The 56,005-nt window shown below is 64.5% G+C and carries 54 protein-coding genes and 1 tRNA gene (2 of these 55 only partly in view); 29 read left to right on the top strand and 26 right to left on the bottom strand.

Annotation, left to right across the window (positions count from 1 at the left end; genetic code table 11):
* Together I6F09_RS07900 and iaaH are read left to right on the top strand one after the other, a co-directional pair.
* Window positions 1–2,640, top strand: the 3' portion of a protein-coding gene (locus I6F09_RS07900; RefSeq protein ID WP_225187823.1) for an indolepyruvate ferredoxin oxidoreductase family protein. The gene continues 810 nt to the left of window position 1, outside the view; 2,640 of the gene's 3,450 nt are visible here — the last part of the coding sequence; its start codon lies off the left edge, out of view; it ends in the stop codon at window positions 2,638–2,640.
* 75 nt (window positions 2,641–2,715) lie between these two features.
* Window positions 2,716–4,137 (top strand): indoleacetamide hydrolase, encoded by a 1,422-nt coding sequence (gene iaaH / locus I6F09_RS07895; RefSeq protein WP_225187822.1) that lies wholly within the window; start codon window positions 2,716–2,718, stop codon window positions 4,135–4,137.
* 79 nt (window positions 4,138–4,216) lie between these two features.
* On the opposite strand, the gene I6F09_RS07890 is transcribed toward iaaH, so the two are convergent.
* Window positions 4,217–5,236: a DUF3616 domain-containing protein gene (locus I6F09_RS07890; RefSeq protein ID WP_225187821.1), complete on the bottom strand. Its 1,020-nt coding sequence runs from the start codon at window positions 5,234–5,236 to the stop codon at window positions 4,217–4,219.
* Window positions 5,237–5,336: 100 nt separating this feature from the next.
* Here I6F09_RS07890 and I6F09_RS07885 point away from each other — a divergent pair, with 100 nt between their 5' ends.
* Window positions 5,337–5,573 carry a hypothetical protein gene (locus I6F09_RS07885; RefSeq protein ID WP_225187820.1) on the top strand — a complete coding sequence of 79 codons (237 nt, stop codon included), beginning with the start codon at window positions 5,337–5,339 and terminating at the stop codon, window positions 5,571–5,573.
* On the opposite strand, the gene I6F09_RS07880 is transcribed toward I6F09_RS07885, so the two are convergent.
* On the bottom strand, window positions 5,557–6,468 hold the full coding sequence (locus tag I6F09_RS07880; RefSeq protein ID WP_035997299.1) for a LysR family transcriptional regulator: 912 nt from the start codon (window positions 6,466–6,468) through the stop codon (window positions 5,557–5,559). The genes I6F09_RS07885 and I6F09_RS07880 overlap by 17 nt on opposite strands.
* A gap of 194 nt (window positions 6,469–6,662) precedes the next feature.
* Between I6F09_RS07880 and I6F09_RS07875 the strand changes: the two genes are divergently transcribed.
* Genes I6F09_RS07875 through I6F09_RS07865 form a run of 3 tightly spaced genes read left to right on the top strand, consistent with a single transcriptional unit; the run spans window position 6,663 to window position 9,947 of the window.
* A complete protein-coding gene (locus tag I6F09_RS07875; RefSeq protein ID WP_225187819.1) occupies window positions 6,663–7,844 on the top strand; it encodes an HlyD family secretion protein in 1,182 nt (393 codons plus the stop codon).
* A gap of 4 nt (window positions 7,845–7,848) precedes the next feature.
* Window positions 7,849–9,459: an MDR family MFS transporter gene (locus tag I6F09_RS07870; RefSeq protein WP_225187818.1), complete on the top strand. Its 1,611-nt coding sequence runs from the start codon at window positions 7,849–7,851 to the stop codon at window positions 9,457–9,459.
* A gap of 26 nt (window positions 9,460–9,485) precedes the next feature.
* Window positions 9,486–9,947, top strand: coding sequence for a carboxymuconolactone decarboxylase family protein (locus I6F09_RS07865; RefSeq protein WP_225187817.1), 462 nt, complete (start codon window positions 9,486–9,488; stop codon window positions 9,945–9,947).
* Between the two features lie 133 nt (window positions 9,948–10,080).
* Here the strand turns inward: I6F09_RS07865 and I6F09_RS07860 are convergent, their stop codons facing one another.
* From I6F09_RS07860 to I6F09_RS07835, 6 genes are all read right to left on the bottom strand, one after another.
* The gene (locus tag I6F09_RS07860) at window positions 10,081–10,941 is read right to left on the bottom strand and encodes a D-amino-acid transaminase (RefSeq protein WP_225187816.1); all 861 of its coding nucleotides are present in this window, start codon (window positions 10,939–10,941) and stop codon (window positions 10,081–10,083) included.
* Window positions 10,942–11,118: 177 nt separating this feature from the next.
* Window positions 11,119–11,850, bottom strand: a complete 732-nt coding sequence (locus I6F09_RS07855) for an amino acid ABC transporter ATP-binding protein (protein ID WP_036036333.1) — start codon at window positions 11,848–11,850, stop codon at window positions 11,119–11,121.
* A 12-nt stretch (window positions 11,851–11,862) separates the two neighbouring features.
* Window positions 11,863–12,555, bottom strand: a complete 693-nt coding sequence (locus I6F09_RS07850; protein WP_128266201.1) for an ABC transporter permease subunit — start codon at window positions 12,553–12,555, stop codon at window positions 11,863–11,865.
* Between the two features lie 3 nt (window positions 12,556–12,558).
* The gene (locus I6F09_RS07845; protein WP_035997279.1) at window positions 12,559–13,290 is read right to left on the bottom strand and encodes an amino acid ABC transporter permease; all 732 of its coding nucleotides are present in this window, start codon (window positions 13,288–13,290) and stop codon (window positions 12,559–12,561) included.
* A 118-nt stretch (window positions 13,291–13,408) separates the two neighbouring features.
* Window positions 13,409–14,320, bottom strand: a complete 912-nt coding sequence (locus I6F09_RS07840) for an amino acid ABC transporter substrate-binding protein (RefSeq protein ID WP_225187815.1) — start codon at window positions 14,318–14,320, stop codon at window positions 13,409–13,411.
* Between the two features lie 87 nt (window positions 14,321–14,407).
* Window positions 14,408–15,805, bottom strand: a complete 1,398-nt coding sequence (locus tag I6F09_RS07835) for a M20 family metallopeptidase (RefSeq protein ID WP_225187814.1) — start codon at window positions 15,803–15,805, stop codon at window positions 14,408–14,410.
* A gap of 305 nt (window positions 15,806–16,110) precedes the next feature.
* Between I6F09_RS07835 and I6F09_RS07830 the strand changes: the two genes are divergently transcribed.
* The gene (locus I6F09_RS07830; RefSeq protein ID WP_225187813.1) at window positions 16,111–17,490 is read left to right on the top strand and encodes an LLM class flavin-dependent oxidoreductase; all 1,380 of its coding nucleotides are present in this window, start codon (window positions 16,111–16,113) and stop codon (window positions 17,488–17,490) included.
* A 161-nt stretch (window positions 17,491–17,651) separates the two neighbouring features.
* On the opposite strand, the gene I6F09_RS07825 is transcribed toward I6F09_RS07830, so the two are convergent.
* From I6F09_RS07825 to I6F09_RS07810, 4 genes are all read right to left on the bottom strand, one after another.
* Window positions 17,652–19,313, bottom strand: coding sequence for a thiamine pyrophosphate-binding protein (locus I6F09_RS07825; protein WP_225187812.1), 1,662 nt, complete (start codon window positions 19,311–19,313; stop codon window positions 17,652–17,654).
* Between the two features lie 108 nt (window positions 19,314–19,421).
* On the bottom strand, window positions 19,422–19,925 hold the full coding sequence (locus I6F09_RS07820; RefSeq protein WP_225156651.1) for a GFA family protein: 504 nt from the start codon (window positions 19,923–19,925) through the stop codon (window positions 19,422–19,424).
* 151 nt (window positions 19,926–20,076) lie between these two features.
* Entirely contained in the window at window positions 20,077–21,204 is a 1,128-nt protein-coding gene (locus tag I6F09_RS07815; RefSeq protein ID WP_225187811.1) for an alkene reductase, read from the bottom strand.
* 235 nt (window positions 21,205–21,439) lie between these two features.
* Window positions 21,440–22,936, bottom strand: coding sequence for an aldehyde dehydrogenase family protein (locus I6F09_RS07810; protein ID WP_225156649.1), 1,497 nt, complete (start codon window positions 22,934–22,936; stop codon window positions 21,440–21,442).
* A gap of 181 nt (window positions 22,937–23,117) precedes the next feature.
* On the opposite strand from I6F09_RS07810, the gene I6F09_RS07805 reads away from it, so the two are divergent.
* The 6 genes from I6F09_RS07805 to I6F09_RS07780 all read left to right on the top strand — a co-directional run bounded on the left by I6F09_RS07805 (window position 23,118) and on the right by I6F09_RS07780 (window position 29,469).
* Entirely contained in the window at window positions 23,118–23,963 is an 846-nt protein-coding gene (locus I6F09_RS07805) for an SDR family NAD(P)-dependent oxidoreductase (protein WP_225126595.1), read from the top strand.
* Between the two features lie 342 nt (window positions 23,964–24,305).
* On the top strand, window positions 24,306–25,115 hold the full coding sequence (locus I6F09_RS07800; RefSeq protein WP_035997250.1) for a crotonase/enoyl-CoA hydratase family protein: 810 nt from the start codon (window positions 24,306–24,308) through the stop codon (window positions 25,113–25,115).
* Between the two features lie 10 nt (window positions 25,116–25,125).
* Window positions 25,126–27,009 carry a feruloyl-CoA synthase gene (locus I6F09_RS07795; protein ID WP_057028302.1) on the top strand — a complete coding sequence of 628 codons (1,884 nt, stop codon included), beginning with the start codon at window positions 25,126–25,128 and terminating at the stop codon, window positions 27,007–27,009.
* 25 nt (window positions 27,010–27,034) lie between these two features.
* On the top strand, window positions 27,035–27,796 hold the full coding sequence (locus I6F09_RS07790) for an SDR family NAD(P)-dependent oxidoreductase (protein WP_225187810.1): 762 nt from the start codon (window positions 27,035–27,037) through the stop codon (window positions 27,794–27,796).
* A 23-nt stretch (window positions 27,797–27,819) separates the two neighbouring features.
* Window positions 27,820–28,239: a thioesterase family protein gene (locus I6F09_RS07785; RefSeq protein WP_035997242.1), complete on the top strand. Its 420-nt coding sequence runs from the start codon at window positions 27,820–27,822 to the stop codon at window positions 28,237–28,239.
* A gap of 78 nt (window positions 28,240–28,317) precedes the next feature.
* Entirely contained in the window at window positions 28,318–29,469 is a 1,152-nt protein-coding gene (locus I6F09_RS07780; protein WP_225187809.1) for an ABC transporter substrate-binding protein, read from the top strand.
* Between the two features lie 261 nt (window positions 29,470–29,730).
* Here the strand turns inward: I6F09_RS07780 and I6F09_RS07775 are convergent, their stop codons facing one another.
* Both I6F09_RS07775 and I6F09_RS07770 read right to left on the bottom strand, forming a co-directional pair.
* Window positions 29,731–30,459: a glutathione S-transferase family protein gene (locus I6F09_RS07775; RefSeq protein WP_225187808.1), complete on the bottom strand. Its 729-nt coding sequence runs from the start codon at window positions 30,457–30,459 to the stop codon at window positions 29,731–29,733.
* 38 nt (window positions 30,460–30,497) lie between these two features.
* Complete coding sequence (locus tag I6F09_RS07770; protein WP_225187807.1) at window positions 30,498–30,773, bottom strand: hypothetical protein; 276 nt, start codon at window positions 30,771–30,773, stop codon at window positions 30,498–30,500.
* A 113-nt stretch (window positions 30,774–30,886) separates the two neighbouring features.
* Between I6F09_RS07770 and I6F09_RS07765 the strand changes: the two genes are divergently transcribed.
* Together I6F09_RS07765 and I6F09_RS07760 are read left to right on the top strand one after the other, a co-directional pair.
* Complete coding sequence (locus tag I6F09_RS07765; RefSeq protein WP_025033709.1) at window positions 30,887–31,585, top strand: YafY family protein; 699 nt, start codon at window positions 30,887–30,889, stop codon at window positions 31,583–31,585.
* A 5-nt stretch (window positions 31,586–31,590) separates the two neighbouring features.
* Window positions 31,591–31,905 (top strand): YkgJ family cysteine cluster protein, encoded by a 315-nt coding sequence (locus tag I6F09_RS07760; protein ID WP_225187806.1) that lies wholly within the window; start codon window positions 31,591–31,593, stop codon window positions 31,903–31,905.
* Here I6F09_RS07760 and I6F09_RS07755 read toward each other — a convergent pair.
* Window positions 31,902–32,300 carry a hypothetical protein gene (locus tag I6F09_RS07755; RefSeq protein WP_035997226.1) on the bottom strand — a complete coding sequence of 133 codons (399 nt, stop codon included), beginning with the start codon at window positions 32,298–32,300 and terminating at the stop codon, window positions 31,902–31,904. The two genes, I6F09_RS07760 and I6F09_RS07755, sit on opposite strands and share 4 nt — an antisense overlap.
* Before the next feature lie 280 nt (window positions 32,301–32,580).
* Window positions 32,581–32,928: a DUF3307 domain-containing protein gene (locus I6F09_RS07750; RefSeq protein WP_050991738.1), complete on the bottom strand. Its 348-nt coding sequence runs from the start codon at window positions 32,926–32,928 to the stop codon at window positions 32,581–32,583.
* A gap of 403 nt (window positions 32,929–33,331) precedes the next feature.
* On the opposite strand from I6F09_RS07750, the gene I6F09_RS07745 reads away from it, so the two are divergent.
* From I6F09_RS07745 to I6F09_RS07735, 3 genes are all read left to right on the top strand, one after another.
* Complete coding sequence (locus I6F09_RS07745) at window positions 33,332–34,777, top strand: TAXI family TRAP transporter solute-binding subunit (RefSeq protein WP_225187805.1); 1,446 nt, start codon at window positions 33,332–33,334, stop codon at window positions 34,775–34,777.
* A 242-nt stretch (window positions 34,778–35,019) separates the two neighbouring features.
* A complete protein-coding gene (locus I6F09_RS07740) occupies window positions 35,020–35,238 on the top strand; it encodes a hypothetical protein (RefSeq protein WP_035997220.1) in 219 nt (72 codons plus the stop codon).
* A 123-nt stretch (window positions 35,239–35,361) separates the two neighbouring features.
* Entirely contained in the window at window positions 35,362–36,147 is a 786-nt protein-coding gene (locus I6F09_RS07735) for an enoyl-CoA hydratase/isomerase family protein (protein ID WP_225187804.1), read from the top strand.
* 7 nt (window positions 36,148–36,154) lie between these two features.
* Here the strand turns inward: I6F09_RS07735 and I6F09_RS07730 are convergent, their stop codons facing one another.
* Entirely contained in the window at window positions 36,155–36,799 is a 645-nt protein-coding gene (locus I6F09_RS07730; protein ID WP_225126607.1) for a glutathione S-transferase family protein, read from the bottom strand.
* Between the two features lie 86 nt (window positions 36,800–36,885).
* On the opposite strand from I6F09_RS07730, the gene I6F09_RS07725 reads away from it, so the two are divergent.
* Window positions 36,886–37,866: a YafY family protein gene (locus I6F09_RS07725; protein WP_225126609.1), complete on the top strand. Its 981-nt coding sequence runs from the start codon at window positions 36,886–36,888 to the stop codon at window positions 37,864–37,866.
* A gap of 137 nt (window positions 37,867–38,003) precedes the next feature.
* Window positions 38,004–38,252: a hypothetical protein gene (locus I6F09_RS07720; RefSeq protein WP_028138614.1), complete on the top strand. Its 249-nt coding sequence runs from the start codon at window positions 38,004–38,006 to the stop codon at window positions 38,250–38,252.
* Between the two features lie 56 nt (window positions 38,253–38,308).
* Here the strand turns inward: I6F09_RS07720 and I6F09_RS07715 are convergent, their stop codons facing one another.
* The 3 genes from I6F09_RS07715 to I6F09_RS07705 form a co-directional block, all read right to left on the bottom strand.
* Window positions 38,309–39,256 (bottom strand): fatty acid desaturase, encoded by a 948-nt coding sequence (locus I6F09_RS07715; RefSeq protein ID WP_225126611.1) that lies wholly within the window; start codon window positions 39,254–39,256, stop codon window positions 38,309–38,311.
* Between the two features lie 15 nt (window positions 39,257–39,271).
* Entirely contained in the window at window positions 39,272–40,288 is a 1,017-nt protein-coding gene (locus I6F09_RS07710) for an alpha/beta fold hydrolase (protein WP_225187803.1), read from the bottom strand.
* A gap of 146 nt (window positions 40,289–40,434) precedes the next feature.
* Entirely contained in the window at window positions 40,435–41,238 is an 804-nt protein-coding gene (locus tag I6F09_RS07705) for an MBL fold metallo-hydrolase (protein WP_225111538.1), read from the bottom strand.
* 179 nt (window positions 41,239–41,417) lie between these two features.
* Between I6F09_RS07705 and I6F09_RS07700 the strand changes: the two genes are divergently transcribed.
* Both I6F09_RS07700 and I6F09_RS07695 read left to right on the top strand, forming a co-directional pair.
* Window positions 41,418–42,617 (top strand): MFS transporter, encoded by a 1,200-nt coding sequence (locus I6F09_RS07700; protein WP_157283133.1) that lies wholly within the window; start codon window positions 41,418–41,420, stop codon window positions 42,615–42,617.
* A 203-nt stretch (window positions 42,618–42,820) separates the two neighbouring features.
* Entirely contained in the window at window positions 42,821–43,771 is a 951-nt protein-coding gene (locus I6F09_RS07695; RefSeq protein ID WP_225126616.1) for an AraC family transcriptional regulator, read from the top strand.
* Between the two features lie 35 nt (window positions 43,772–43,806).
* Here I6F09_RS07695 and I6F09_RS07690 read toward each other — a convergent pair whose 3' ends face one another.
* From I6F09_RS07690 to I6F09_RS07680, 3 genes are all read right to left on the bottom strand, one after another.
* Window positions 43,807–45,420 carry an acyl-CoA synthetase gene (locus I6F09_RS07690; protein ID WP_225187802.1) on the bottom strand — a complete coding sequence of 538 codons (1,614 nt, stop codon included), beginning with the start codon at window positions 45,418–45,420 and terminating at the stop codon, window positions 43,807–43,809.
* Between the two features lie 578 nt (window positions 45,421–45,998).
* Complete coding sequence (locus I6F09_RS07685; protein ID WP_225187801.1) at window positions 45,999–47,225, bottom strand: ABC transporter substrate-binding protein; 1,227 nt, start codon at window positions 47,223–47,225, stop codon at window positions 45,999–46,001.
* A 54-nt stretch (window positions 47,226–47,279) separates the two neighbouring features.
* On the bottom strand, window positions 47,280–47,984 hold the full coding sequence (locus I6F09_RS07680) for a DJ-1/PfpI family protein (protein ID WP_225111534.1): 705 nt from the start codon (window positions 47,982–47,984) through the stop codon (window positions 47,280–47,282).
* Window positions 47,985–48,091: 107 nt separating this feature from the next.
* Between I6F09_RS07680 and I6F09_RS07675 the strand changes: the two genes are divergently transcribed.
* Window positions 48,092–49,069 carry a GlxA family transcriptional regulator gene (locus I6F09_RS07675; protein WP_225187800.1) on the top strand — a complete coding sequence of 326 codons (978 nt, stop codon included), beginning with the start codon at window positions 48,092–48,094 and terminating at the stop codon, window positions 49,067–49,069.
* Between the two features lie 66 nt (window positions 49,070–49,135).
* Here the strand turns inward: I6F09_RS07675 and I6F09_RS07670 are convergent, their stop codons facing one another.
* Both I6F09_RS07670 and I6F09_RS07665 read right to left on the bottom strand, forming a co-directional pair.
* On the bottom strand, window positions 49,136–49,912 hold the full coding sequence (locus I6F09_RS07670; RefSeq protein ID WP_225139418.1) for a cyclase family protein: 777 nt from the start codon (window positions 49,910–49,912) through the stop codon (window positions 49,136–49,138).
* A gap of 72 nt (window positions 49,913–49,984) precedes the next feature.
* A complete protein-coding gene (locus I6F09_RS07665; protein WP_225187799.1) occupies window positions 49,985–50,974 on the bottom strand; it encodes a fumarylacetoacetate hydrolase family protein in 990 nt (329 codons plus the stop codon).
* Window positions 50,975–51,087: 113 nt separating this feature from the next.
* Between I6F09_RS07665 and I6F09_RS07660 the strand changes: the two genes are divergently transcribed.
* From I6F09_RS07660 to I6F09_RS07640, 5 genes are read left to right on the top strand one after another with little or no spacing between them, the layout of a single operon-like run.
* Window positions 51,088–52,008: an ABC transporter substrate-binding protein gene (locus I6F09_RS07660; RefSeq protein ID WP_346730113.1), complete on the top strand. Its 921-nt coding sequence runs from the start codon at window positions 51,088–51,090 to the stop codon at window positions 52,006–52,008.
* A 12-nt stretch (window positions 52,009–52,020) separates the two neighbouring features.
* Window positions 52,021–52,725, top strand: coding sequence for an FCD domain-containing protein (locus I6F09_RS07655; RefSeq protein ID WP_225187797.1), 705 nt, complete (start codon window positions 52,021–52,023; stop codon window positions 52,723–52,725).
* A complete protein-coding gene (locus tag I6F09_RS07650; RefSeq protein ID WP_225187796.1) occupies window positions 52,722–53,528 on the top strand; it encodes an ABC transporter ATP-binding protein in 807 nt (268 codons plus the stop codon). Before I6F09_RS07655 ends, I6F09_RS07650 begins: the two co-directional genes overlap by 4 nt.
* Window positions 53,525–54,289: an ABC transporter permease subunit gene (locus I6F09_RS07645; RefSeq protein WP_225140835.1), complete on the top strand. Its 765-nt coding sequence runs from the start codon at window positions 53,525–53,527 to the stop codon at window positions 54,287–54,289. Before I6F09_RS07650 ends, I6F09_RS07645 begins: the two co-directional genes overlap by 4 nt.
* Window positions 54,286–55,053: an ABC transporter permease gene (locus I6F09_RS07640; RefSeq protein WP_225139423.1), complete on the top strand. Its 768-nt coding sequence runs from the start codon at window positions 54,286–54,288 to the stop codon at window positions 55,051–55,053. The genes I6F09_RS07645 and I6F09_RS07640 overlap by 4 nt, the downstream gene beginning before the upstream one ends.
* A gap of 79 nt (window positions 55,054–55,132) precedes the next feature.
* Here the strand turns inward: I6F09_RS07640 and I6F09_RS07635 are convergent.
* Window positions 55,133–55,209, bottom strand: a tRNA-Met gene (locus tag I6F09_RS07635).
* Window positions 55,210–55,596: 387 nt separating this feature from the next.
* Here I6F09_RS07635 and I6F09_RS07630 point away from each other — a divergent pair.
* Window positions 55,597–56,005: the 5' portion of a choline dehydrogenase gene (locus I6F09_RS07630; RefSeq protein WP_225187795.1), read on the top strand. It continues 1,190 nt past the right edge of the window; only the first 409 of its 1,599 coding nucleotides appear in the window; the start codon lies at window positions 55,597–55,599; its stop codon lies beyond the right edge, outside the window.

Below are 56,005 nucleotides of genomic sequence, written 5' to 3'. Positions count from 1 at the left end.
CACATCTACGATATCCCCAGCGCCACCTACGGCATCGTCACCACCGGCAAGGCGCATCTCGACCTGATGGAAGCGCTGCGGCTGATGGGCCTCGATGAAGCGGCCTGTCGCCGCATCGGCATCGACGTCTACAAGGTCGGCATGGTCTGGCCGCTGGCGCTGCACGACGCGATGGAGTTCGTGAGAGGCAAGCGCGAGATCCTGGTGGTCGAGGAGAAGCGCGGCATCATCGAGAGCCAGTTCAAGGAGTATTTTTACGATTATCCCGGCAGCAAGCCCGAGCGCATGGTCGGCAAGCACGACGAAACCGGCGCACGGCTGATCTCCTGGATCGGCGAATTGTCGCCTCGCGCGCTCGCGAACGTGCTCGCGCGCCGGCTCGATCCGATGTTTCCGGGTCTCAATCTCGCCGCGCGCGCGGCCGCCCTGATGCCGGAAGCCGCGCGCACGATCAATGTCAGCGGCGCGACGCGCACGCCCTATTTCTGCTCGGGATGTCCGCACAACACCTCGACCAAAGTGCCGGAAGGATCGAAGGCGCTCGCCGGCATCGGCTGTCACTTCATGGCGAGCTGGATGGACCGCGAGACTTCCTCACTGATCCAGATGGGCGGCGAGGGCGTGAACTGGGCTGCTTCATCGCGATTCACCGGCCGCAAGCACGTGTTCCAGAATCTCGGCGAAGGCACCTACTACCATTCCGGCTCGATGGCGATCCGGCAGGCGATCGCGGCCAGGGCCAACATCACCTACAAGGTCCTGTTCAACGACGCGGTCGCCATGACCGGCGGCCAGCCGGTCGATGGGCCCGTCAGCGTCCATGCCATCGCCCACAGCGTCCGCGCCGAAGGTGTCGAGCGCATCGCCCTGGTGTCGGACGATCCCGCGCAATTCAGGCCGGCCGACCTGCCATCCGGCGTGACCATCCATCCGCGTGAGGAGATGGATGCCGTGCAGCGCGAGCTGCGCGAGGTTCCCGGCGTCTCGGTGCTGATCTACCAGCAGACCTGCGCCACCGAGAAGCGGCGCCGGCGCAAGCGCGGGCAGATGGCCGATCCCAAGCGCTTCGCTTACATCAACGACCTCGTCTGCGAAGGCTGCGGCGACTGCTCGGTCGAATCCAATTGCCTCAGCGTCGAGCCGAAGGAGACGCCGTTCGGGCGCAAGCGGCAGATCAATCTGTCGGCCTGCAACAAGGATTTTTCCTGCCTCAACGGCTTCTGTCCGAGCTTTGTCACGGTCGAAGGCGCGACGCGGCGGAAGAAGAGCGCGAGCCGGATCGATGCCGCCGGCCGCGCCGCCACGCTACCCCTGCCCGCGCCCGCAACGCTCGAGCGGCCCTACGATCTCTTGGTGACCGGCGTCGGCGGCACCGGCGTGATCACCGTCGGCGCGCTGATCGGCATGGCCGCGCATCTGGAACGCCGCGGCGTTTCGGTGCTCGACTTCACCGGCTTTGCGCAGAAATTCGGGCCTGTGCTGAGCTACATTCGCCTGGCCGCGAGCCCCGAGGCGCTGCACCAGGTTCGCATCGACCAGGGCGCGGCCGATGCGCTGATCGGCTGCGACCTCGTCGTCAGCTCCTCGCCCAAAGCCTCAGGCACATATCGCCGCGGCACCCGTGCCGCCGTCAACACCGCGGAAATGCCGACCGGCGACGTGGTCCGCTTCCGCGACGCCGATCTCGCTGCGCCAAGCCGCCTGCGCGCAATCGGTCAGGTCATCGGCGAGCACAATCTCGACACGTTCAATGCCAATGCGCTGGCCGAACGCCTGCTCGGCGATGCCGTCTACGCCAATATCATCATGCTGGGCTTTGCCTGGCAGCGCGGTCTCGTCCCTGTTTCGCTGCAGGCGCTGCTCCGCGCGATCGAGCTCAACGGCGTCGCGGTCGAGCGCAACAAGCAGGCCTTTGCCTGGGGCCGGATCGCCGCTGCCGATCCGGATTTTCTGCCGACCTCGGACAAGGCACCTGAAGCCGAGACGCTCGACCAGATCATTGCCCGGCGCGCCGAGTTCCTCACGGCCTATCAGAACGACGCCTACGCGGCGCGCTATCGGGCGATGGTCGGAAAGGTCCGCAATGCCGAGGCCAAGCTGAACAGTGAGGCGCTGACCGAGGCGGTCGCTCGCGGCCTGTTCAAGCTGATGGCCTACAAGGACGAGTACGAGGTGGCGCGGCTGCACATGCGAAGCGGCTTTCTCGACGAGCTGAAGCGTGAATTCGAGGACGGCTTCAGCATCCAATACTACCTCGCCCCGCCGTTCCTGAAGTCGCGGCGCGATGCACGGGGACGTCCGCGCAAACGCGCCTTCGGCCAGTGGATTCAGGTGCCTCTGGCCATGCTCGCGCGCTTGAAAGCACTGCGTGGAACGCCGTTCGATCCGTTCGGCTACACTGCGGAACGGCGCGCCGAGCGTGAACTGATCGCCTGGTATGAAGGCCTGATCGAGCGGATGCTGGGCGAGCTCGATGCGGCGCATCTGCCAAATCTCGTGGCGATCGCCAAAGGCCCGATGGATATCCGCGGCTATGGCCCGGTGAAGGACATCGCGATTGTGAAGGTGAAGGCCGACGTCGAGCGGCTGCTCGCCGAACTGGACACGCCGTCGCCGGCAAGGATGCACGCCACCGGTTGACGCGGCGCCGCGGACGCTTCAGCCTCTGCTCCTTAAGGGACGCTCTGATGGCCTCCTGCGATCGGGTGATGCATCATGGATTTCGACCAGTTGACACTGACCGAGGCCGCGGCCGGCCTCGCCGCCGGGACATTCACGAGCACCGCACTCACCCGGGAAGCCCTGGCCCGCGCCAAGGCCAACGCCGAACTCAATGTCTTTGTCACCCTGGACGAAGCCGGCGCCTTGAAGGCCGCGGCCGCGTTCGACGCGGCAGGCGACAAGACAAAGCCGCTCGGCGGCGTACCCATCGTGATCAAGGACAATATCGAGGTCGCGGGACTGCCCTGTAGTGCCGGCACACCGGCGCTGAAGGATTACATTCCGAAGGCCGACGCGCCTGTCGTGACAAAGCTGCGCGATGCCGGGGCGGTCATCATCGGCAAGACCAGCATGCACGAGCTCGCCTTCGGCATCTCCGGCTACAACACCGCGTTCAAGACCGGCGCCGAGTACGGCGTGCGCAACGCCTATGATCGCACTTTGATCGCCGGCGGCTCCTCGTCAGGCACGGGCGCGGCGATTGGCGCACGGATCGTCGCCGGCGGGCTCGGCACGGACACCGGCGGATCGGTGCGGGTGCCTGCCGCCCTGAACGGATGCGCCTCGCTGCGCCCGACGGTCGGCCGCTACCCGCAAGACGGCATCGCACCGATCTCGCACACCCGCGATACCGCAGGCCCGATGGCTGCGACCATGGCGGATGTCGCGCTGCTCGACCGCGTCATCGCCGGTGGCGATGCGCTTGCGCCGGCGGATCTGACGCAGGTCCGCGTCGGCCTCGCGAGATCGATGCTGGCCAATCTCGATGCCGACACCGAGGCCGCGTTCCAGGAAGCCGTCGCGAAAATGAAGGTGCAAGGCGTCACGGTCGTCGGGATCGAGATGCCGCAACTGGCAGAGCTCGACGCCCAGGTCAGCTTTCCCGTCGCGCTGTACGAGGCCTATGACGATCTGGTCGCCTATCTCAGGCACACCGGCACCGGCCTCTCCATCGCGGCATTGGCGGAGCAGATCGCCAGCGCCGATGTGAAGGGCACCTATGACGGCTTGGTGATCCCGCGCAAGCTGCCTGGTCCCGACGGCACCCTGGTCGACGCCAAGCCGATCTACGACGCCGCGATCGAGATTGCGCGCCCCGCGCTGCAGGCGCTGTACGCCAGGAGCTTTGCCGACAACCGGCTCGATGCGATCGCCTTCCCGACCACGCCGCGCGTCGCCATTCCCTCCAATCCGGAGTCCAGCAGCCTCGAGAATTTCGGCCTGTTCATTCAGAACACGGACCCAGGCAGCAATGCCGGGATTCCCGGCATCCAGATCCCGATCGCGCTCGGCGCCAGCAGCAGATTGCCGATCGGGCTTGAGCTCGATGGCCCCGCCGGCAGCGATCCCCGCCTGCTCGCGATCGGCATGGCGCTCGAGGCTGCGTTCGGGCGCTTGCCGCCACCGGCTCGCTGACGGACTCCCTCCGGAAATGCTGGAAGGTGGCGCCTCTTTCGTTCGACCGGCTGGACAAGGCGGGGAGGTCCGATCCCGTTCATCGTGGTATTTCGATGGGGGTGGGCGTACCTTCCTTATCGCTGTCGAATACGATCAGGACCCGCAGTCCGGCGGAAGTCGCGCCCAACGGCAGCAGTCCCTCCGGCTTTCGCTTTGGATCGAACGGGAGTTCCTTCAATAGCCGTACGGTCTCGGACGCTCCGTCCCAAGAATATATTGCGTAGGCTCCCGGCCCGTCCGCAACAGGACCGGCCAGGATGAGGGTGCGATCGCCGAACGCGGCGAGATCGCGTACACCCCTGTTGTCACCGAGCGGAAGTCGGAACAGCCGGTGAGTCGTGCTTTTTCGATCACCGAACAGCGCGTCTATCTCTACCGAGAGGACGACGGCGCGATTGTCGTTCAAGACGGGGCCCCGGAATCCTGCGAGCAACGTCCGATCGTCCTTGATCGCCACGCCCTCGATGGTCAAGCCGTTCTTCTCCAGCCTGATATCCATGAACTCGAGAAGCGCAGGTTCGGCCGCGATGACCTCTCGCAATTGCCCCGTACGCTCAAGGCCCGACGCATTGCCATCTGCCCCCGTCGTGCGGAACCGAACGATCTGGCTGCTTGCGGCAATCCTGGCCCGAATCTTATCGACATCTTTCTTGGGGTCGAGCTTGTGGTCCTTGTCCCGCGGATGACCATGCGAGCCGATGACGTAATACTGCCGTTTGGAGAAGGCGACGCCCTCGCCATCAAGTTCGAGCGCCTTGCCATTGAACGTGTTGTCGATCAACTTCACGGGGCTTCCGGCGACGAGCTTGCCGTCGGTCAATTCGATGAATTGAGCGCCCTGGAGATTGTCGTCGATAACGAGGCACGAACGGGGAAACCCATCAGCGGTCGTGCAGGCGATGCCGCTGACATCCTTCGACTTGCCTCCGTCCTTGCCGATCAGCTTGTTCTTGACCGGCCACGCATCGTCGGCCGCAGCAGGAGAAGGCTGCACGCCACCCGCCATCACGAGGCCGAGCAGCAAAGTCGCAATCCATCCTGTTCTGGCAATGGTCATCGAAGCCTCCCTAGAGCGGCAGTCGGGCCAGACCAAGCCATCCAGCTCCATCACAGGATGATGCCGCCAATCCCTTGCGAAGCTCTCACGCAAGCGAACGTTGACCGGCTTGCCGCCGGTCGATCCGTCAAACATGGAAGAGCAACAGATGGAAGAGGAGAAGCTAGAAACCTGGCCTGGACGAAACGTCGTATCAAAAAAGGATCGAACCGAATGCCTCGGTCCCAAATACATCATTCATATCTCAGGTTGTATTGTTGCAGACAACTCGGCGTTGTCAACACGCTTTCTGCCGCACGTGGAGCCGGCGGTGAAAGGTCTCATGAATACGGGTTGATCAGCTTCTGCTGCTCGGCGCTGTGGTGCACGAGCAGGTCGATGAAGGTCCTCACTTTCGCCGACAGATGATGACGATGCGGATAGACCGCGTTCATGGAGAGCTCGACCGTCCGATATTCCGGCAACAGGCGCACGAGGCGGCCAGCTTCGAGATCATCCTGAATGAGGAACCCCGCCATCAGGCAGATTGCGGCGCCCTCCAGCGCGACCTCGCGCAGCGCTTCTCCGCTATTGGTGACGAAGCTGCCGGAGACGCGCACCGAGGCCGGCGTGCCCTTGCGATCGAGGAAGCGCCATTCGTCGCCGAACGGATAGTTCAAGTGCCGACCACAATTGTGCCCGGTGAGCTCGTCGAGCTTCTGCACCCGGCCGTGCTTCTCGATGTAATCGTGGGAGCAGCACAGCACGTGGCGCCAGGTGGCAAGGCTGCGCACGATCAGGCTTGAATCCGGTGGCTGTGTCATGCGCAGGGCAACGTCATAGCCTTCTTCGATGAGGTCGACCTCGGCCTCGCCCATGCGCAGATCGATCTTGAGCTCCGGATAGGTCGACAGCAGTTTGGCCGCAATCGGCGCGACGAACGGCACCATGTGCGTGGCGACGTGAATGCGCAGCGTGCCGCGCGGCACCGACTGCAATTCGCTCGCGATGTCGTCGGCCTGTTCGATATCGGCGAGAATCTGGACGCAGCGGTCGTAATAGGCCTTCCCGATCTCGGTCAGATTGACCTTGCGCGTGGTGCGGTGAAGCAGCCGCACCCCGAGCCGGTCTTCCAATGCCTGCACGTGATTGCTCACCATGGTGGTCGACATGTTGAGCTTGCGGGCTGCTGCGGAGAAGCCGCCGGTCTCGACCACCCGGCTGAACACTTCGAGGCTGGTCAGTCGATCCATGGCTTTCCTTGCACTGGGATGTGCGCCTCAGCAGCAATCGCGCTGGCGTAGCCGCGCGCCTGCCCCGGTAAACATCACGAGCCAGGGTGACCGCTCAGATTATCCACCCTGAATGGATAATCCTTCCAGAATCTAGCCGATTATCATCCGGGCCAGCAAGACCGATAGTCTCAGCGAGCCGACAGGAGACTGCAATGTCCGAAATGCCCCGCACTGAGACCTTCCAGCAAGCCACTGAAATCACGCGCGATTACGCCAAGGCGCCGTCCGCTATCCCGGCGCGGAACAGGGTCCGGCGCGCGGCCTTGGTGCTCGCGCTGCTCGCAGGCACTGCGACCATGGCCTACTACGGACACGATTACTGGGCTAACGGCCGCTACCTTGAATCCACCGACGACGCCTATGTGAAGGCGGACTCCACGATCGTCGCGCCGAAGGTCTCCGGCTACATCGCCAAGGTGCTGGTCGGCGACAATGAGAAGGTTCAGGCGGGCCAGCTGCTGGCCAAGATCGACGACCGCGATTTCAAGGCGGCACTCGACCAGGCGAAAGCCGACGTCGCTGCCGGCGAAGCCTCGGTCCGCAACATCGACGCCCAGCTCGAACTGCAGCAGCCGATCATTGAACAGAGCACCGCCGACGTCGCCGCTGCAGAAGCCAATCTGAAATTCGCGCAGGAGGAGCGCGCCCGCTACGACGACCTCATGAAGTCGGGCTCCGGCACGATCCAGCGCGCGCAGCAGACCGACGCGGCGCTGCGCGCCAGCAGTGCGCAATTGCAGCATGCCAAGTCCGGCCTCGTCGCCGCGCAGCGCAAGGTCGACGTGCTCACCACCCAGCGCGCTCAGGCCACCGCCCAGCTCGAACGCGCCCGCGCGGTCGCGCAGCAGGCGGCGCTGAACCTGTCCTATACCGAGATCATCGCGCCGGTGGACGGCACGGTCGGCGCCCGCAGCTTGCGTGTCGGCCAATACGTGCAGGCCGGCACGCAATTGATGGCGGTGGTGCCGCTCGACGCCGTCTACGTCGTCGCCAATTTCAAGGAGACCCAGCTCACGCATGTGCGGCCGGGCCAGCCGGTCGAGCTGCACGTCGACAGCTTCCGCAACATCAGCCTGCGCGGCCATGTCGACAGCCTGTCGCCGGCGAGCGGGCTCGAATTCGCACTGCTGCCGCCCGACAACGCCACCGGCAACTTCACCAAGATCGTGCAGCGCGTTCCGGTGAAGATCGTGCTCGACGACCACAGCCTCACCGGCTTGCTGCGGCCCGGCATGTCTGCGGTGCCGACCGTCGACACCAAACAGGCAGTGCTGGCCGAGCGGGAGACGGCCAAGCGTCTCGCCGGCAGTACGTCCCGCGCGAATGGCGGTTGAAACCATGAGCACGCTCCAACCAACGGTCGACGCCGCTGCCGGCCTCCCCGCCCCCGCTGCACCCCTCGCGCCCGCGGTGTCGACAAAAACCTGGATCGCGGTGATCGGCGCCACGCTCGGCGCCTTCATGGCGGTTCTGAACATCCAGATCGTCAACGCCTCGCTCGCGGACATCCAGGGCGCGATCGGCGCCGGCATCGACGACGGCGGCTGGATCTCGACCTCCTATTTGATCGCCGAGATCGTGGTCATCCCGCTGTCGGGCTGGCTCGCGCAGGTGTTCTCGATCCGCATCTATCTCCTCACCAACGCGATCCTGTTCCTGGTTCTGTCCGCGGCCTGCGCACTGGCGCAGGATCTGTCGCAGATGATCGTGCTGCGTGCCATCCAGGGCTTCACCGGCGGCGTGCTGATCCCGATGGCCTTCACGCTGATCATCATGCTGCTGCCGCGCGCCAAGCAGCCGGTCGGCCTTGCGCTGTTCGCGCTGTCGGCGACTTTCGCGCCGGCGATCGGCCCGACCATCGGCGGCTATCTCACCGAGAATTTCGGCTGGCAATACATCTTCTACGTCAACCTGGTTCCCGGCGCGATCATGGTCGGCATGCTCTGGTACGCGCTCGAGCCCAAGCCGATGAAGCTGGCGCTGCTTCGCGAGGGCGACTGGGCCGGCATCATCACCATGGCGATCGGCCTGTCCGCGCTCCAGACTGTGCTGGAGGAAGGCAACAAGGACGACTGGTTCGGCTCGCCGTTCATCGTCAAGCTCTCGATCATCGCCGCTGTTGCGCTGACGGCATTCCTGATCATCGAGCTCACGGTGAAGAAGCCACTGCTCAATCTGCGTCTGCTCGTGCGCCGCAATTTCGGCTTCGGCATGCTCGCGAACTTCCTGCTCGGCATTGCACTCTACGGCTCCGTGTTCATCCTGCCGCAATATCTGGCGCGTATTCAGGGCTACAATGCCGAGCAGATCGGCATGGTGCTGGCCTGGACCGGGCTGCCGCAACTCGTGCTGATCCCGCTGGTGCCGCGCCTGATGCAGAAGTTCGATGCGCGGATCATCATCGGCGTCGGCTTCGTTCTGTTCGCAGCATCCAACTTCATGAACATCAACATGACCAACGACTATGCCGCCGACCAGCTGCTGTGGCCCAATATCGTGCGCGCCATCGGCCAGGCGCTGGTGATGGCGCCGTTGTCGGCGGTCGCGACCGCAGGCATCGAAGCGGAGAATGCGGGCTCGGCCTCGGGCCTGTTCAACATGATGCGCAATCTCGGCGGCGCCGTCGGCATCGCGCTGCTGCAAACCGTGCTGTCCAAGCGCGAGCAATATCACTCCAACGTGCTGATGCAGTCGGTCTCTGTGTTCGAAGAGGCCACGCGCACGCGGCTCGAGCAGCTCACGCAATATTTCGTCAATCACGGCGTTATCGACCGTGCGGACGCCGCGCATCGCGCCTATGTCGCGATCGGCCATACCGTGCAGAAGCAGGCCTATATCTTCGCCTTCAGCGATACGTTCTACCTGCTCGGAATGGCGCTGATCGTCGCTCTCATCGCCGTATTCTTTCTGAAGAGGCCCGGCCAAGTCTCGGCCGGCGGAGCCCACTGACCCAACCAAAGAAAAGGAGAACGACCATGAAGCCCCGCATGAACTACTACCAGGCCGCGCCCGATACGATCAAAGCGCTGGTGGCGCTTGAGCAGCAGATCCAGTCGACCGGCCTGGAGAAATCGCTGATCGAGCTGGTCAAGATCCGGGCCTCGCAGATCAACGGCTGCGCCTTCTGCATCAACATGCACACCGAGGACGCCCGCAAGCGCGGCGAGACCGAGCAGCGCATCTACCTGCTCAACGCCTGGCGCGAATCCCCGCTCTATTCCGGCCGTGAGCGCGCCGCGCTGGCCTGGACCGAAGCGGTGACGCTGATCGCCGAGACGCATGCGCCAGACGAGACTTACGAACAGGTCCGCGCGCAGTTCTCCGAAGAGGAGACGGTGAACCTGACCATGCTGATCGGTGCCATCAACGCCTGGAACAGGATCGCGATCGCGTTCCGCGCCGTGCATTCGGTGAAGGTGAAGGCGTCAGTGGCTTAAACCGACGGCAACGGACGGTCTCGTAGGGTGGGCAAAGCGTAAGCGTGCCCACCATTCTTCAGCAAAAACGTGAGAAGGCGTGGGCACGGCGCAAGCGCGCCTTTGCTCACCCTACGACAGCTACCTATGCCGCTTACACCGCCGTCGCCTTGGCGAAGTCCACGTAGATCTCGCGCAGGCGCGTCGCCATCGGGCCGGGCTTGCCGTCGCCGATCGTCTTGCCGTCGATGGCGACCACCGGCTGCACGAAGGAGGATGCGCTGGTGATGAAGGCTTCCTTGGCGGCGAGCGCTTCGGCGACCGTGAAGGAGCGTTCCTCGACGCGCAGCTGGCGCTCCTCGGCAAGCGCAATCACGGCCTTGCGGGTGCAGCCGGGCAGGATCGCGTTGGAGTTCTGGCGGGTGACGATGACGTCATCCTTGGTCAGGATGAATGCCGTGGACGAGCCGCCTTCGGTCACATAGCCGTCCTGCAGCATCCAGGCTTCGCCGGCGCCGGCTTCCGCAGCGGCCTGCTTTGCCAGCACCTGCGCCAGCAGCGCCACGCTTTTGATGTCGCGCCGCTCCCAGCGGATGTCGGGCACCGTGATGACATTGATGCCGGTCTTGGCCACCGCGGCGTTGATGATGTCCTTCTCGGACGTGAACATCACCAGGCTCGACCTGACGTCGGACTTGGGAAACGGGAAGTCGCGCCCCTTGTCGGCGCCGCGCGTCACCTGGAGATAGACGAGGCCGTTCACGAGATTGTTGCGCGCGATCAGCTCCTTCTGCAGCTCGGTGATGCGCTCGATGGTCTCCGGCAGCTTCAACTTGATCTCGCCGACGGACCGCTCCAGCCGCGCCAGATGCGAAGCATTGTCGACCAGCTTGCCATCGAGGACGGCCGAGACCTCGTAGATGCCGTCGGCGAACAGGAAGCCGCGATCGAGCACCGAGATCTTGGCTTCCGAGAGCGGGACGAATGAGCCGTTGACGTAGGCGATCGAGTCCAAGGCAGATCTCCTGGGGAGGGGGAATTTGGCGCGCTTATACGCCAGTTAGAGGGACGGATCATCCCTCTATTTGTCATTCCGGGGCGGCGCGAAGCGACGAGCCCGGAATCCATAACCCCGGCTGGTGACTATGGATTCCGGGCCCGCGCCAAGGCGCGTCCCGGAATGACAGAGGAGTTAATGCGACAGAATCTTCGACAAGAACTTCTGCGCGCGGTCGCTGCGGGGCTTGCCGAAGAAATCGTCCTTCGCTGCGTCCTCGACGATCTCGCCGCGGTCCATGAAGATGACGCGGTTGGCGACCTTGCGGGCAAAACCCATCTCGTGGGTGACGACCATCATGGTCATGCCCTCGCGGGCGAGATCGACCATGACGTCGAGAACCTCGCTGACCATTTCCGGATCGAGCGCCGAGGTCGGCTCGTCGAACAGCATCACGATCGGATCCATTGCGAGCGCGCGCGCGATGGCGACGCGCTGCTGCTGGCCGCCGGAGAGCTGCGCCGGGAATTTCTGCGCCTGCTCCTTCAAGCCGACGCGCTCGAGCAGCTGCACGGCCTTGGCCTGCGCCTTGTCATGCCCCCTGCCCAGCACCTTCTCCTGCGCCAGGCAGAGATTGTCGATGATCTTAAGGTGCGGAAACAGCTCGAAATGCTGGAACACCATGCCGACGCGCGAGCGCAGCTTCGGCAGATCGGTCTTGGGATCGTTGACCTTGGTGCCGTCGACCAGGATGTCGCCGCTCTGGAACGGCTCCAGCGCATTGACGCATTTGATCAGCGTCGACTTGCCCGAGCCGGAGGGGCCGCAGACCACGACGACCTCGCCCTTGGTGACATTGGTGGTGCAGTCGGTCAGCACCTGGAAGGTGGGGCTGTACCATTTGTTGACGTGGCTGATTTCGATCATGAGCGGGGAGCCCTAGCGAATGATGGCGATGCGCGCCTGGAGGCGGCGGACGCCGTAGGACGCGATACAGGAGATGGTGAAGTAGACCACGGCGGCGAACAGATACATTTCGACCAGGCGGCCGTCACGCTGCGCCACCTTGCTCGCCGCGCCCAGGAAGTCGGTGATCGACAGGACGTAGACCAGCGAGGTGTCCTGGAACAGCACGATGGTCTGCGTGATCAGCACCGGCAGCATATTGCGGAAGGCCTGCGGCAGCACGACGTAGCGCATGGTCTGCGCGTAGGTCAGCCCCAGCGCGCTGGCCGCGGCCGGCTGGCCGCGCGAGATCGACTGGATGCCGGCGCGCATGATCTCGGAGAAATATGCCGCCTCGAACATGATGAAAGTGACGAGCGAGGACGTGAACGCGCCGACGCTGATCGGACGCGAGGCGCCTGTCACCCACTGCCCGATATAGGGCACCAGGAAGTAGAACCAGAAGATCACCAGCACCAGCGGCAGCGAGCGCATGAAGTCGACATAGATGCCGGCGATGCGGCCCAGAATCTTGAATCCGGACAGGCGCATCAGGGCGAGCGCCGTGCCGAAGACTAGGCCGCCGAGAGCTGCGAGGAAGGTCAGCGTCAGCGTGAACGTCATGCCCTCGTAGAACAGATACGGCAGCGCGCGGCGGATGACATCGAAATCGAGATTGCCGAACATCGCTTATTTCCCCGTGATGTAGCCGGGGATCGCGACCCAGCGCTCGAGGAAGCGCATCGCGGTCACGACGACGGCGTTGACGAGGAGATAGAGGATGGTCGCGGCGGTGAAGGCCTCGAACACCTGGAACGAGAATTCCTGCATCGAGCGCGCCTGTCCGGTCAGCTCGAGCAGGCCGATGGTGATGGCGACCGCGGTGTTCTTGATGGTGTTGAGGAATTCAGACGTCAGCGGCGGCAGGATGATGCGGAAGGCCATCGGCAGCAGCACGTAGCGATAGCCCTGCACGGTGGTCAGGCCGAGCGCAGTCGCCGCCATCTTCTGCCCGCGCGGCAGCGAGGAGATGCCGGCCTGCAGCTGCACGGCTACGCGCGCCGACATGAAGAAGCCGACCCCGATCGCCGCCGTCCAGAACGGCGCGTTCGGCAATTGCTTCAGCCACAGCCCGGCCGCCCTCGGCAGAATTTCCGGCAGCACGAAAAACCACAGGAAGAGCTGCACCAGAAGCGGCATGTTGCGGAAGAATTCGACGTAGGCGAAGCCGAACCAATTGGCGCCCTTCGACGGCAGCGTGCGCATGACGCCGACGATCGAGCCTGTGATCAGCGCGATCACCCAGGCCAGCGCCGCGGTCTTGAGGGTCAGCGCCAGCCCCGACAGCAGCATGTCGAGGTAGGTGCCGGTCCCCATCGGATTCGGCTGGAAGAAGATTCCCCAGTTCCAGTTGTAGTTCACGTGTCCCCCGCGCGAACGCGCCCGTCATTGGACGTCTTGAGCGCCTATGCAAATGTCCGGCCACCCTGGTGTCAAGAGTGGCCGGACATGATCCCGATCGAAAAATCGAGGTTTTATCTTACTTGTAGTCGTCCGGGTTCGGCGAGTCCGTCGGCTTGGCGAACTCGTTCTTCAGCTCGGCCGAGATCGGCGTGTTGAGGTTCAGGCCCTTCGGCGGGATCTTCTGGGTGAACCACTTGTTGTAGATCTTCTCGGCCTCGCCGGAGGTGTAGAGCGCGGCGGTCGCCGCATCAACCACCTTCTTGAAGGCGGGATCGTCCTTGCGCAGCATGATGCCGTAGGGCTCGGGCTTGGAGAACGCGTCCTTGGAGATAACGTAGTCGTCCGGGTTCTTCGAACCGGCGACGAGGCTCGCCAGCAAGATGTCGTCCATGACGAAGGCGACCGCGCGGTCGGTCTCGACCATCAGGAAGGCTTCGGCATGATCCTTGGCCGGAATGATGTTAGCGCCGAGGCCCTTGGCGACATTGGCTTCGGTGAGCTGCTTAATGTTGGTGGTGCCGGCGGTCGAGACCACGGTCTTGCCCTTGAGGTCATCGATCGACTTCAGGCCGCTCGACTTCTTGAAGACATAGCGGCTGGCGGTCAGGTAGTGGGTGTTGGTGAAGGCGACCTGCTTCTGGCGCTCGGCATTGTTGGTGGTCGAGCCGCATTCGAGGTCGATGGTGCCGTTGGCCATCAGCGGGATACGGGTCGCCGAGGTCACCGGGTTGAGCTTGACCTCGAGCTTGTCGAGCTTGAGCTCCTTCTTCACGGCCTCGACGATCTTGTAGCAGATGTCCATCGCGAAGCCGACCGGCTTCTGGTTGTCGTCAAGATAGGAGAACGGGATCGAGGAATCGCGGAAACCGAGCGTGATGGCGCCGGTGTCCTTGATGTTCTTCAGCGTGCCGGTCAGCTCCTGGGCCCCGGCCTGGCTGACGACGAAGGTCGCGGCGAGCGCGAGTCCGATGTGACGGAAATGTTTCACGTTTTTCTTCCCCTTTCGGATGATGCGGCCCGGATGCAAGCACAAATCGGGCCGGATTAGAATGTAACTTTCGGCTGGATCATCGGCTCAGGTTAACGGGCCAGTCGGTGGCTTTGGCAACTCGCCGAGATCCCAGAACAGCCCGGCCATCACCGTCAAGGCCTCTTCGGTCAATGGCAGCAGGATGTGCTCATTGGGCGCATGCTGGGAGCAGCCGGGATAGGAATGCGGCACCCAGATCGTCGGCAGTCCCAGGATCTCGGAAAACACGTCGTTGGGCAGCGAACCGCCGAAATTCGGCAGCACGGCCGGCGCCTTGCCGGTGGTCTCTCGCACCGAATCCGCCGCCCATTTGATCCACGGGCTGTCGAAATCGGTGCGCGATGCAGCAAAACTCTGCGCCGCGCGCACCTCGACCATCGGAAAACCGCGTCCGACCAGATGCGCGCGGACAGCGTCGATCAGCCCCTCAACCTTCGTCCCGACCACGAAACGCAGTTGCAGCACGGCATTGGCCTGGCCCGGAATCGCGTTGGCCGGCTTCTCGATATTGCCTGAGGACATCGCCAGCACTTCCAGCGTGTTCCAGGCGTAGAGCCGTTCAGCGGCCGATAGACCCTCCTCGCCCCAATTTTCGGCCAGCGCCGGCTCGTCCGCAGTCGGCACCACCTCGACGTCGGCGAGATAGGAGCGGATCTGGTTGGTCAGCCGCGGCGGCTTCAAGGCATCGAGCTGGAGACGGCCGTGGCCGTCGACCAGGGTGGAGATCGCGTTGACCAGGATGGTCGCGGGGTTGGCGAGCACGCCGCCCCAATTGCCGGAATGGTGACCGCCGTCGCGCAAGTTCACGTCGAGATGGATGCGGATGCCTCCACGACAGCCGAGAAACAGCGTCGGCCGATCGGCCGAGAGGCGCGGCCCGTCGGAGGCCATGAACAGGTCGGCCTTGAGCGCGTCGCGATGGAGATCGCAGACCTTGCCGAGATCGGGCGAGCCGATCTCCTCGCCCATCTCGATGATGAACTTGGCGTTGAAGCCGAGCTTACCGCCGCGCGCCTCGCGCACCGCACGCAGCGCGGCCATATTGATGCTGTGCTGCCCCTTGTTGTCGGCGGTGCCGCGGCCATAGAGGCGCGTCCCGGAAGCATTGGTGCGCCAGGGATCCCGGCCATCACGCCACTCGCCTTCCATGCCGTCGACGACATCGCCATGGCCGTAGACCAGCACGGTCGGCAGCGAGGCGCTCTCGTGATGCTCGGCGAACAGGAATGGCGCCTTGCCGCTCGGGGATTCGACGATGCGGCTGGAAAAATCGAGCGCGGCGAAAGCCGGCTGCATCTCCTGCTCCAGATAGGCACGCAGCTCGGGGCCGCGCTGCGGATTCTGACTCTCGGTCTTGTAGGCGACGCGGCGGTCGAGTTCAGCGAGGAACGCGCCGGAGTTGAAATCCTCACGGGCGCGGGCGATGGCGTCGGCTCTGGTCATACTTGCTTTTCGAGACTGTGAAGGACCTTACCCGAGGCGGGTTGGCCTTCGAAAGTGGCGGGGACTCGGATAGTTCTTGTAGTTCGCTTCTTGTAGGTCTCTTCTCGTGGTCCTCTTGGGATTTCGTTCTTGCTTCCTTGAGACTGGCTTGCCAGGCACAGCTGCGACGCTGACTTTGGCTTTGCCAAGCGCAAGCCTTCTATCTTGGCCCTTGCCAAGGGCCAATTATATGCAAGAACTTCGCCAAGTTGGGGCGCACATCTATCATTCGAAGAGCGCTCAGTACAGGGCGCCGAGGGACCAGCATGGCCAAAGAGATCAGGCTCAACGCCTTTGCGATGAATTGCGTCGCACACCAGTCACCGGGCCTGTGGACCCATCCGCGCGACCGTACCGCCGAGTATAACCGCCTGTCCTACTGGATCGATCTCGCCAAGACGCTGGAGCGCGGCCGTTTCGACGGGCTGTTCCTGGCCGACGTGCTTGGCGTCTATGACGTGTATGGCAACAGCCCTGACGCAGCCTTGCGCAATGCAGCGCAGACGCCGTCGAACGAGCCGCTGCTGCTGCTGTCGGCGATGGCGGCGGTGACGCAAAATCTCGGCTTCGGCGTCACCAGCAATCTGTCCTTCGAGCCGCCCTATCCGTTCGCACGGCGGATGTCGACGCTCGATCACCTCACCGAGGGGCGGATCGGCTGGAACGTCGTCACCGGCTATCTCGACAGCGCCGCGCGCGGTGCCGGCAAGGACAAGCAGACCGGCCATGACGACCGCTACGACATCGCCGACGAATATATGGAGGTCGTCTACAAGCTCTGGGAAGGCAGCTGGGAGGACGATGCCGTGCTGCGCGACCGCAAGCGCGGCATCTTCACCGACCCGGCAAAAGTTCATCGCGTCAATCATGCGGGCGCGAACTACCGCATCAACAACACCATTCACCTCAGCGAGCCCTCGCCGCAGCGCACGCCCGTGCTGTACCAGGCCGGCACCTCGCCGCGCGGCCGGCAGTTCGCGGCCAGGCACGCCGAGTGCGTGTTCATGTCGGGACCGTCAGCCAAGGTGATCGCGCCGCGCGTCTCCGCGATCCGGCAGGAGGCGGCCGCACTCGGCCGCGATCCGGCGGAGATCCTGATGTTCTCGATGATGACGATCATCCTCGGACGGACGGAAGCCGAGGCGAAGGAAAAATACGCCGACTACCGCCGCCACATCAGCCCAGAAGGCGCGCTGGCGCTGATGTCGGGATGGACCGGCGTCGACTTCTCCGGCTACGACCTCGACCAGCAGGTGCGCCACGTCCAGAACGATGCCGGCCGCAGCGCCATGGACAACGTCACCCGCGCCGACCCTGACCGCGTCTGGACCGTGCGCGACGTCATCGAGCATGTCGGCATCGGCGGCGCCGGCCCGGTCGTGGTCGGCACGCCCGAGATGGTCGCCGACAAGATCGAGGACTGGTTCGAGAAGACCGACGTCGACGGCCTCAACGTCGCCTTCGCGATCTCGCCCGGCGATTTCGAGGATATCGCCGACATGCTGGTGCCCGAGCTGACGCGGCGCGGAAGGTACAAGAGCGAGTACGCCAAGGGCACGTTGCGGGAAAAACTGTTCGGCGAGGGCCGCGCGCGCCTCGACGCGCCGCATCCCGCGGCGGAGTATCGCGTGGGGAAGAAGGGGTAGGCGGAAGATCGCGCCACAGCCAGGCTGTCGTCCCCGCGAAGGCGGGGACCCATAACCACAGGAAGTAGTTTGGCGAAGATTCGGGAGCTCGATACGCCTACCAGCCGCAGTCGATAGATCACGCGGTATGGGTCCCCGCCTTCGCGGGGACGACTGCGGGGCTACACCTTCCCGTCCACCATCACCTCGATCAGCTTGGTTCCCGGCCGGCCAAACGCCGACGCCAGCGTCGCCTTCAGTTCGCTGACATCGCTGACCTTGATCGCCTCGCAGCCGAGCGCCTTGGCGACGCCGGCGAAATCGACTGGCGGATCGACGAAATCCATGCCGACGTAATTGTCATCGCCGTGGAAGGCGAGCAGGCGCTGCTTGATGATGCGATAGCCGCCGTTGTTGGCGATGACGACGTTGAGCGGCAGCTTGTGATGCGCCGCGGTCCAGAGCGACTGGATCGAGTACATCGCGCTGCCATCGCCGGAGAAGCACACCACGGGGCGATCGGGATTGGCAATGCTGGCGCCGACCGCGGCCGGCAGGCCCCAGCCGATGCCGCCGGAGGCGAGCCCGTGATAGCCGTAGCGGTCGCGATGCGGATACAGGGCCGTGATCTGGCGGCTGGAGGTGAGACCTTCGTCGACCAGGATGGCGTTATCGGGCATAGCCTCGACCATTTGCAGCACCAGGAAGTCCGGATCGATCGGTGTGCGGCCGGCACTCTTGCCGATCTGCTCGACCAGCGCCGCGCGGCGCGCGGTCCAGTTCTTCGGCGCGAGCTCGGCGAGACGCTGCTTCGCGCGGCTCGCGAGGGCTGCGCCGCCCATCTCCTTGAGTACCGGGATCAGCGCGCGCAGCGTTTCCTTCAGATCCGCCTTCAGCGCGATCTCGGCCCCGTAATTCTTGGCGATCTCCCAATCGACGAGACCGATCTGCACGATGCCGAGGCCCTCAGGCAGCGCATCGACCTCGCTATAGACCGACATCCGCAAGGGATCGCCGCCGAGCGCGATCAGCAGATCGTAGGGCGCGAGCGTATCGCGGGCGACCTTCTGCACGCGCGCGAGCGTGCCGACGAAGCTCGGGCTTTCGGACAGAAAGTGCGAGCCGTAGGGCGTCGAGGACTGATAGGCCGCAGCGCCGAGCAGCTCGGCCAGTTCAGCCGCCTCCGTCAAAGCATCGCTCTTGACCACCTCGTCCATGGTGACGATCACGGGACGCTCAGCCTTGAGCAGGCGTGCGGCAAAGGCCTTCAGCGCCTCGTCCGACGGTTTCGTGCGGGCATCGATGCGGGTGGAGCGGCCGAGATCGATCCCGGCTTCGCTGTTGAGGATGTCGCCGGGCAGCGAGATGAACACCGGCCCGGTCGGCGGCGTCATCGCCACCTTGGCGGCACGGCGCACGATGCGCGGCAGGTCCTCCAGCCGTGTCACCTCGACCGCCCATTTCACCAGCGGCTCGGCCATGCGCACCAGCGGACCATAGAGCACCGGCTCCATCAGACCGTGGCCCTGCTCCTGCTGGCCCGCCGTCAGGATCATCGGCGTGCCCGTGAACTGGGCGTTGTAGAGCGAGCCCATGGCGTTGCCGAGGCCGGGCGCGACGTGAACGTTGCAGGCGACGAGCTTGCCCGAAGCGCGGCTGTAGCCGTCGGCGATCGCGACCACCAGGCTCTCCTGCATCGCCATCACATAAGTGAGATCGGGATGGTCCTTCAGCGCATGCATGATCGGCAGTTCGGTGGTTCCAGGGTTGCCGAACAGATGCGTGATGCCCTCGTCCTTGAGCAGCGCGAGAAAGGCGGAGCGGCCGGTGATCTTGTTCTTCATGTTTCCTCCAGGAGCGGACCGTTGCCGCAAGGACCGAAAGCATGATGGCCGAGATGCTGGCAGAGGCGCAAGGAAGCGCGGTCATGGCTGCGTTGCGCGGGAGAGGCGCTACATCTCCTCCCGCCCGAGTTCGAACGGGTCGTCCCCGCCAGCGCGCTTCTTCCTTTTCGAGCGCTGCCAGACGACGCCGGGAAAGCCCTTCAGCGGCACCAGGGACTCGCCGGTATAGGCCCATTCCTGCAGCTCTTCGATGGCGATGTGATAGAGCGGCTGGCGGCCGGTGCGCTCGTTGAACAGGGCGCGGGGGATGTTGACCATGTGCGGCCCGCGCGGGCGCTCGTACATGATCGGCGTGCCGCAATGCGAGCAGAAGCTGCGCGCGGTCTTCGTCGCCTTGTCCTCGTAGCGGGTCAGCGCGGTCTTGCCCGAGGTGATGCGGAAGCGCTTCTTCCAGCTTCCGACATAGGTGGCGTAGGCCGCGCCATGGGCGCGGCGGCTGGCGGCGGAATGATCGTGCCAGGCCCAGCGCGCGGGCACGTCGATCTCGAAGGCGACCTTGCCGCAGAGGCATTGGCCGGTGGCGATCCCTGCGGCGGCTGCGGCTTTGGCCATGGACGTCTCTCCGTCGTCATTGCTAGCGCAGCGAAGCAAGCTCGTCATTCCGGGGCGATGCGAAGCATCGAGCCCGGAATCCATCCCACGTCCAGGTATGCGGCCCGATGGATTCCGGGTTCGCGACTTCGTCGCGCCCCGGAATGACAGATCAAGCCGGCGTCAGCTCGTCATACACCGGATAATCCGTGTACCCCTTCTCCTCGCCGCTGTAGAACGTCGCGCGATTATACGGCGTGATCGGGTAGCCGTGCTCGAGACGACGCGGCAGATCAGGATTGGAGATGAAGATGCGGCCGAAGGCGATGATGTCCGCATGTCCGTCGGCGATCGCCGCATTCGCGGTCTCCCCGGTGAAGCCGCCGGCGGTCATCAGCACGCCGCTGTAGAGCGGACGGAACAGCACCATCGCCGATGGCACGTTCTGCCAGTTGACCTCGGCGCGGCCCGAGCCGCTGGAGCGCGGTTCGATGAAATGCAGGTACGCCAAACCCAGCTTCTCGAGCGCCTTCACGACATGGGTATAGAGCGGCATCGGATCGGGCTCGCCGGAATCATTGGCGATGCCGTAGGGCGACAGCCGCACAGCGACACGGTTCGAGCCCCAGACGTCGATCGCAGCCTGAGTGACCTCGAGCAGAAGGCGCGCACGGTTCTCGATTCCGCCGCCATATTGATCGGTGCGCTGGTTGCTGCGCGATTGCAGGAATTGCTCGAGCAGATAGCCGTTGGCGCCGTGGATCTCGACGCCGTCGAAGCCAGCGGCGAGCGCGTTCTTGGCCCCCTGCCGGAACGCCTCGACGATGCCCTTCACCTCATCAGTCTCCAGCGCGCGCGGCGTCTCGTAGTCGGCGATCTTTCCGTCGGCCGTCATCGCCTTCATGCCTTCGGCCTTGATCGGAATTGCCGAGGCCGAAACCGGCAGCTCGCCGCCGTGGAAGGAGGAATGAGAGACGCGGCCGACATGCCAGAGCTGGAGAAAGATGATGCCGCCCTTGGCGTGCACGGCATCCGTCACCTTGCGCCAGCCCGCGACTTGCGCCTCCGAATAGATGCCGGGCGTCGCCGGGTTGCCGCGGCCGTGCGAGATCACCGGCGAGGCTTCGGCGATGATCAGGCCGCCCTTCGTCGCACGCTGGCCGTAATATTCGGCATTGAGTGGCCGCGGCGCGAAAGTGTCGCGCTCGGCCCGCATGCGCGTTAGCGGCGCCATCGCGACGCGATGCGCGAGCTGGTAGGGACCGACCTGCAACGGCTTGAACAAGGCTTCGAATTTCATGTGGTCCCCGGATGTCTTTGAAAGGATGCAGATGATTGTGAGGGAGACTGACCGCCTGAAGGCGGTGGTTGTTCTCCCTCTCCCCGTTCTTACGGGGAGAGGGTTGGGGTGAGGGGCTGCCTCGGCAATCGCGGTGAGAGTTGGACTCGCGGAGAGTCCCCCTCACCCGGAATCCGCGCGTTGCGCGAATTCCGGCCTCTCCCCGCAAGCGGGGAGAGGCGAAGGAGAGCCGGCCTTACGCCGTCTTGATCCAGACGGCCTTCACGTTGAGATATTCCTCGACGTGCTGCTTGCCGGATTCGCGGCCGTAGCCACTCATCTTGTAGCCGCCGAACGGCACGGCCGGATCCATCGCCTGGTAGCAGTTGACCCACACCGAGCCGGCACGCAAGCGTTTCGCCACCGCATGGGCCTTGCTGACGTCGCGCGTCCACAGACCGGAGCCGAGGCCGAACGTGGTGTTGTTGGCGCGTTTAACCAGCTCGTCCATGTCCTTGAACGCGATTGCGGAGATGACGGGGCCGAAAATCTCCTCCTGCGCGATGCGCATGTTGTCCTCGACACCCGCGAACACCGTCGGCGAGACGAAGAAGCCCTTCGACAGCGCGCCTTCGGTGACCCGTCCGCCGCCGGCAAGCGCCTTCGCGCCCTCCTTCTGGCCGATGTCGAGATAGCCGGTGACGCGTTCGAGCTGCTGCTCGGAGACGAGCGGCCCGATCTGCACGTTGGGATCGAGGCCGTTGCCGACCTGCAGCTTCTTGCCGAACTCGGCGACGCGGCCGACGAACTCGTCGTAGATCGAGTGCTCGACGAACAGGCGCGTTCCGGCGCTGCAGATCTGCCCTGAATTGGCGAACACCGCCATCGCCGCGCCGGGCACGGCGGCGTCGAGATCGGCATCGGCGAACACGATGTCCGGCGACTTGCCGCCGAGCTCGAGCGAGACGCGCTTGAGATTGCCGGCGGACGCACGGATGATCGACTGGCCCGTGACATGCGAGCCGGTGAAGGCGACCTTGTCGACGTCGTGATGCGAGGCGAGCGCCGCCCCCGCGGTCTCGCCATAGCCGGGGACAACGTTGATGACGCCGGGCGGCACGCCCGCTTCCATTGCGAGCTCAGCGATGCGCAGCGAGGTCAGCGGCGCTTCTTCGGCGGGCTTGAGCACCACGGTGCAGCCGGTCGCGATCGCCGGGCCGATCTTCCAGATCGTCGCGGTCAGCGGCCCGTTCCAGGGAATGATGGCGCCGACGACGCCGATCGGCTCCTTCAGCGTGTAGGAGAATATCTCGCCGGGTAGCGAGTTCTCGATGGTCTCGCCGTGGATCGCGGTGGTCTGGCCGGCGTAATAGCGCAGCATGCCGACGGCGCGCAGGCGGTAGGCACGGGTGCGGCTCAGCGGCGCGCCCATGTCGAGCGTGTCGAGCTGCGACAATTCGTCGAAATTCTTCTCGACGAGATCGGCGAGCCTCAGGAGCAGGTTCTGCCGCTCGAACGGCTTGACCTTGCTCCACGGGCCTTCGAAAGCGCGACGCGCGGCCGCGACCGCACGATCGATGTCTTCCTTGTCGCCTTCGGCAACGGTTGCGAGCAGCTCGCCGGTGGCGGGATTGCGGGTCTCGAAGCGCTTGCCCGAGGCTGCATCGACCCACTTGCCGTCGATCAGCATCTGCTTGTAGGACCCGTTGGCGAACGGATGGCGCGTGATCGGAATAGCCTGCGACACAGCCATGGCTGCACTCCCTGTCAGGTGATTGATTGGTTCGATCTGGGCGGGATCGTTCGGCCGAGGATACAGCCGCGCCTGATAGGCGTAAAGGCAGCGCGGAACGAAGACCTCCCATGCCGACTTGTGCAGGGTCGCATCGCTGCCATGCTATAGCTCGGCTGAAGGCTTTCCACGGAGACGCTCGATGTCACATCCCGCCATCGTCAAGGACAATGTTGCCGTGATCACGGGTGGCGCAGCCGGCATCGGATTTGCCGCCGCCGCGGCATTTGCGCGCGCTGGAATGAAGGTATGTATCGCTGACGTCGACGAGACACGCTTGGCAGAAGCTGCAACAAAATTGTCATCCGTAACATCGGCCGCAAACGTCATGACCTCGGCCGTCGATGTCAGCAAGATCGAGAGCGTGACGGAACTCGAGCGCGCCGTCCACGCGCGGTTCGGCGGCACCGATGTCCTCATGAACAATGCCGGCATTCAGCCCGGCAGCACGTTGTTCGACGCGCCGGACAATTGGCAACGCATCATCGCCGTCAACATGTGGGGCATCATCAACGGCTCGCGCATCTTCGCGCCAAACATGATCGCCCGTGGCAGGCGCGGCCTCATCATCAACACCGGTTCCAAGCAGGGCATCACCACGCCGCCCGGCGATCCCGCCTACAACGTCTCCAAGGCCGGCGTGAAGGCCTTCACCGAGGCGCTCCAGCACGAGTTGCGCAACACGAATGACTGTCGCGTCACGGCGCACCTGCTGATCCCGGGCTTCGTCTTCACCGGCCTGACCGCAAAGGGACGCACCGAGAAGCCGGCCGGCGCCTGGACGCCGGAGCAGACGGTCGATTTCATGCTGGCGCGGCTGGAGGCCGGCGACTTCTACATTCTCTGCCCGGACAATGACGTGCCGCGCGCGCTCGACGAGAAGCGCATGCTCTGGGCGGCCGGCGACATCGTCGAGAACCGCCCGCCATTGTCGCGCTGGCATCCGGATTACGCCGATGCGTTCGCGAAGTTTGTGACGCGAGAGTAGGCCTGCACCGCTTTCTCGCTCGCCCCCAGGGCTATCGCATATGACTTGTGGCGGCGGTCTGCGCGCACGCCTCGTCCTTCGAGACGGCGCTGACGCGCCTCCTCAGGATGAGGCAAATCGGCGTCAGTGCCCGTTGAAACTGCTGCCGCGCACTCCGACCTCATCCTGAGGAGCCCGCCTCAAGCGGGCGTCTCGAAGGATGGCCGCAGGGAAATCTCAAATGCGATAGCCCTGCGCTCGCCTCGGCCTCCCGGGAGGGTGGGGTCACGGCCACCTGGCCTTGCCCCACCTTGACTCCCCCAAAATTCGTTATACAACATAACTATTCTGACAAGGACGCAAATGACACAAGGAAACGCCGAGACCGCGAATGCGGGTCCCTCCGGGCTGTTGAGGATCGAGCGGGCGGACCGGGTTCTGACCGTGGGTCTGAACCGGCCGGCCAAGCGCAATGCGCTCAATGACGGCATCATCCTGGAAATCGGCGAGTGTTTTGCGAACCTGCCCGAGGATATCGGCGCGGTCGTCATCCACGGTATCGGCGACCATTTCTCCAGTGGCCTCGACCTCTCCGAGCTGACCGAGCACGACGCCACCGGCGGGCTCCTGCACTCCCAGATGTGGCACCGGGTGTTCGACCGCATCCAGTACAGCCGCGTGCCCGTGATCGCAGCGCTCCGGGGCGCCGTGATCGGCGGCGGGCTGGAGCTTGCCTGCGCGGCCCATATCCGCGTCGCCGAGCCCTCGACCTATTTCGCGCTGCCGGAGGGGCAGCGCGGCATTTTCGTCGGCGGCGGCGGCTCGGTGCGGCTGCCGCGGCTGATCGGCGTTGCCCGGATGATGGACATGATGCTGACGGGACGCGTCTACAGCGCGACCGAGGGCGCGTCCTACGGCTTTGCGCAATATCTGACGGAGGCCGGCAACGGGCTCGGCAAAGCGCTGGAGCTTGCGACCAAGGTGGCGTCCAACGCCCCGCTGACGAATTTTGCCGTGCTCCAGGCGCTGCCGATGATCGCAGAGGCCAATCCGCAGACCGGCCTGTTGATGGAGTCGCTGATGGCCACCGTCGCGCAGAGCGACAAGGAGGCCAAGCGGCGGATCCGCGAATTCCTCGAGCACAAGACCGCGAAGGTGAAGCCCAAATCATGAGCGTAAAGTCATGAGCGCCCAGCCGTCCTCTTCCGGCATGGAGCGCGGCGCGAGCAATTTCCCGCTGCGGCCCATCTCGTTCGGCGATCCCGTCGTCAACATCGAGCGGCGCGACGACGGCACGATTTACCTGCGGCCAAAGCAGCCGCTCGGCGACTATCCGGTCCGCATCACCGACCGCCTGCATCATTGGGCCACGACGACGCCGGACCGCGTCTTCATGGCCGAGCGCGAAGGCGGTCGCGGCTGGCGCAAGATCACCTATGCCGAGCTGCTCACCGCGAGCCGCCACATCGCCTCCGCATTGATCCAGCGCGGCCTGTCGGCCGAGCGGCCGGTCGTCATCCTCTCCGGTAATTCGATCGACCACGCGCTCCTGGCGTTCGGCGCGTTCTATGCCGGCGTTCCGTTCTGCCCGGTGTCGCCGGCCTATTCGCTGGTGTCGAAGGATTACGGCAAGCTGTCCTATCTGATGAAGCTGCTGACGCCGGGCCTCGTCTTCGCTGACGATGCCGACAAGTTCGCCGATGCGCTCGCCGCCAACGTCTCGCTCGGCACCGAGATCGCCGCGTCCTATGGGCACGTGCCGGGCCGCGACGTGACCCTGCTCGCCGACCTGATGGCGACGCCGATCCGTGGCGATCTCGACGACGTTCACGGCAGGATCGGCCCTGACACGATCGCAAAATTCCTGCTGACCTCGGGCTCGACCGGCAATCCCAAGGCCGTCGTCAACACCCAGCGTATGATCTGCGCCAATCAGGTGATGCTGCGCGAGACGCTCGCTTTCCTGAAGGACGAGCCGCCGGTCATCATCGATTGGCTGCCGTGGAATCACACCTTCGGTGGCAATCACAATATCGGCCTGACGCTCTACAACGGCGGCTCGATGTATCTGGACGCCGGCAAGCCGGTGCCTGGGGGCATCGAGGAGACCGTGCGCAATCTCCGGGAAATTTCACCGACGGTCTATTTCAACGTGCCCAAGGGCTACGAATCGCTGCTGCCCTATTTGCGCGACGACCAGGGCCTGCGCGCCAAGTTCTTCGACCGGCTGCATGCGATGTTCTTCTCGGGCGCGGCGCTGTCGCCGTTCGTCTGGGACAGCCTCGACGAGCTCGCGGCGAAGGAGAAGGGCTATCGCGTGCCGATGCTGACCGGTCTCGGCGCGACCGAGACCGCGCCGTTCTTCATGTCGGTCAATCCGCGCACCAGCCGCTCCGGCCATGTCGGCCTGCCCGTCTCCGGCAACGACGCCAAGCTGGTGCCGAACAACGGCAAGCTGGAAGTGCGCGCCAAGGGGCCGAACGTGATGCCTGGCTACTGGCGCCAACCCGACATCACGGCAAAATCCTTCGACGAGGAAGGATTTTACAAGATGGGCGATGCGCTCAAGCCCGCCGATCCCGATGATTTCAACGCCGGCTTCGATTTCGACGGCCGCGTCAGCGAGGACTTCAAGCTCGCGAGCGGCACCTGGGTCAGCGTCGGTCCCCTGCGCGCGCGCCTCACCGCGGCCTGCGCGCCCCTGGTGCGCGACGTCGTCATCGCCGGCATCAACCGCGACGAGATCTCCGCGCTGGTCGTGCTCGATCTCGACGGCTGCCGGCTGATCAACCCGACGCTGCCGCCCGACGATCTCGTCGTCGCGACGCGCGACCGCCTGGTGCGCGAGGCTTTCCGCGAGCGCTTGACCCGTTTCCTCGGCCAGGCCACGGGATCCTCGACACGGATCACGCGCGCGATCCTGATGGACACGCCACTCTCGATCGACAAGGGCGAAGTCACCGACAAGGGCTCGATCAACCAGCGCGCAGTGCTGGAGCATCGCGGCGAGCTGATCGAGGAGCTCTACGCTGCCAATCCGTCGAACCGTGTGATATCGGTCACCTAGAAGAATATCGCCAAAGGAGAACGCCATGTTGTTGAAGGATCAGGCAGCCATCGTCACCGGCGGCGCATCGGGACTGGGCGCGGCCACCGCGCGAAAGCTGGCCGCACAGGGCGCCAAGGTCGCGGTGTGCGACCTCAACACCAAGCTGGCCGAAACGGTCGCCGCAGAGATCAAGGGCGTGGCCGTCACCTGCGACGTCTCCGATGCCGCCTCCGCTGAAGCCGCGATCGCGCAGGCGACCAAGGCCCACGGCCCGGCGCGCGTGCTGGTCAATTGCGCCGGCATCGGCGTTGCCAAGCGCGTGGTCGGCCGCGACGGCCCGATGGCGCTGTCGGATTTCGACAAGGTGATCAAGGTCAACCTGATCGGCACCTTCAACATGCTGCGCCTTGCCGCGGCCGAGATGTCCAAGCTCGAGCCGCAGGCGACCGGCGAGCGCGGCGTCATCATCAACACCGCCTCCGTTGCCGCCTATGACGGCCAGATCGGCCAATCCGCCTATTCGGCCTCCAAGGGCAGCATCGTCGGCATGACGCTGCCGATCGCGCGCGAGCTCGCGCAGTTCGGCGTCCGCGTGTTGACGATCGCCCCCGGCCTGTTCCTGACGCCACTGCTGGCGAACCTGCCGCAGGAGGCTCAGGACTCGCTCGCCGCCGCCATCCCGTTCCCGCGCCGGCTCGGACAGGCCGACGAGTTCGCCGCGCTCGCGCTGCACATGGTCGAGAATGCCTACCTGAACGGCGAGGTGGTGCGCCTCGACGGTTCGCTGCGCATGGCGCCGAAGTAAATTCGCGGATTAAGGCCAGCCAGATGTTCGTGAACCGGCGCGAGGTCCAGATCCAGTGGGGCGATTGCGACCCTGCGAACATCGTCTACTACCCGCGCTATTTCGCGATGTTCGACGATTCGACCTCGACCCTGTTCGAGGCCGCCGGTTTCTCCAAGCAGGACCTGGTCCGCAAATACGGCCTGGTGGGCATCCCGATGGTCGACACGCGGGCCAAGTTCTACATCCCCTCGACCTATGGCGACTGGATCACCATCGAGACCAGAATCGAGAGCATCAAGCGCTCGAGCTTCGAGGTGAAGCACAATGTCTACAAGGGCGAGGCGCTCGCGATCGAGGGTTTTGAGACCCGCGTCCTGGTCGGCCGCGATCCCGTTAACCCAGACAAGTTGAAATCGGCACCGTTCCCGGCGGAAATGGTAGCCAAGTTCACGGGAAGCTAAATCGCCGCATCACCAAAAGAGGGGGCTGAATTACCCCCCGATTTCTGCTTTCAAATAGACACGTAAAGGGAGGAATAGATGAAACGCTTTTATTTAACCGCTGCCATCACTGCGGCTGCGCTGGCCCTGCCGGCATTGCCCGCGCTGACCCAGACCAGCGAAGTCACCATCGGCATCACCACGACCACGACCGGGCCAGGTGCGGCACTCGGCATTCCCGAGCGCAACGCGCTGGAATTCGTGCCGAAGGAGATCGGCGGCGTGCCGTTGAAGGTGATCGTGCTCGACGACGGCGGCGATCCCACCACCGCCACCACCAACGCCCGCCGCTTCGTCACCGAATCCAAGGCCGACATCATCATGGGCTCGGCGCTGACGCCGCCGACCATCGCGGTCTCCAACGTCGCCAATGAAGCTGGCATCCCGCACTTCGGTCTGGCGCCCTTCCCGATCACGCCGGAGCGCATGAAATGGTCGGTGGCGATGCCGCAGCCGATCCCGATCGTCGGCAAGGTGCTGTATGACCACATGAAGGCCAAGGGCGTGAAGACGCTCGGCTACATCGGCTATTCCGATTCCTACGGCGACCTCTGGTTCAACGATTTGAAGGCGCAGGCCGTGCCGATGGGGATGACGATCGTCGACGAGGAGCGCTTCGCTCGTCCCGACACTTCGGTGACCGGCCAGGTGCTGAAGCTCGTCGCCGCCAATCCGGACGCCATCCTGGTCGGCGCCTCCGGCACCGCGGCCGCGCTGCCGCAGACCGAGCTGCGCGAGCGCGGCTACAAGGGCCTGATCTACCAGACCCACGGCGCGGCCAGCATGGACTTCATCCGCATTGCCGGCAAAGCAGCGGAAGGCGTGCTGATGGCCTCGGGTCCCGTCATGGCCCCCGAGGAACAGCCGGACAGCGCGCTGACCAAGAAGCCGGGCCTCGCGCTGAACTCCGCCTACGAGGCAAAGTACGGCCCCAACAGCCGCAGCCAGTTCGCCGGCCATTCCTTTGATGCGTTCGAGATCCTCAAGCGCGTCATTCCGGCGGCGTTGAAGACGGCCAAGCCCGGCACGCCGGAATTCCGCGAAGCCATCCGCCAGGCGCTGCTGACGGAGAAGGAGCTGGCGGCGAGCCAGGGCGTCTACAACTTCACCGAAAAGGACCGCTACGGCCTCGACGAGCGCTCGCGCATCCTGCTCACGGTGAAGGACGGCAAGTACACGCTGGTGAAGTAGGCGCTGCGAAGATTTGAGACAACGAGAGCCGGCCCGATGGGCCGGCTCTTTTGTTTGGTCAATGGCGTGAGCTGCGGCACCGGCGCAGGTGCGCCCCCTCTCCCGCTTGCGGGAGAGGGTTGGGGAGAGGGTGCCTCCGCGTTGGGACCCTCCGAGACTTACGGAGAAAACCCCCTAGAGGAGAAAACCCTCACCCGGCGCTTCGCGCCGACCTCTCCCGCAAGCGGGAGAGGTTGCACCGAGTCAGCCGATGCACCGCGGCTACGCCGCCTGCCGCAGCGGCGTCCAGGCGAACTCGGGATAATAGTCGTCCATCATGCGGTCGACATAGGCGGTGAGGTTCGGAAATCCCTCGGCCCGCTCGCGCAAAGCGGATTCGAAGAACGGTGAGAGGACGCCGGCGAGCATACCGAACGCAGTGGCATCGACGCCGCAGGGCCTGTTGCCCATCAGGAAGGCTTTGTCGCCGAGCTGCACCGACAGCGCGAACAGCGAACGCACGGCAAGATCGACGTCGTCATCCGGCGCATGGCGGCCGAGGCCAGAGAGCAGATAGTTCTCGGCGACGCGGAATTGAGCGTCCTCGCGCAGCTTCTCGCGATTGTGCTCCGGCGCACCGTCGAAGAAATGCGCGGGCCCCTTGGCGAAATTGACCGGATCGACCCAGCGCGCGCCCACCAGCGCCCAATAGACGTGGTGCTCGATCATGCGCTCGAACGCCCAGGCCTGCGCACGCTCGGCCAAGGTGAGGCCGGCATCGAAATCGAAGCCGTAGCGGCGCTCGATATGGGCCCGGATGAAGGTGGAATCGGCCACCGCCTCGCCGTTATCGTCGATGAAGGGCAGCTGCCCCTTGGGCGAGGCCGGCGGCATCGCCCGCTCTTTCCGATAAGGCAGTCCCGCCATCTTGAGCTGCACCTCGGTCTTGGTGACGAAGGGGCTGATTTCCGGCAGGCCGAAGCCGGCGCCAAAGCCGTAAAGCGTGATCATGCAAGCTCTCCTGAACCTGTCGAACGAGTGGAAGGAACCTAGCGGCCGGCTGCTGCCACCATGGTGGCAGCAGCCGTGATATCTTCTGCGAAGCGGGCCCCGCGCCAGGCGCGGCCCATCAGATGGCGGACCAGCGCATCCGCGGCATGGTTCAGCGAGCGTGTCACCAGGCTTGCGAGCGCAAATCGGAGATCAACGGCCATGAGATCGAGCGGAACGAGGCGGCCAAACGCCCAAGCCCGCAACATTTGGCCGTGCCACAGCTGCGCCCGCCACAGTGGACCGGCCTGGCCGAAATGGGTTGGAATGATCATGGACAAATCCTCTTCAGTCGATGTGTTGTCCCGGTATAGAACCCCCCTGCTGCCAACATCCTGTCAGCAGCCGCGCGCCGATTTCTGATCCGTCGTTCGAGAAGAGAATTGTCATGAGACGCGCCGACCGGCTGTTTCAAATCATCCAGGTGCTAAGGCGCACGCGTAAGCCGCTGACGGCAGACGCGATCGCGGCCGAGCTCGAGACTTCGAAGCGCACCATCTATCGCGACATCGCAACCCTGATCGGCCAGCGCGTGCCGATCCGCGGCGAAGCCGGCATGGGTTACATCCTGGAAAAGGGTTTCGACCTGCCGCCCCTGATGCTGACGCCGGACGAGATCGAGGCGGCCGTGCTGGGCGCGCAATGGGTCGCAGGCCACGCCGATTCCGCGCTGGCGCGCGCGGCCGAAGACTTGATGGCCAAGATCGCCGATACCGTCCCGGAGCGCCTGCGCCCCTTCGTACTGGAGCCGGCGAGCCGGGCGCGTCCGAGCTGGAACCGGGAACCGGACCGCCTGGACATGGCGCGCACCCGCACCCAAATCCACGAAGGCAAGAAGATCATGCTGCGCTATCGCGACGAACAGGGCCGCCCCAGCGAGCGCATGATCTGGCCGATCTCGGTCGGCTATCTCGAAGCCGTGCGGCTGCTGGCGGCCTGGTGCGAGCTGCGCGGCGACTTCCGCAGCTTCCGCACCGACCGCGTGGTCGAGGCGACCTATCTCGACGAGAAATATCCGGAACGGCGCGACGTGCTGCGCGCGAGATGGCGGCAGAGCCTGGTCTGGGGTCCGCCGAAGGACACGTGAGAACGATGGACGAGACCGAGCTGTCGAGCTGTTGCCAGGGCTGCGGCGCCTGCTGCGGCTATTCGCAGAACTGGCCGCGCTTCTCGATCGAGAGCGACGAGGAGCTTGCGCTGATCCCGGAGGCGCTCGTCAACGACCGGCAATCGGGCATGCGCTGTGAGGGCGATCGCTGCGCGGCATTGCAAGGCGAGATCGGAAAGATGACGGCCTGCGGCATCTATGACGTGCGGCCGGAGGTGTGCCGCACCTGCATGCCTGGTGACGCCGAATGCGCGATGGCGCGGCGGAAGTTCGGCCTGCCCGCTATCGAGATCTCTTAGGCCGGAACGGCTTCGCCGATCTCGTCGTCGAGCTCGTCATCGAGCGGTGCGAGCACCGAGAGCGGCTTGGTCGACAGCGTGATCGGCTTGCGCCCACCCGTCAGCGACGTCGAAGCTTTCGCGGTGCCTTCGCGCGACAGCGCGAAGAGCGTCGAGCCGACGCGGCCGCCATTCTCGATCAGGTCGCGCTCGCTGCAGCTCGCTGCGATCGCGACCGCCAGCGAGTGCAAATGGCTACGGCGGTAGCAGAACAGCGCCAGCCTGGCGCGCACGTCAGGGGAAACACTCTCAACCAGCCTCGGCAGGCCACTCTCACTGGCGCGATACATCTCGCCAAGGAGCTCGTCGCGGACCGGGCAGAAATCGCTTTCAAAGGCGTCGCGGCTTGAAAACATTGCAGTTCTCCCTCGTGTGAGGAAGATGCAGCGCGATTCTCTAACGAAAGGTTAACCACGCTGCCCGGTAGTCACCCGGGGTGGTTGCGCGTCGGCCGCGAATCGGTGGGACGCCTTGGTGGAGTTTTCAAAGACTTCCGCGGCGTCATGGCCGGGCTTGTCCCGACCCTTCACGGAAAGCCAGGAGGCACGAAGAACGTGGAGGCCCGGGACAAGCCCGGGCATGACGATCCCTCGTGCTGATGGCGATTGCCTCTCCCCGGAGGCCCAAAGGCGACCTTCAGTTCGCCGCCATGAAGATCGCGAGGCCGAAGCCGGTCAGGTGGTGCAGCGCCTGGTCGACGCCGATCAGGGTCCAGAACCAGGGATGGGCGAGGTCGACGCCGAAATTGGCGGAGACGTATCCCTTGGCGCGGTCGATCGTGATGTGGATCAGGAAGTCGATGAAGGCCACGAACCAGAATCGCGGCGCCACGATCACGATCAGCGGCAGCGCGACGGCAAGGTGGACCAGGCAGTGCACCAGGAGCGGCAGGGCCCAGCCATGCTTCTGGTCCTTGCCGTGCGCCATCCAGGCGGTTTGAAGAACGAAATCGGCGATGACGTGCTTGAAGGTGAGCAGCAACATCCAGCCAATGAGCGCTTCAACCGGAATCGCCGATGACATGGGTGGAAACGACAAAGCTGACGCCCTCATTGACGTGACGAGAAGAATTGGAGCGTTCAGCGCAACTTCTTCTTGGACCGGTCAAATCGCCGGGACGCGCAATTTATGACATCTCCCGCGGCGGAATGCAGCCGGGTGGAACCGGAAAATCGCCAAGTGTGGCTAACCGGTGATAGGATGGCCAATCGCCGCGGACCTATCGAGTAAGGTTACCTCCGGCTCGAAATTTGCATTCCGCTGCCTTCGCGCTATCATCGGCGATCGGGAATATCGTTCTTTTTTCAGGCGTTTACGAATTACCGGGCCCGCCGCGCTTCCAAGCCATGCGCCGCCGCCAGCCAAACGATAAGGCCAGAGTGCTGCCATGAGTACCGAAGGCCCCATCGCATCGCCGACCATGCCGCCGCCCCGGCGCCCCAAGGTGATAAAGACCAACCAGCAGCAGGTTCTCCTCTACGTCGTGCTGACCCTGCTGCTGTCGTTCGCCACCGTCTGGGCCGGCCGCACGCTGGTGCACAATTCGGAGACGCTGACCTTTGCCGTCGGCGGCCCCAACAGCGATGAGGCGCTGTTCGCGGCCAAGCTCGCCGCCCTCCTGAAGAACAACGCTTCGCGCTTGCGGATCAACATCGTCAACAACGCCGACAATGCTAAGGCGCTCGCGCAGTTCGACCGCAGGCAGGCCGACCTCGCCGTGCTGCGCACCGACGCCAAGGTGCCGCTGCGGGCGCGCACGCTCGCGATCCTCGAGCACGATCTCGTGCTCCTGCTCGGTCACGGCAACAAGAAGATCAAGTCGCTGGCCGAATTGAAGAAGAAGAAGGTCGCGGTCGTCGCCGAGAACGAATCCTCGCTCGCCTTCGTCCGCAGCATCCTCGACGTCCCCGATGGCCCTGAGGCTGCGAAGATCCAGATGGCGCCGCAGGGCGCGACGCTCGACAAGCTGTTCGCCCCGGCAAACGGCTTCAGCGCGGTGATCGCGATCGTCCACGCCTCGAAGGCGGTCCGGGACAAATCCTATGAGCAAGCCGCCAAGCGCGGCGGCTTCACACTGAACACCATCGAAGAAGCCAAGACGCTGGCGCGCAAATTTCCCGGCATTTCCGATGAGACCGTGACAGCCGGCTCGGTGTCGACATCCCCGCAGATTCCCGACGACGATCTCGACACGATCGGTCTCGAATGGCTGCTGGTCGCGCAATCCCGGATGTCCCCAAGCACGGCCGGCGAGCTCGCCCGCATCGTCTACGAGAACAAGGCGGCGCTCGGGCTCGACAACGGCTTTGCCACCAGGATCGAGCCGGCCTCGGTCGAGAAGGACGCCTTCGTGGTCGCACATCGGGGCGCCGCCGACTACATCAACGACGACACCAAGTCGTTCATGGATAAGTACAGCGACTTGATGTATCTGGCCGCCGCAGCGCTCAGCGTCATCGGCTCGATCTTCGCCGCGATCTACGCCAAGATCACCCGCATCGCGCCGGAGAAGGCCAGCGAGCTCTCGACCGCCATCCTCGACATCGGCGAGCGGATCGAGCACGCCCATTCGCTGGATCAGCTCGAATGTCTCCAGGATGAGCTCGAGACCATCTTGCGCGGTGCCGTCATCGGCCTCAGGGACGGCACGATCAGTACCGACGGGCTCGACACCTTCAAGCTCGGCTACGAATTCGTCCGTGACGAGATCGGCATGCGCCGCGACTATCTGAAACGTCATGCCGGCGAATCCGACAAGACGGTATGCGATGCCGGCCCGGCTCCGTCAGACGACAGCAATGTCGTGGTGGTGAAGACCGCCCAGAGCGCCTGACAGCCGCCCCCACCGGTGTCGTGTCCCGGACAAGCTGCAATGCCGAAGGCATCCCAGCGATGAGCCGGACCCAGGAACCGGCACAATATCCGTGACCACATGGACCCCGGTCCTGCGGTGCATCACTTCGTGCTGCGCCGCGTCCGGGGCACGAGACGGAGGCTACCCGTCCGATCGCCAGCCAGTCTGGAACCCTGCCCACCCGCAACCGTTGGTTTCCGGTTGCAACCGGAGAACGCGGCATGCGTGCACTCCTCATCATCCTCCTTCTGGCAATGCTGGCGGCGGCCGGCTACTTCGCCTATTCCGCAATGGCGGTCGAAGGTGAGCCGATCCCGACGGAAGGCTATGTGGCACTGGCGCTGGGCGCGGGGTTTTCCGTCATTGTCGGCGTCGGGCTGATGGTGCTGCTGTTCTTCAGCAGCCGCCGCGGCTACGACGAGCCGCCACATTTCAGGTAAGGCACCCCGCCAGGGACGGCGGCGTGGACGGCAGGCCCGCTGCAGCGGCGCGGCAAACGACCGGCGCCGTCGTTGACGGCCTCCGCCCGGGCGGGCACTTTGGCGCCGACAACGGAGACGAGAATGTCGGGCACAGCCGACGCAGCATCTAGCCCCCTGCTCGAAATCATCGGCGCCCGCGCCACCATCCGCCTCAACCGGCCGAAACATCTCAACCGGCTGCAGGCGGAGGATCTCGACGAGCTGACGAGACTGTTCGACCGGGTCGAGGCCGATCCCGATATTCGCGTGCTGGTGCTGACCGGAACCGGGCGCGCCTTCTCCGCCGGCTACGATCTCAATTCGGTCGCGGAACGCGCGGTCAGCGCGGGCGAGCAGCAGAGCGCGGGCTCGGCCTTCGAGGCCGTCGTCAACCGGCTCGAGGATCTCGGCGTGCCGACCATCTGCCGGCTCAATGGCGGCGTCTATGGCGGCTCGACCGACCTCGCACTCGCCTGCGATTTCCGCGTCGGCGTCGATACCGCGGAAATGTTCATGCCGGCGGCGCGCCTTGGGCTGCATTACTACCCGAGCGGCATCAAGCGCTACGTGACCCGCCTCGGCGTCGACAATGCGAAGAAGCTGTTCCTCACCGCGCAGAAGATCGACGCCCCGGAAATGCTGCGCATCGGCTATCTCACCACAATGGTGCCGGTGGAATTCCTGGACGAGGAGGTCGACACGCTCGCTACGATCCTCGCCGGCAACGCCCCCCAAGCGATGCGCGGCATGAAGCGCGCGATCAACGAGTTCGCCCGCGGCGAGCTCGATGAAGGCGCCGCCGACCGGCGCCACCGCGACAGCATGCGCGGCGACGAGATCAAGGAAGGCATCAAGGCGTTCGCCGACAAGCGGGCACCGCGATTTTGACGCCCTCTCATCCACCCGCCGCGGCGGCATGCTGCGCCGCCATCTCCGCATCTGCGGCATTGATGCGCTGGAACGCCGGCCGCGCCGTCATGCGCTCCGCATAGCGGACGAAGACATCCTTCTTCGGCACGATGCCGAACATCATGGTCCAGCTGAACGCGACGCCCCACAATACGTCGGCCGCCGTCATGCGCTCGCCGAGCAGATAGGGCCCGTTCGCCAGCTGGGCCTCGAGCGCACCCAGCATCGTATCGTAATCGGCATAGGGCGATTGCGTGATCGGCGCCGGCTCTCGCTGCATGAACTTGTCGATCAAGGCCGGCTCGAACGACGACCCATAATAGGCGATCGAGCGCAGATAAGGCCCGCGCAGCGGATCGTTCAGGGCGGGGGTCAGCCCCGCTTGCGGGAACAGGTCGGCGAGATAGATGGTGATCGCGACCTGCTCGGTCACCAGCGCCTCGCCGTGGCGAATCGCCGGCACCTTGCCGAGCGGGTTGAGGGCGAGATAGGCGGGCTTGCGCTGATCGCCGGCCTTCATATTGAGGACATGGAGATCGTAAGGTGCCGCCAGCTCCTCCAGCAGCACGCGCGTGCCGGTGGCGCGCGTCTGCGGCGAATAGAACAGGGTGATGCGGTTTGGATCGGTCATGGCAGTCTCCATCTGGCCGGCTGGCGATGGCGCTGCTTGTAGCGGACCATACCTGACATCTTGTGTCAGGTATGGTCTAAGGGATCATGCGCGCGAGTCGGATGCTGTCGATCCTCACCACCCTCCAGGCCAGGGGACAGGTCACCGCGCCCGAGCTCGCGGAGGCCTGCGAAGTGTCGGTGCGCACGATCTATCGGGACATCGACGCGCTCGCGGCGTCCGGCGTTCCCGTTTATGCAGACCGCGGCGCAGACGGCGGCTATCGCCTGCTCGACGGCTATCGCGTGCGGCTGAACGGACTGTCGCAGAGCGAGGCGGGCGCGTTGTTCCTGGCGGGATTGCCAGGCCCGGCCGCCGCACTCGGGCTCGATGCTGCGATGATCGCCGCCCAAAACAAGCTGATGGCGGCACTGCCCCCGAATTTGCGTGAGGATGCCGGGCGGATGCAGGAGCGTTTCCACCTGGACGCGCCCGGCTGGTTCGGCGAAGCGGAAGACCCGAAGCACCTGCGCACCATCGCCGGCGCCGTGCTGCGCGGGACGCTGATCAGGATCCGGTACCGGAGCTGGCGCGCCGAGAAGCAGCGCCGCGTCGCGCCGCTCGGCCTCGTGCTGAAGGGCGGCAGCTGGTATCTCGCAGGACAAGTCGATGGCAGCGTGCGTATCTATCGCGTCGCACGCGTGCTCGACTGCACAGCCCTCGGCGACCACTTCGATCGTCCCGCCGGCTTCGACCTCGCCGCCCATTGGCGGGCCGCGACGCTGCGGCTCGAAGGCGAGATGCACCCCAATGTTGCGATCGTCCGGCTGTCGCCGTTCGGCGTGAAGCTGCTCGACGCGCTCAGCCAGCCCTATGTCAAGGCACGCACACAGCTCGAGGAGACAACCGATGCAGACGGCTGGCGCATTGCGCGCGTGCCGGTCGGAAAGACATCGTGGCATGCCGCGGCCGAACTGCTGCGGCTCGGCCCGGAAGCCGAAGTCCTTGAACCGGCCGATCTCCGCGACAAGATGGCCGAGCTGACGCAGGCAATGGCCGTGCGCTATCGCGCGGCGCAGAAAGCCTGATCGCGGCGCATTCTGCCGCAGCCGACGAAACATTCCTGAAACACGATTCTTCCCGCTTGCCATGAACGCGATCGCGTCTCGTCTCGACGGAAATGCAGGGACGCAACAATGGCCCTAGCGCCGAATGGAGAATGAAGATGTTTCGTAAGCTTGCACTTGGTCTGATCGCCGCCGGCTCGCTCGGCGTTGCCGCTCTCGCCCCCACCGCGGCCTCGGCCGGCGGCTTCCATCACCATCATGGTCATCACCACTGGGGTCCCGGCTGGGGCTTTGGCGGTATCTACCTCAACACCGGCGTCAGCAATTGCTATCAGGAGCGCCTGGTCCGGACCCGTCACGGCCTGCGCGTGCGCGTCGTGAACGTCTGCGCCTACGGGATCTACTGATATCTCGATATCACGACAAAGCTCCGGTCGCATCGCGGCCGGAGTTTTGCGTTGAGCTAGCCGGCCTGCCGCTGCCGGCGAAACCAGGCCCAGGTCTCGCGCGTCGTTCTGATGTAGCCGCGGCCGCGATGGACGATCTCGCCGTCGACGATCGCGTTCAGCTTCGGCAGGGCGTGAAAGGGGATCGAGGGATAAGCGTGGTGCTCGACATGATACGGCATGTTCCACGCGAACCATTTGACGATAGCACCGGTGTAAGTCGTGCGGGTGTTCTGAAAGGCGCTGCGGGTGCGGTCGCAACCGGTATGCTCGGCGTAGAGATAGGGCCGCAGGAAGAACTGCCCGATCACGAGCGGCACGATCCAGACCCAGAGCAGCAGCGCTGAAGAGAACCACAGCGACAGCGCGAGCAGCAGGGCGTAGAGCGCGACATAGGCGCGCGCCTCGGCAACGATGGTGCTGCGCTTGCTCTCGGGAATCCATGGCACGACGACCTTGCCGGTGATCGCGTGGCCGAGCATCAGCCGCAGACGGCCGGCGACCTGGAGCAGGCCGCTATAGGCGAGCGCAAGCTGGGTGTCGGACGTCGGCTTCACGCCAACGATCAGCTCGGGATCCCTTTCCGGGTCCTGCGTGAAGCGATGATGGTCCCAGTGAAACAGACAGTAATATTCGTAAGGCAGCCCGATGATGAACGCCGAGAGATAGCCGACGCCGAGATTGAGGCCCCGGCTCCTGAATGCCGTCTTGTGCGCGGTCTCGTGCACCGCCATGAACAGGAAGGCAACGACATAGCCCTGCACCACCATCAGCGGCAGCGCCCAGAGCGCGCCCCAGCTCGACGAAACCTTCCAGATCAGCCCGCCCACCAGCACAATCACGCTGTAATGGCCGAGGCTCTGCACCGCACCTCTGATGTTGGAGCGAACCGACAATTCGCGCAGCGTGGTGGGCGTCAGGGGCTTCAGGCGATGGCCGGCGTCCGGAATGGTTGCGTCGCTCATGGTCGGTTGCGTGCCCTACTTGCGGAGAAGCTCGGCGATCTCGACCTTGATGAAGGCCTGGTCGCGGGGATTGTTGATGGGATTGCCGGCGCGATGGCCATGCAGCGACGGGATCGGATGCAGCACCGCGGATCTCGCGTTGACGAGCTTGCCGAGTTCGTCCTCGTTGTCGTGCACGTCGAAATAACGGTCAGTCGCGCCCGGCATCAGCAGCATGTGGGCCTTGATCGCCGCCAGCGCGCGATCGAGATCGCCGGCGAATGCCCCACACCGACTGATGTCGCCACGCTGCCAGATGCCGATCTGCGCGAGAAGATCGTTGGCATCGCGCCGCGCGAAGGTCGCATCCCAGGCGCGGACGAGATAATCCTCGAGTGAAGTGAAGCCGGCCTCGCGCCAGAGCTCGTCGCGGTAGAAGCCGTGCGACATCGCCCAGCCGGCATAGACGCGTCCCATGGCGCGGTAGCCGGCGACGGGTTTTTCGAGGAAACGACCATCGCGGAAGGCGGGATCGGCCGTGAGCGCGGCCTTCACGCTTTCGAGGAAGACGTAGTTGTACGGTGAGCAGCGGGCGCTGCCGCAGACGATCGCGGCGCGCTCGACCATGTCCGGATGCAGCGCCGACCAGTGATAGGCCTGCATGCCGCCCATCGACCAGCCATAGACCAGCGCAAGCTTCGAGATGCCGAAGCGCTCGGTGAGCAGCCGGTGCTGGACCGCGACGGCATCGTGATAGCTCACTTCCGGGAAAGGCGCGGGCGTGTTCGAGGGCGACGACGACAGGCCGTTGCCGAACAGGTTCGGGATGATGATGAAGTAGTGCGTGGGATCGAGCACGCCGTCGGGCCCGATCAGCCATTCAATGTCGGTGTGCTGGGCGCTGAACGAGGTCGGATAGAGGATGACGTTGTCTTTGGCCGGGCTCAGCGTGCCGTAGGTCTTGTAGGCGAGCTTCAGCGCGGGAAACACGGACCCGGATTGGAGCGTGACGTCGCCAGCCTCGAAGATGTCGTAGTCGCGCTGCGCCGTCATGCACTCAGCTCCCGCTCACGGAGGCCTTCTCGGCGTCCGCGATGCATCGATCATGCCGGCTTTCGCCGGATGCGTCGCTTTACTTATAGTGTACTATTAGTACAGTTATTCGGCGCCGGCAAGATGAATCCGGTCCGCAACCCGGCTCAGGCGATGGCCGCGAGATAGCGCGCGACCGACGCAGCAAACGCCGCCTTGGCACCGCTGGCGATGACGCGGCCCCACCAGGCGCCATAGATCCGGTCGAAGGCGAGCGGCTCGACGGCCGATGCAATCCGCCGCACCGCAGCGGCGTTGAGCGGCACGTAGTTCGGATAGGAATACATGAAGCTGACGAAGCGCCGGTCCATCGTCACCTGCGCGATATCTCCCGTGAGCAGTGCGCCCTTGCCGTCCGCACCACGCGCATAATGCAGCACGGTGGCGCCGGCGAAGTGGCCTCCGGTGCGCAGCAGCAGCACGTCGCCGGAGAGGCGATGGCTGTCGCCGGTCCAGTGCACGATCGCCGGATAAGGCCGCGTGACGAAGGCGCGATCGTCGGCATGCAGATAGACCGGCACGCCGCCGAACCTGTCGCTCCAGTCGGCGGCCGCGCCATAATAATGCGGATGCGAGATCGCAATGGCCTTGAGGCCGCCGAGTGCTGCGACGTGGTGGATGGCCTCGTCGGTCGCGAGCGGAATGCAATCCCACATCACGCAGCCGTCGCCGTCAGGCACCAGCAGCGCCCGCTGCCCGATGGCAAAGCTCGGCTCCATGCCGATCCCGGTCAGGCCGAGATCGTCGCGCCCCACCAGTCGGTGCTTGCGCGCGAGCTCCTCGCGCGTGAGGAAAGCTTGACCGTCCCAGCCGACGAACTGGCGCTCGTCCTCGCAGATCGGACAGGCCGCAGGGGGTTTTCCGCTATCCGGGAATTGAGCGCCGCAGGTTGCGCAGGTCCAGAGGGGCATCGCGCTGATCCATCATGATCCAGTCTTGCAAGACATGACGTCGCACTCGCCGGATCGCAAGAGCAACCGGAACCAACGGGTTGAGAGCAGGTTAAGTTCTGGTCCGCCCGGGCACCCGCCCGCCGAGTCCGCATCATGCGAGATCCGATTCGATCGGCAGCATCAAGTTCAGCGTCTCGATGACATCTCGCCCTTCAACGTCTCGCATCTGGCCCCTGTTCGCGCTCAATTTCTTCATGGCCGACATGCAGTCGGGCATCGGGCCGTTCGTCGGGGTCTTCCTTCAGGAACGCGGCTGGGCGACCGGCCTGATCGGCACGGCAATGACGATCGGCAACGTCGCGGGCATGCTGGTCACGACTCCGATCGGCGGCTTCATCGATTCCAGCCGCAACAAGCGGCTGTGGGTGATCATTCCCGGCATCTGCGTCGTCTCGGCGTCTGCAATCATCCTGATCTCGCAAAACTTCTGGGCGGTGACGTTCTCGCAAGTCGCGCAATCGCTGGCGAGCGCCGCAATCGTGCCGGCCGTCACGGGCATCACGCTCGGCATCGCCAAGCAGAAGGGCTTCAATGCGCTCAACGGCCGCAACCAGGCGTACAACCACGCCGGCAACATGGTCGGAGCCGCGCTCTCAGGCTATCTCGGCTACAAGTATGGCTATTTTGCCGTGTTCGCGCTGGCGGCCCTGTTCGGCGCCATCGCCATCGCTTGCGTGCTGATGATTCCAGCCAAGGCGATCGACGATCGCGCCGCGCGCGGCAGCAAGGAGGACGATTCCAAGGCGCCGCCGGATGCGATGACGATGCTGCTGAAGCACAAGGCGCTGCTCGTGCTGGCTCTCGCCCTCGCGCTGTTCCACCTCGGCAATGCCGCGATCGTGCCGCTGTACGGACTTGCCGCGGTCGCCGAGGGACAGGCCAACGGCCCGAGCTTCGTCGCAACCACCGTGGTGATCGCACAGGGCGTGATGATCGTCACGTCGCTGATCGCGATGAAGGCCGCGAGCAAGCGCAATTACTGGCCGGTGATCCTGGTGTCTTTCATGTTCTTGCCGGTCCGCGGCGTGCTCGCCTTCTTCGTCACGGGATGGTGGGGCGTCGTGCCGATGCAGGTGCTCGACGGCATCGGCACCGGACTGCAAACGGTCGCCGTCCCCGGCATGGTCGCGCGCTCGCTCAACGGCACCGGCCGCATCAATCTCGGCCAGGGCGCCGTGATCACCGTGCAGGGTATCGGCGCGAGCCTCAGTCCCGCTCTCGGCGGCTGGATCGCGCAATGGATCGGCTATGGGCCGACCTTCCTGCTGCTCGGCGGCTTTGGCCTGGCGTCGATCGCGCTGTGGCTGGCCTTCAGTGCGGCGGTGAAGAAGTATTGAGCGACAGCGCCGTATGGCGGTCGCGGCGCAACGTGCCCGCCTTCGATCTGCCCAATAAGCAGGCTGCGGCACCTGGTCGCTGGCTCAGCGCGTAGGCGCGAATGGTTTTTTGCGCAATCTGGCGCTTTTCCAGTTGCCGCATCCCCGGCGCGCCGACGAAAGTGCGGACCGCAATGAATCGGCAATAGGCGTTCCGGCGATCGATGACCCAGCCGCAGCTCTCATTCGATGGCGACCCGAACGGTGCGGCCTATGAACAATGGCGCGAGCAGTTTTGCCGTCAGGTAGCGAACGTCGATTTCGTGCCGGTTGGTGAAGGGCGCGTTCACCGAACCATTGCGCCTGCCATTCTTCCCCGCCTCAGGCTCTCGGCCTCGTTCGGCACGCCGATGTCCTTCGTGTCATTGGGAACGAACGACGAGTTGGTGATCACGACGTCGCCCAATTCGGCATTGCGTGGGGCCATGGGGAAACGGCCACTGGAGGTCGCCGCCGGCGACATCACGATCGGCGATCCCTCGATCAAGGGGGCCCAAATCACGCAACTGGCGTATGGTAATTTCCAGACCGCGCTGCTGCCGCGAAAGGCCCTGCTGCGCGCCTGCCCGAATGCCGAGGACCTGATCGCGGGGTCGATCTCTGGCGCCAACCCGATCACATCGATGTTCCTGCGATATTACGATCTCGCGCATGCGCACGCGGACAAGCTCGCGCCGGCGGAGCTCGATGCGGTCTCGCAGCACCTGTTCGACCTCGCCGTCCTGATGCTCGGCGCACGCGGCGATGCCGCCGAAGAGGCTCAATTGCGCGGCCTTGCGGCGGCGCGCTTCGAAGCGCTCAAGTCCGACATCCTGGCGCAGCTGGACAGCACCGCATTGTCGCTGTCCGACCTTGCAGCCACGCACCGCATCAGCGCGCGCACGATCCAGTTACTGTTCGAGAAGGCCGGCATCACCTATAGCGGCTTCGTGCTGGAGCAACGATTACTGCGCGCCGAACGACTGCTGCGAAATCCTGCGATGCGCAGCCGCAAGATCATCGAGATCGCGCACCTCGCCGGATTTCACGACGTCTCTTACTTCCATCGCGCGTTTCGCCGCCGTTTCGGAGCGACGCCCGACGACGTCAGGAAGCTGGCTGGCGAGGCCGAATAGGCGAGTTCGCCGCGACGGCGCCGGAACGGCGCCTGCTACGTCCCAAAGCTCTTCTGCACCGCCTTGTCGAGCGTCTCGCCGCCGACGAAGTGCTGGCGCAGCTCGCGCTTGAGCAGCTTGCCGCTCGGATTCTTCGGCAGGGCGTCCACGAAGATCACGCGCTTGGGCACCTTGAAGTGGGCCATATGGCCGGCGCAATGTCTGATGACGGTTTCTTCGTCGAGCTTTGCCCCGGTCTTGACCACGACGATGGCGGTCACCGCCTCGATCCAGCGCGGATCGGGCAGGCCGACGACCGCGACTTCGGAGACCTCCGGGATGCGATAGACCATCTCCTCGACCTCGCGGCTCGCGACGTTCTCGCCGCCGGTCTTGATCATGTCCTTGACGCGGTCGACCACGGTGATGTGGCCTTCCTCGTCGACCGTGGCGAGATCGCCGGAATGAAACCAGCCGCCGGTGAATGCCGCTGCGGTCTTGACCGGGTCGTTGTAATAGCCGGAGAGCAGATGCGGCGAGCGATGCACGATCTCGCCGACTTCGCCGACCTTGACGTCTTCCATCGCCGTGTTGACGACGCGCGTCTCGACGTTGAGCACGGGCTTGCCGGCGGAGCCGGCCTTGCGGAGCTGATCCTCCGGCCGCAGCACGGTCGCGAGCGGCGCGATCTCGGTCTGGCCGTAGAAATTCCAGAACTTTACGGCCGGCAGCCGGCGCTGCAATTCGAGCAGCACCTCCACCGGCATGATCGAGGCGCCGTAATACCCCTTCTGCAACGTCGACAGATCAGTCTTGTCGAAGTTCGGCGAGCGCAGCATCGCGATCCAGATCGTCGGCGGCGCGAAGAACGAGGTGATCCTGTGCGCCTGGATCAGCGCCAGGATGTTGTCGGCGGTCGGCTTGCCCGTGATCACGCCGGAGGCGCCGAGATAGACCTGCGGACCCAGGAACACATCCAGCTGCGCACAATGATAGAGCGGCAGAGCGTGCAGGAACTTGTCGTCCACGCTCATGCCGCCATCGATGATGCAGCTGACATACTGCCACATCACGGCTTCATGGGTCAGCATCGCGCCCTTGGGCAGCGATTCCGTGCCCGAGGTGTAGACGATCTGCGCGAGATCGCGGCTATCGACCGAGGCGTCCAGGAACGACCCGTCGGGATGCAATAGATCATCGAAGGTGGTGAGGTCGGCAGGCGCCGCGGCCGGATCCTCGCCCGGCAGCCAGATCATCTTCTCGACCGCGCAATCCTTCGCGCTCGCCGCGCGTGCCGGCCCGACGAAATCGGGACCGGTCGCGAGCAGCTTTGCGCCGGAGCTCTTCAGGATGAAGTTGATCTCGTCCGGATTGAGCATGAAGTTGATCGGCACCAGCACCGCGCCGATCCGTGCGGCCGCGAAGCGCAGCGCCGCGAAGGCGTGCGAGTTGCGCGAGAGCACGGCGAGGCGATCGCCCTTCCCGACGCCGAGCCCGAGCAGGCCGCGGCCGAGCCGGTTGCAGATCGCATCCATCTCGGCAAAGCTCCAGCTGACATCGCCGCAGCTCACCGCGAGCTTGTTCGGCTCGCGGCCTGCGGAGCGGCGCAGAAGATCGCCGATGGAATGCTCGCGCGCTTTCGAGATGGTGACTGCGGTGTCGCCGGTCATTTCTTCCCCGTGGAATTTCGCTCGGCTCAACGCTCGCGAGCTTTCGTGTTTCGCGGAACGTAGTCGGCGCTGTCAGCGACGTCAAATTGCACGGGGCAGATCAAAACTCGCGAAAACAACCCCATGCACAGTAGACGGGGGCTGCAAGATCAATGGGTTAGGTGTGGAGCCGGATTGGGTGCGGGTCGGGCAGGCTTTCAGGAGCCAAGAGGCCGAGGAATCGTGGTGACTCGCCTGTCCGGCTCGCCCAAGCGAGCCGAGGCGAATTGGCCGCGATCGTTGCCGCCCATTCCGAATGGGGTCTCTCGCGATTTGCTTCGTCGGGCAAAACAGGAGCATAGTGGCATCATCGCAGGAGGTCGGGCGGGCCGGGATGTGGCGGCGCCTTTCGGCGAGCGAGTTGCGCGGTTGAGGCTCGTCAGGCCTTTTTGTTTTCTCCAACGTTGGCCGATGCACAGTCGGAGTTGGCGCGGTCCAGCACTGTCACCGTGGCGCGGTCCAGCACCGTCACCGTAATGCGCGCCGACCAAGCTCACGATCACGATTATCCATCAGGTCGCGGGATTGGCACTCCAACCTCAATTGCCCCGCTTGACCAGTGGGCATTCACTGTCAGCCAGCGAAGCGTAGACTTCGCCGCTTGGAATTTTCTCGAGCACGTTATAGTACTCCCAGGGTGCCTTGACCTCGGACGGATCCTTCACCTGCACAAGATAGAAGTCGTGCACGAGCTTGCCGTCGTCGCGCAACCTCGCGCCGCGTGCGTAGAAATCGTCGACGGGCGTCGAGCGCATCTTCTCCAGCACTGGATCCGTCGCATCCGTGCCTGCGGCAGCGACTGCTTTCAGATAGTGGCTGACGCCGGAATAGACCGCGGCTTGCGGTGCCGTGGGCATGGCGCTGCGAAGCTTGAAGAAGCGCTGGCCGAACGCCCTGCTCTCGTCATCCAACGCCCAGTACCATGCCGTCAGCGTGGTCAGGCCCTTGGCGGTTTTCGGGCCCATCGCATGAACATCAGTGTCGAACATCAGTTCGGCCACCGGCTTCTGGCTTCCCGTGTTCATGCCGAACTCGTTCCATTGCTTCATCAGGTTGACGAGCTGGTCGCCGGCATTGGCGAAGGCGATCGCCTTGGCGCCGGACGCCTTCGCCTGCAGGATGAAAGAGCTGTAGTCCGCGTTGCCAATCGGGTGATACACCGCGCCGAGCGACTTGCCGCCCGCCGCCGCCAGCACGCGCTGCGATTCCGACACCATGTTCTTGCCGAACGCGTAATCGGCCGCGATGAAGAACCAGGTGTCGTAGCCCTGGCTGACCAGGGTGCGGATCGGTCCCGACACCAGATTGTAGGAATCGTGCAGCCACGCCAGGCCGTTTCGCGAACATTGTTTGCCCGTCAGTTCGGTGGTCGCCACCGCCGAGTAGACCGCAATCTTGTTCTTGTCACGCGCCAGCGACTGGATCGCCAGCCCCACGGCCGAATTGGAGACGTCGGCGACCATGTCGACGCCGTCGACGTCGAACCATTTGCGGACAATGCCGACGCCGATATCGGGCTTGTTCTGGTGATCGGCGGCCAAAATCTCGACATTGATCGACGGCACCAGTTTCTGAAAGTCTTCCGCCGCCATCCTGGCTGCCGCCACGGAGCCCGATCCCGACAGGTCGGACAATGGCCCGGCCTGGTCATTGATGATGCCGATCCGGACCACGCGACCGGAGAGTTCGGCGGCGTGGGTGGGCAGAAAAGATGCGATGAAAGTCCCAACGACGAGAAGCGTAGCGATGCGGCCGTGCCAGTTCATGCGAACACCTTTCCAATAAGGGCGCTTGTGCCTTTCCTCCCTGTCTCGAACAGCTTAAGCCGCCGTTGCTCTCGCCTTGAGTTTAGAAACCGCCTTCTGCACCGCGGCTGCGCGCTTTTGCAGCCAAGGTTCGGCCTCGCGGCGCATGCGGGAAATCAGCTCACGCGGCGCATTCTGCACGGTGATGTCGAACGGCGGCTGCGGCTGATATTCCAGCATCAGCTGGAGGTTTTTTGCAACGTCTTCGCCGCAGAGTTCGGCGGCAACCTGAAAACCGAAATCGATACCGGCGGTGACCCCACCGCCGGAAATGCGGTTGCGGTCGACCACGACGCGTTCGTCGACGGCGATGGCGCCAAACGCAGCAAGCTGGTCGCTCATCAGCCAATGGCAGGCTGACCTGTATCCATCGATGAGGCCCGCGGCGCCGAGGATCAGACAGCCGGCGCAAACTGAGGTGATGTAGCGCGCCGATCCACCCTTGTCGCGAACGAAGGCAATCACCTCGTCATCGTCCATGGTGGCGACTTGTCCCGGACCGCCGCCGATGCAGAACACGTCCAGATCCGGGCAGTCGGCAAAGGTCGTGGTTGGCAGCAGCGGCAGACCGACGTCGCTGACGACGGGCTCGATGCGCTTCCACAGCAGGTGCATGCGGACGTTCGGCAGACGGGCAAAAACTTCGAATGGTCCGGTGACGTCCAGTTGCGTCATCCCAGGATAGTACAGAATTCCGATTTCGATCCGCTTGCCGGACATGGAGCCCTCCTAACGTTGGATAACTCATGTTGACAGCGGAGGGCCTTTGCCGAAATGTCATAACACACGCAATTCCTGCCAAGCCTTCCCTGCTCAAGGCGCTGCCAATGGCCCGTTCCGCCCCCCGCCGCGTGGTCTTCGTCCTTTTCGACGAGTGTCTGCTGCTCGACTTTGCCGGACCGCTACAGGCCTTCGAACTGGCCTGCGAAACGTCGAAAGCGGGGCGCGCGCCCTATGTCTGGCAGATCTGCTCGTTGAAAGGCGGGTCGGTCAAAACCTCGTCCGGTCTGGAGGTGATGACGACCGCCCTCGCTGACTGCGACCACAAGAACATCGACACCCTCATGGTGGGTGGCGGTCCCGGCGTCCATCGCGCCGCTGCAGAAGCCGCGCTGGTCGATTGGTTTCGCCTGGCAGCGCCGAAGGCAAGGCGCGTCTGCTCGGTCTGCACGGGCACATTCATCCTCGCCGCAGCCGGGCTGCTGCGCGGGCGGCGCGCGGTCACCCATTGGGGTTCCTGTGACCTGCTGCGCGCAAAACATCCCGACGTTTCGGTTCAGGTCGACCCGGTCTTCGTGCATGACGGCGGCATCTGGACATCGGCAGGCGTGACGGCCGGCATCGATCTGGCGCTCACGCTGCTGGAAGATGATCTCGGCCATCGCGAGGCCATGCGCATCGCGCGGCGCCTCGTCGTTTTCCTCAAGCGGCCCGGCGGGCAGGCGCAATTCAGCGTGCCGCTGTCAATGCAGGCCTCGGAAGATCGGGCTCTCGAAAAAATTTCGAGCTGGATGCAAGAAAATCTCGGCCGCGATTTGCGTGTCGAAAGTCTCGCCGAACGAGCGGGCATGAGCCCGCGCACCTTCGCGCGCGTGTTTCGCCAGAAGACCGGCCGCACGCCCGCCAAGGCGGTCGAAGAGCTTCGCGTCGAGGCTGCCCGGCGCGCGCTGGAAGAGTCCGCCTCCCCTATCAAGGAAATCGCCGCGCGCGCAGGCTTTCAGAGCGAGGAGCATCTACGCCGCGCGTTCCGCCGCCGCCTGAACGTGCTGCCGCATGACTACCGGGTTCGATTCCATCAAGGGTAGAGACAACAAGCGACGGGCGGGGTGGCTCGACCTTTTGACGCCATGGGCGCCCAACGGGACAATAAGCTACCCCTCCAAAATCGCGACCGCTCGCGTCCATCCCGCCGAGGCTCGCTCGATCTTCACCGGGAAGCATGACACCTTGAAGCCGGTTGGCGGCAGCTGTTCGAGATTGTGCAGCTTCTCGAGATGACAATAGCCGATATGGCGTCCGGCCTTGTGGCCTTCCCAGATCAGGCTGGCGTCTTTCGTCTCGGCATATTTCTTCGCGGTGTGAACGAACGGCGCGTCCCAGCTCCAGCCATCGGTGCCGGTCAGGCGCACGCCGCGCTCGAGCAGGTACATGGTTGCTTCGTAGCCCATGCCGCAGCCCGAGGTGACGTAGTCCTGCCGGCCATATTTGGCGCCGGCGCTGGTGTTGACCACGACGATCTCGAGCGGCCTCAGCTCGTGGCCGATGCGCTTGAGCTCGGCCTCGACGTCTTTGGCCGTCGCGACATAGCCGTCCGGCAAGTGCCGGAAGTCGAGCTTCACGCCGGGCTGGAAGCACCATTCCAACGGCACCTCGTCGATGGTCCAGGACCGCTCGCCGCGATTCATGGTCGGGTGAAAATGCCAGGGCGCGTCGAGATGCGTGCCGTTGTGGGTGGAGAGACTGACCTGCTCCACCGCCCAGCCCTGGCCATCAGGCAGATCCTCGGCCTTCAGTCCATCGAAGAACTGCAGCATGCGCGGCAGGCCCTGCTGATGATTGATGTACTGGATCGTCGGATGATTGCCAGGCGGGTCGGCCGGCACGTCGTTCTGGAGGGGGACGGAGATGTCGATCAGCTTGCTCGTCATGGCGCTTCCTCGTTGATTGTTCTCGTTGGCGGCAGTCAGGCGTCGCTTCAAGCGCGCCTTCAGACGCCCCCTTCAGGTTTCTTGCCGCTCGACGCGATTCTTCAAAATGCCGATCTTCTCGACCTCGAGCTCGATCGTATCGCCATGCTCGAGAAACCAGCCGAGCTCGAGGCCGCAGCCATTGCCGACCGTACCGGAGCCGATGAATTCACCGGGCATCAGCGTCTCGTCCTGGGAGACGTGCGCGATGATCTCCTCGAAAGAAAACAGCATGCCCTCACTCACGCCTTTCGAGCGGGTCTCGCCGTTGACGCGCGCTTCCATCTTCAAATGATAGGGATCGCCGATCTCATCGGGTGTCACGATCCAGGGCCCCATCACGTTGCCGCCGTCAAAACTCTTGCCCTTGGCAGGGCCGAGCCGTCCCTCCATCTCGATGCGCTGGGCGTCGCGCGCGGAGAAATCATTGAAGATGGTGTAGCCGAAGATGTGATCCTTGGCTTTCGCGGCGGAAATGTTCGCGCCCTTGTTCTTGGTGATGATCCCGAATTCGAGCTCGTAGTCCATCACCTTGCTGTAGCGCGGCCATTTCACTGTGGTGTTGGTGCCGCGGACGCTGAAGCGGTTGGTGATGTAGAAGATCGGCTGCTTGCGATAGACCTCGGGCAATTCGCCGAGCGGCTCGGCGTCGATGCGCGCCAATTCCGCCATGTCGCCCCTCGCGCGTGCGGCGAGCTTCAGCTGCCCGCGCGGCGCTTGCAGGATGTGCAAGGGGAACGACATGCCGTCGCGCATTTGCCTCGGCTCCGGCACCGGCGCGAGGATGTCGACGGCGCTGACCGCCGCCGACAGCGTCGCGTCCTGACCATGCTTGTCCAGCAGAGCCCGGGCCCGATCCAGCGCACGGGGCCCGGCGTCGATCAGCGCCAGCATCGAGCCGAAGGCCGGATCGGCCCCGTCGTCCCGTGCGGCCGCGGCAACGAGGTCGAACACCTGGCTGTCATTGCTGTGGACGGCTCCGATCTTCTCCTGACCGGCCGATCTGAATGTTGCGAGCTTCACCTTGGGCACCCCTTGTCATCGTTTCGAATATATGATCAGATAAAATATCGATAAACAAGAACGAAAAATATAAAATGAGGAGGAGCGCAGTGGGGCGAACGCAGATCACAGCGATGTTGGCAGGTCTCGTGTTGGGGATGTCTGCTGGCTTGACGGCACCTGCGCTGGCGCAAGCCAAGATCCAAATCGGCTGCACCGCGACCTCCGACTGCGCCTCGGCCATGGTCGCGGTCGACGAAGGCATTTTCAAAAAGCATGGGCTGCAAGTCGAGATGACGCCGATCGCGATCAACTCCAACATCCCGGCGGCGATCCTGTCGAACTCGATTCAGGTCGGCGGCCCCACCTCCACCGTCTTCCTCCAGGCCGTCGACGGCGGCCTCGACCTCGTCGCGATCGCCGGCGCCTCGGTCATGAATCCGACCTCGAACACCGCGATCGCCGCCTTCGTCCGCAACGGCATCACCATCAAGGATCCGAAGGATTTCATCGGCAAGAAGGTCGGCGCGCCCGGCCTGAACGCCTTTCTCCATGTGCTGTTCGTGAAATGGCTGGTCGAAAAAGGCGTCGATCCCAAAAGCGTCAATTTCGTCGAAGTCACCTTCCCCACCATGGCCGACATCATCAAGTCGGGCGGCGTTGATGCCGTGCTCACGGCCGAACCGTTCGTCACGCGCATGAGCAATGCGGGGCTCGGCTCGGTCGGCGCGCGCTACGGTGCCGAGCTCGGCCGCACCGATCCGATCATCTTCTATGCCGCATCGCGCGACTGGGCGGAGAAGAATGTGGCCACCGTGAAGAAGTTTCGCGAGGCCGTCGCGGAGGCCGCCGCGATCGTCAACAGCGACCGCGAGAAGGCCTCGGCCTCGATCGCCAAGTTCACCAAGCAGCCGCTCGATCTCGTCAAGGCGACGCCGCCGAACCAGTCCGAGCCGAACCTCAAGCCGCAAAACCTCAGCTGGTGGATCGAGGTGATGTCGTCGCAGAAGATGCTGCAATCGAAGCTCGACACCGCGAAACTGGTGCTGAACTAAGGGATATCGACGATGCCAGCTCCCGAGCGCACTCTCGAACGCCTGCCGACGGAAGCCGGCACCTTGAGCGAGCGTGCCGCAAACCTCATCGAGCAGGACATCCTGGCGGGAGATCTCGCACCGGGATCGCGGCTGGGCATCCTCGACCTCGTGCAACGTTACGATATCGGCGCCACGCCCCTGCGCGAAGGCCTTTCGCGGTTGATGTCGCGCGGCCTCATCGTCGGCATCGGCCAGCGCGGCTTCCGCGTCGCCGAGGTCAGCCGCGAAGATCTCGCCGACATCACCTGCATGCGGACGGCGGTCGAGATCGAGGCGGTCAAGCTCGCCATCCTCCGCGGCGATGCTGCCTGGGAGGCCGGCATCATCAGCGCGCTGCACCAGATGCGCCGACACATCGAACGCACCGGCAATGAATTCCGCGAGGGCGCGGCGGAGTTCGACCGGCTGCACAAGGGCTTCCACACCGCGCTGCTCGCCGCCTGCGGCTCGCGGCGCATGCTGGCCGCCCACTCCGACCTCTACGACCAGGCCTACCGCTACCGCCGCGTGATGATGGGCGTTATCGACAGCGGCGAAAGGTTCATCCGCAGTCACCAGATGCTCGCCGACCACGTGCTCGCCCGCGACGTGGCCGCCGCGCAAAAAATGCTGGCGGCGCATCTGCACTCGACCATCGATTTCGTCTATCCGCAGGTGAGCGGGGAACAATCATGAGCGTCGTTGCAAGGCTCATTGAGGTGCGCGCCGCGCGCCGGCAGAAACCGCTGATCGCGTTCAACGCCGCGACGCTGCGGCTCGGCGGCAAGACCATCATCGAGAATCTCGATCTTCAGGTGAGGCCGGGCGAATTCCTCTGCATCGTCGGCGCCTCCGGTTGCGGCAAGACCACGGCGCTGCGGCTCGCCGCGGGCCTCTACCGCCCCACCAGCGGCGCGGTAACGTTTGAGGGCGAGCCGATCACCGAGCCTCGGCGTGAGGTCGCGATCGTGTTCCAGGATTACGGCAAGGCGCTGTTGCCGTGGCGGACCGCGGCCGGAAACATCTCGCTGGCGCTGGAAGCATCGCGCGTGCCGGCGCGCGAACGCGGCGCACGCATCGAGGCGCTGCTGCGGAAGGTCGGACTGCCCGGTCATGCCGACAAATATCCGACCGAGATGTCAGGGGGCATGCAGCAGCGCCTGCAGATCGCGCGCTGCCTTGCGCAGGAGCCGACCACCCTGCTGATGGACGAGCCGTTCGGCGCGCTGGATGCGATGACGCGGCAGGGCTTGCAGGACGAGGTCCTGTCGCTGACGCAGGCGAGCGAGACCACCGTGATCTTCGTGACCCACGATCTCGACGAGGCGATCTATCTCGGCGACCGCGTCATCGGCCTCTTGCCACATCCCGGCCGGATCGGGATCGAGCTCGACGTCGACCTGCCGCGTCCGCGCGACCAGCTCGCCACCCGCGAGCATCCGGAATTCCTGCGGCTGCGCCGGCAATTGTTCGACTTCATCAAGGCGACCGAGCATTGAGCCTCGATCGCACCAAGCCCTTGCTGCTGCCGCTGGCGCTGGTGCTGGCGTTTGAGCTCTGGGCGCGCCTCACCCATCTGCAAAGCGACAGCCTGGCGCCGCCGAGCGCAATCCTCGCGGCGCTGGCCACGGCGCTCGCCGATCTCTCGATCCCGATCGCGACCCGCGACACGCTGTTCGCTGCCTTCGCGGGTCTTTCCATCGGCAGCGCCATCGGGCTTGCGCTCGGCATCGCCTTCGGCATTTCGCGTCCGCTTGACCGGCTGATGGAGGTGACGGTCGAGGCGATCCGCCCGATTCCCTCGATCGCGCTGCTACCGATTGCGCTGATCGCGCTCGGCTTCGGCTACCGCATGGAGATCGTGATCGTGGCGTTCGCCTGCGTCTGGCCGATGCTGATCATGACGCGCAGCGCAGTGCGCAGCATCGAGCCGCGATTGATGGAAGTGTCGCGGGCCTTGCGGCTGAGCGCGCCGCAACGGATCGCGAAGATCGTGATCCCGGCCGCACTGCCGCGGATCTTCGTCGCCTTCCGCCTGTCGGCCGGCATCGCCCTGATCGTCGCAGTCACCGTCGAGATCGCCATCAACCCGATCGGCTTGGGTGCCGGCATCATGCTGGCGCAGCAGGCCCTGCGCGCCGACCTGATGCTCGCCTATCTCGTCTGGATCGGCGCGATCGGCTACGCGCTGAACATGCTGTTGATCGCCGCCCAGCGCCGTCTGTTCGGCCGCGCCGCGCTCGCCGGAGACCATCCATGAAGCGCACCGCGATCCTCTGGCGTTTGGCAAGCGCCCTCGTCGCAGCCGGCTTCATCGCGGCGTGGCAACTCGTCGCCAATCTGAAGCTAGTGTCGCCGGTGTTCCTGCCCGGTCCGGACCGCGCCTGGGCCGCTTTGGTGCGCGGCTTTTCCAGCGGCGATCTCGCGGGCAAGCTCATCGGCACGCTGGAGCACATGGCCTATGGCTGGTTCGCCGCCTCGATCGCCGGCATTGCGCTTGGCGCGCTGATCGGTTCGTCCCGGATGATGCGCGCCTATGTCGCGCCGTCGCTGGAATTCTTAAGGCCCCTGCCGGTCTCGGCGATCATCCCGGTCGCAATCGCGATGCTCGGGCTGACGCAAGGCATGGCGCTGTTCGTGATCGCCTTCGGCGCGATCTGGCCGATCATGCTCGCAACCGTTCACGGCTTTGCCGCAGTCGAGCCGCGGCTCTATGAGGTCGCCCGCTCGCTGCAGATGTCGCGCACCGCAATCATCGCCAAGATCGCCCTGCCCTCGGCATTGCCGGATATCCTCGCGGGCATGCGGCTCAGCCTGACCGTCGCGCTGATCCTCTCGGTGGTCTGCGAGATCCTGGCCGGCCTCGACGGCCTTGGTCACTGGGTGCTGCTCTCGGCACGCGCGTTCCGGTCCGCCGACCTCTTCGCCGGCGTCATCCTGCTCGGCGCGACCGGATATTTGACGTCGATTGCGATGTCACTGGTCGAGCAGCGGCTACTCGCCTGGCAGACCGCGGCGAGGTAGCGCGGCGATCCCATCGCCAAAACAAAAACGGCCCGCTTCGCGCGGGCCGTTTTCGTCTCGGATCCGGTCAATCCGAATTTGGTTGCGGGGATAGGATTTGAACCTATGACCTTCAGGTTATGAGCCTGACGAGCTACCGGGCTGCTCCACCCCGCGTTAAAGCTTTGCGTGCCTTCGGTTAAATCCTGGGGACGGTCGGTTGAGGCCGGCGCTGGTCGCGCTGGCTTTCCACTTCCGTCCCAAAGGCTTCCTTGGAAGGCGACCCGAGGGGCAATGCCCGTCGGGTGCGGGGGGTATGTATCAAGGCGGGCTGCCTTTGGAAAGGGCTGCGGGAACGTTTTTTTCGACTTTATGACAGGGGAATCGACGAGTTTCCGCGCCGTTCCGCGCGCTCTTGCCAGAAGTTCCACAAACGGCCAGCCTGCGGCAACAAGATTAAGGCCGAAAACACCGGGGTGCCGTTCCGGGAGGCGAAGCGAACCTCGAGATTCCGGGTTCGCGCTTCGCGCGCCCCAGAATGACGGTAAACGGGGGGAAACAACATTGACCGACACATTCGATTTCGTCGTCGTGGGCGCGGGCTCGGGCGGCTGCACAATTGCGGGGCGACTGTCGGAGGATGCGGGCACATCCGTCGCGCTGCTTGATGCAGGGGGACGCAACGACACCTGGCGGATCACGACGCCATTCGGGCTCGCGTTGCCCTATGCCGCGGCCAACTGGGCCTTCGATACCGTGCCGCAGAAGGGATTGAACGGCCGCATCGGCTATCAGCCGCGCGGCAAGGGCCTCGGCGGCTCCTCGGCGATCAACGCCATGGTCTATATCCGCGGCCACAAATGGGATTACGACCATTGGGCCGCGCTCGGCAATGCCGGCTGGTCGTATGCGGACGTGCTGCCCTATTTCAAACGTTCGGAAGACAACGCCGATTTCGACGGCGAATATCACG

Source organism: Bradyrhizobium sp. IC3195 (genome assembly GCF_020193585.1).
In the GTDB taxonomy this organism is placed as follows: Bacteria; Pseudomonadota; Alphaproteobacteria; order Rhizobiales; family Xanthobacteraceae; genus Bradyrhizobium; species Bradyrhizobium yuanmingense.
The sequence above is the reverse complement of the archived record's forward strand: the minus strand, read 5'-3'. Positions and strand labels throughout refer to the sequence as shown.

Coding starts and splice junctions, on each gene's coding strand:
- I6F09_RS07650 (WP_225187796.1), top strand. CDS start 52,722: ATGAGCGTCGTTGCAAGGCTCATTGAGGTGCGCGCCGCGCGCCGGCAG.
- I6F09_RS07830 (WP_225187813.1), top strand. CDS start 16,111: ATGGCCAAAGAGATCAGGCTCAACGCCTTTGCGATGAATTGCGTCGCA.
- I6F09_RS07875 (WP_225187819.1), top strand. CDS start 6,663: ATGTCCGAAATGCCCCGCACTGAGACCTTCCAGCAAGCCACTGAAATC.
- I6F09_RS07735 (WP_225187804.1), top strand. CDS start 35,362: ATGTCGGGCACAGCCGACGCAGCATCTAGCCCCCTGCTCGAAATCATC.
- I6F09_RS07775 (WP_225187808.1), bottom strand. CDS start 30,459: ATGATCACGCTTTACGGCTTTGGCGCCGGCTTCGGCCTGCCGGAAATC.
- I6F09_RS07780 (WP_225187809.1), top strand. CDS start 28,318: ATGAAACGCTTTTATTTAACCGCTGCCATCACTGCGGCTGCGCTGGCC.
- I6F09_RS07815 (WP_225187811.1), bottom strand. CDS start 21,204: ATGAAATTCGAAGCCTTGTTCAAGCCGTTGCAGGTCGGTCCCTACCAG.
- I6F09_RS07730 (WP_225126607.1), bottom strand. CDS start 36,799: ATGACCGATCCAAACCGCATCACCCTGTTCTATTCGCCGCAGACGCGC.
- I6F09_RS07750 (WP_050991738.1), bottom strand. CDS start 32,928: ATGTTGCTGCTCACCTTCAAGCACGTCATCGCCGATTTCGTTCTTCAA.
- I6F09_RS07740 (WP_035997220.1), top strand. CDS start 35,020: ATGCGTGCACTCCTCATCATCCTCCTTCTGGCAATGCTGGCGGCGGCC.
- I6F09_RS07790 (WP_225187810.1), top strand. CDS start 27,035: ATGTTGTTGAAGGATCAGGCAGCCATCGTCACCGGCGGCGCATCGGGA.
- I6F09_RS07685 (WP_225187801.1), bottom strand. CDS start 47,225: ATGAACTGGCACGGCCGCATCGCTACGCTTCTCGTCGTTGGGACTTTC.
- I6F09_RS07770 (WP_225187807.1), bottom strand. CDS start 30,773: ATGATCATTCCAACCCATTTCGGCCAGGCCGGTCCACTGTGGCGGGCG.
- I6F09_RS07890 (WP_225187821.1), bottom strand. CDS start 5,236: ATGACCATTGCCAGAACAGGATGGATTGCGACTTTGCTGCTCGGCCTC.
- I6F09_RS07825 (WP_225187812.1), bottom strand. CDS start 19,313: ATGAAGAACAAGATCACCGGCCGCTCCGCCTTTCTCGCGCTGCTCAAG.
- I6F09_RS07835 (WP_225187814.1), bottom strand. CDS start 15,805: ATGACCAGAGCCGACGCCATCGCCCGCGCCCGTGAGGATTTCAACTCC.
- I6F09_RS07785 (WP_035997242.1), top strand. CDS start 27,820: ATGTTCGTGAACCGGCGCGAGGTCCAGATCCAGTGGGGCGATTGCGAC.
- I6F09_RS07805 (WP_225126595.1), top strand. CDS start 23,118: ATGTCACATCCCGCCATCGTCAAGGACAATGTTGCCGTGATCACGGGT.
- I6F09_RS07695 (WP_225126616.1), top strand. CDS start 42,821: ATGACCCAGCCGCAGCTCTCATTCGATGGCGACCCGAACGGTGCGGCC.
- I6F09_RS07820 (WP_225156651.1), bottom strand. CDS start 19,925: ATGGCCAAAGCCGCAGCCGCCGCAGGGATCGCCACCGGCCAATGCCTC.
- iaaH (WP_225187822.1), top strand. CDS start 2,716: ATGGATTTCGACCAGTTGACACTGACCGAGGCCGCGGCCGGCCTCGCC.
- I6F09_RS07640 (WP_225139423.1), top strand. CDS start 54,286: ATGAAGCGCACCGCGATCCTCTGGCGTTTGGCAAGCGCCCTCGTCGCA.
- I6F09_RS07670 (WP_225139418.1), bottom strand. CDS start 49,912: ATGACGAGCAAGCTGATCGACATCTCCGTCCCCCTCCAGAACGACGTG.
- I6F09_RS07795 (WP_057028302.1), top strand. CDS start 25,126: ATGAGCGCCCAGCCGTCCTCTTCCGGCATGGAGCGCGGCGCGAGCAAT.
- I6F09_RS07710 (WP_225187803.1), bottom strand. CDS start 40,288: ATGACGGCGCAGCGCGACTACGACATCTTCGAGGCTGGCGACGTCACG.
- I6F09_RS07850 (WP_128266201.1), bottom strand. CDS start 12,555: ATGTTCGGCAATCTCGATTTCGATGTCATCCGCCGCGCGCTGCCGTAT.
- I6F09_RS07725 (WP_225126609.1), top strand. CDS start 36,886: ATGCGCGCGAGTCGGATGCTGTCGATCCTCACCACCCTCCAGGCCAGG.
- I6F09_RS07800 (WP_035997250.1), top strand. CDS start 24,306: ATGACACAAGGAAACGCCGAGACCGCGAATGCGGGTCCCTCCGGGCTG.
- I6F09_RS07690 (WP_225187802.1), bottom strand. CDS start 45,420: ATGACCGGCGACACCGCAGTCACCATCTCGAAAGCGCGCGAGCATTCC.
- I6F09_RS07865 (WP_225187817.1), top strand. CDS start 9,486: ATGAAGCCCCGCATGAACTACTACCAGGCCGCGCCCGATACGATCAAA.
- I6F09_RS07675 (WP_225187800.1), top strand. CDS start 48,092: ATGGCCCGTTCCGCCCCCCGCCGCGTGGTCTTCGTCCTTTTCGACGAG.
- I6F09_RS07810 (WP_225156649.1), bottom strand. CDS start 22,936: ATGGCTGTGTCGCAGGCTATTCCGATCACGCGCCATCCGTTCGCCAAC.
- I6F09_RS07880 (WP_035997299.1), bottom strand. CDS start 6,468: ATGGATCGACTGACCAGCCTCGAAGTGTTCAGCCGGGTGGTCGAGACC.
- I6F09_RS07705 (WP_225111538.1), bottom strand. CDS start 41,238: ATGCCCCTCTGGACCTGCGCAACCTGCGGCGCTCAATTCCCGGATAGC.
- I6F09_RS07700 (WP_157283133.1), top strand. CDS start 41,418: ATGACATCTCGCCCTTCAACGTCTCGCATCTGGCCCCTGTTCGCGCTC.
- I6F09_RS07870 (WP_225187818.1), top strand. CDS start 7,849: ATGAGCACGCTCCAACCAACGGTCGACGCCGCTGCCGGCCTCCCCGCC.
- I6F09_RS07760 (WP_225187806.1), top strand. CDS start 31,591: ATGGACGAGACCGAGCTGTCGAGCTGTTGCCAGGGCTGCGGCGCCTGC.
- I6F09_RS07680 (WP_225111534.1), bottom strand. CDS start 47,984: ATGTCCGGCAAGCGGATCGAAATCGGAATTCTGTACTATCCTGGGATG.
- I6F09_RS07720 (WP_028138614.1), top strand. CDS start 38,004: ATGTTTCGTAAGCTTGCACTTGGTCTGATCGCCGCCGGCTCGCTCGGC.
- I6F09_RS07855 (WP_036036333.1), bottom strand. CDS start 11,850: ATGATCGAAATCAGCCACGTCAACAAATGGTACAGCCCCACCTTCCAG.
- I6F09_RS07755 (WP_035997226.1), bottom strand. CDS start 32,300: ATGTTTTCAAGCCGCGACGCCTTTGAAAGCGATTTCTGCCCGGTCCGC.
- I6F09_RS07655 (WP_225187797.1), top strand. CDS start 52,021: ATGCCAGCTCCCGAGCGCACTCTCGAACGCCTGCCGACGGAAGCCGGC.
- I6F09_RS07765 (WP_025033709.1), top strand. CDS start 30,887: ATGAGACGCGCCGACCGGCTGTTTCAAATCATCCAGGTGCTAAGGCGC.
- I6F09_RS07745 (WP_225187805.1), top strand. CDS start 33,332: ATGAGTACCGAAGGCCCCATCGCATCGCCGACCATGCCGCCGCCCCGG.
- I6F09_RS07660 (WP_346730113.1), top strand. CDS start 51,088: ATGTTGGCAGGTCTCGTGTTGGGGATGTCTGCTGGCTTGACGGCACCT.
- I6F09_RS07715 (WP_225126611.1), bottom strand. CDS start 39,256: ATGAGCGACGCAACCATTCCGGACGCCGGCCATCGCCTGAAGCCCCTG.